Annotated in this window: 52 protein-coding genes (2 of these 52 cut by a window edge); 30 read left to right on the forward strand and 22 right to left on the reverse strand. The window is 62.1% G+C overall.

The window, feature by feature from the left end:
• Together KI235_RS20150 and KI235_RS20155 are read right to left on the reverse strand one after the other, a co-directional pair.
• Positions 1–199, reverse strand: the 5' portion of a protein-coding gene (locus tag KI235_RS20150) for an autotransporter assembly complex family protein (protein WP_003203680.1). 1529 nt of this gene lie to the left of the window's left edge; only the first 199 of its 1728 coding nucleotides appear in the window; the start codon lies at positions 197–199; its stop codon lies beyond the left edge, outside the window.
• Between the two features lie 65 nt (positions 200–264).
• Positions 265–915: a GNAT family N-acetyltransferase gene (locus KI235_RS20155; protein ID WP_003203682.1), complete on the reverse strand. Its 651-nt coding sequence runs from the start codon at positions 913–915 to the stop codon at positions 265–267.
• 177 nt (positions 916–1092) lie between these two features.
• Here KI235_RS20155 and xthA point away from each other — a divergent pair, with 177 nt between their 5' ends.
• Positions 1093–1905 carry an exodeoxyribonuclease III gene (xthA, locus tag KI235_RS20160; RefSeq protein WP_003203684.1) on the forward strand — a complete coding sequence of 271 codons (813 nt, stop codon included), beginning with the start codon at positions 1093–1095 and terminating at the stop codon, positions 1903–1905.
• Between the two features lie 35 nt (positions 1906–1940).
• Here xthA and KI235_RS20165 read toward each other — a convergent pair whose 3' ends face one another.
• Together KI235_RS20165 and KI235_RS20170 are read right to left on the reverse strand one after the other, a co-directional pair.
• The gene (locus tag KI235_RS20165; protein WP_013693791.1) at positions 1941–2492 is read right to left on the reverse strand and encodes an ester cyclase; all 552 of its coding nucleotides are present in this window, start codon (positions 2490–2492) and stop codon (positions 1941–1943) included.
• 53 nt (positions 2493–2545) lie between these two features.
• A complete protein-coding gene (locus tag KI235_RS20170) occupies positions 2546–3559 on the reverse strand; it encodes a polysaccharide deacetylase family protein (protein WP_039012630.1) in 1014 nt (337 codons plus the stop codon).
• Between the two features lie 115 nt (positions 3560–3674).
• Here KI235_RS20170 and KI235_RS20175 point away from each other — a divergent pair, with 115 nt between their 5' ends.
• Both KI235_RS20175 and KI235_RS20180 read left to right on the forward strand, forming a co-directional pair.
• Positions 3675–4574, forward strand: a complete 900-nt coding sequence (locus KI235_RS20175; protein ID WP_013693793.1) for a LysR family transcriptional regulator — start codon at positions 3675–3677, stop codon at positions 4572–4574.
• Positions 4575–4678: 104 nt separating this feature from the next.
• Complete coding sequence (locus KI235_RS20180) at positions 4679–6004, forward strand: phosphate ABC transporter substrate-binding/OmpA family protein (RefSeq protein WP_085983275.1); 1326 nt, start codon at positions 4679–4681, stop codon at positions 6002–6004.
• A gap of 601 nt (positions 6005–6605) precedes the next feature.
• Here KI235_RS20180 and KI235_RS20185 read toward each other — a convergent pair.
• Positions 6606–7844 (reverse strand): M20/M25/M40 family metallo-hydrolase, encoded by a 1239-nt coding sequence (locus KI235_RS20185; protein ID WP_069971516.1) that lies wholly within the window; start codon positions 7842–7844, stop codon positions 6606–6608.
• Positions 7845–7929: 85 nt separating this feature from the next.
• Positions 7930–9015: a diguanylate cyclase gene (locus KI235_RS20190; RefSeq protein WP_003203697.1), complete on the reverse strand. Its 1086-nt coding sequence runs from the start codon at positions 9013–9015 to the stop codon at positions 7930–7932.
• Between the two features lie 296 nt (positions 9016–9311).
• Between KI235_RS20190 and KI235_RS20195 the strand changes: the two genes are divergently transcribed.
• The 6 genes from KI235_RS20195 (at position 9312) to KI235_RS20220 (ending at position 16553) form a co-directional block, all read left to right on the forward strand.
• A complete protein-coding gene (locus KI235_RS20195; protein WP_003203699.1) occupies positions 9312–10241 on the forward strand; it encodes an alpha/beta fold hydrolase in 930 nt (309 codons plus the stop codon).
• 90 nt (positions 10242–10331) lie between these two features.
• Positions 10332–11831, forward strand: coding sequence for a glycolate oxidase subunit GlcD (glcD, locus tag KI235_RS20200; RefSeq protein WP_003203701.1), 1500 nt, complete (start codon positions 10332–10334; stop codon positions 11829–11831).
• On the forward strand, positions 11831–12889 hold the full coding sequence (glcE, locus tag KI235_RS20205) for a glycolate oxidase subunit GlcE (protein WP_114731404.1): 1059 nt from the start codon (positions 11831–11833) through the stop codon (positions 12887–12889). Before glcD ends, glcE begins: the two co-directional genes overlap by 1 nt.
• A gap of 161 nt (positions 12890–13050) precedes the next feature.
• Positions 13051–14271: a glycolate oxidase subunit GlcF gene (glcF, locus tag KI235_RS20210; RefSeq protein WP_212795267.1), complete on the forward strand. Its 1221-nt coding sequence runs from the start codon at positions 13051–13053 to the stop codon at positions 14269–14271.
• Between the two features lie 88 nt (positions 14272–14359).
• Positions 14360–15736 (forward strand): VOC family protein, encoded by a 1377-nt coding sequence (locus KI235_RS20215; protein ID WP_003203706.1) that lies wholly within the window; start codon positions 14360–14362, stop codon positions 15734–15736.
• A gap of 298 nt (positions 15737–16034) precedes the next feature.
• On the forward strand, positions 16035–16553 hold the full coding sequence (locus tag KI235_RS20220; protein WP_003203708.1) for an Hcp family type VI secretion system effector: 519 nt from the start codon (positions 16035–16037) through the stop codon (positions 16551–16553).
• A 535-nt stretch (positions 16554–17088) separates the two neighbouring features.
• Here the strand turns inward: KI235_RS20220 and KI235_RS20225 are convergent.
• From KI235_RS20225 to KI235_RS20250, 6 genes are all read right to left on the reverse strand, one after another.
• Complete coding sequence (locus KI235_RS20225) at positions 17089–17262, reverse strand: hypothetical protein (protein WP_212795268.1); 174 nt, start codon at positions 17260–17262, stop codon at positions 17089–17091.
• A gap of 31 nt (positions 17263–17293) precedes the next feature.
• On the reverse strand, positions 17294–17536 hold the full coding sequence (locus tag KI235_RS20230) for a hypothetical protein (protein WP_003203712.1): 243 nt from the start codon (positions 17534–17536) through the stop codon (positions 17294–17296).
• A 65-nt stretch (positions 17537–17601) separates the two neighbouring features.
• Positions 17602–18675 carry a lipocalin-like domain-containing protein gene (locus KI235_RS20235; protein WP_212795269.1) on the reverse strand — a complete coding sequence of 358 codons (1074 nt, stop codon included), beginning with the start codon at positions 18673–18675 and terminating at the stop codon, positions 17602–17604.
• Positions 18665–21133: an FtsX-like permease family protein gene (locus KI235_RS20240; RefSeq protein WP_212795879.1), complete on the reverse strand. Its 2469-nt coding sequence runs from the start codon at positions 21131–21133 to the stop codon at positions 18665–18667. Before KI235_RS20240 ends, KI235_RS20235 begins: the two co-directional genes overlap by 11 nt.
• The gene (locus KI235_RS20245) at positions 21133–21801 is read right to left on the reverse strand and encodes an ABC transporter ATP-binding protein (RefSeq protein ID WP_003203718.1); all 669 of its coding nucleotides are present in this window, start codon (positions 21799–21801) and stop codon (positions 21133–21135) included. Before KI235_RS20245 ends, KI235_RS20240 begins: the two co-directional genes overlap by 1 nt.
• Positions 21802–22828: 1027 nt before the next feature.
• A complete protein-coding gene (locus KI235_RS20250) occupies positions 22829–24526 on the reverse strand; it encodes a sulfatase-like hydrolase/transferase (protein WP_043042794.1) in 1698 nt (565 codons plus the stop codon).
• A 375-nt stretch (positions 24527–24901) separates the two neighbouring features.
• On the opposite strand from KI235_RS20250, the gene KI235_RS20255 reads away from it, so the two are divergent.
• The 17 genes from KI235_RS20255 (at position 24902) to KI235_RS20335 (ending at position 44005) form a co-directional block, all read left to right on the forward strand.
• Positions 24902–26266, forward strand: coding sequence for a UDP-glucose/GDP-mannose dehydrogenase family protein (locus KI235_RS20255; RefSeq protein WP_003203722.1), 1365 nt, complete (start codon positions 24902–24904; stop codon positions 26264–26266).
• Positions 26263–27342, forward strand: a complete 1080-nt coding sequence (locus tag KI235_RS20260; RefSeq protein WP_003203724.1) for an NAD-dependent epimerase — start codon at positions 26263–26265, stop codon at positions 27340–27342. Before KI235_RS20255 ends, KI235_RS20260 begins: the two co-directional genes overlap by 4 nt.
• The gene (locus KI235_RS20265) at positions 27329–28075 is read left to right on the forward strand and encodes a sugar transferase (RefSeq protein WP_003203726.1); all 747 of its coding nucleotides are present in this window, start codon (positions 27329–27331) and stop codon (positions 28073–28075) included. Before KI235_RS20260 ends, KI235_RS20265 begins: the two co-directional genes overlap by 14 nt.
• Entirely contained in the window at positions 28076–28720 is a 645-nt protein-coding gene (locus KI235_RS20270) for a CpsD/CapB family tyrosine-protein kinase (RefSeq protein WP_003203727.1), read from the forward strand.
• Positions 28721–28740: 20 nt separating this feature from the next.
• Positions 28741–29766 carry a polysaccharide biosynthesis/export family protein gene (locus KI235_RS20275; RefSeq protein ID WP_003203731.1) on the forward strand — a complete coding sequence of 342 codons (1026 nt, stop codon included), beginning with the start codon at positions 28741–28743 and terminating at the stop codon, positions 29764–29766.
• A gap of 16 nt (positions 29767–29782) precedes the next feature.
• Positions 29783–31375 (forward strand): Wzz/FepE/Etk N-terminal domain-containing protein, encoded by a 1593-nt coding sequence (locus tag KI235_RS20280; RefSeq protein ID WP_003203733.1) that lies wholly within the window; start codon positions 29783–29785, stop codon positions 31373–31375.
• Positions 31372–32475: a glycosyltransferase family 4 protein gene (locus KI235_RS20285; RefSeq protein WP_028236724.1), complete on the forward strand. Its 1104-nt coding sequence runs from the start codon at positions 31372–31374 to the stop codon at positions 32473–32475. Before KI235_RS20280 ends, KI235_RS20285 begins: the two co-directional genes overlap by 4 nt.
• On the forward strand, positions 32472–33842 hold the full coding sequence (locus tag KI235_RS20290; RefSeq protein ID WP_003203736.1) for an O-antigen ligase family protein: 1371 nt from the start codon (positions 32472–32474) through the stop codon (positions 33840–33842). Before KI235_RS20285 ends, KI235_RS20290 begins: the two co-directional genes overlap by 4 nt.
• Positions 33839–34798 carry a glycosyltransferase gene (locus KI235_RS20295; protein ID WP_003203738.1) on the forward strand — a complete coding sequence of 320 codons (960 nt, stop codon included), beginning with the start codon at positions 33839–33841 and terminating at the stop codon, positions 34796–34798. The genes KI235_RS20290 and KI235_RS20295 overlap by 4 nt, the downstream gene beginning before the upstream one ends.
• Entirely contained in the window at positions 34791–35927 is a 1137-nt protein-coding gene (locus tag KI235_RS20300; protein ID WP_003203741.1) for a glycosyltransferase family 2 protein, read from the forward strand. The genes KI235_RS20295 and KI235_RS20300 overlap by 8 nt, the downstream gene beginning before the upstream one ends.
• Before the next feature lie 12 nt (positions 35928–35939).
• Positions 35940–36944, forward strand: coding sequence for a polysaccharide deacetylase family protein (locus tag KI235_RS20305; RefSeq protein ID WP_212795270.1), 1005 nt, complete (start codon positions 35940–35942; stop codon positions 36942–36944).
• Entirely contained in the window at positions 36941–38245 is a 1305-nt protein-coding gene (locus KI235_RS20310; RefSeq protein ID WP_003203744.1) for an oligosaccharide flippase family protein, read from the forward strand. The genes KI235_RS20305 and KI235_RS20310 overlap by 4 nt, the downstream gene beginning before the upstream one ends.
• Positions 38246–38358: 113 nt before the next feature.
• Positions 38359–40308, forward strand: coding sequence for a hypothetical protein (locus tag KI235_RS20315; RefSeq protein WP_043042791.1), 1950 nt, complete (start codon positions 38359–38361; stop codon positions 40306–40308).
• The gene (locus KI235_RS20320; protein ID WP_003203748.1) at positions 40305–40994 is read left to right on the forward strand and encodes a hypothetical protein; all 690 of its coding nucleotides are present in this window, start codon (positions 40305–40307) and stop codon (positions 40992–40994) included. The genes KI235_RS20315 and KI235_RS20320 overlap by 4 nt, the downstream gene beginning before the upstream one ends.
• A gap of 5 nt (positions 40995–40999) precedes the next feature.
• Positions 41000–42175, forward strand: a complete 1176-nt coding sequence (locus tag KI235_RS20325; RefSeq protein ID WP_003203750.1) for a GNAT family N-acetyltransferase — start codon at positions 41000–41002, stop codon at positions 42173–42175.
• Positions 42147–42941, forward strand: a complete 795-nt coding sequence (locus tag KI235_RS20330; protein WP_003203752.1) for a ChbG/HpnK family deacetylase — start codon at positions 42147–42149, stop codon at positions 42939–42941. The genes KI235_RS20325 and KI235_RS20330 overlap by 29 nt, the downstream gene beginning before the upstream one ends.
• A 125-nt stretch (positions 42942–43066) precedes the next feature.
• On the forward strand, positions 43067–44005 hold the full coding sequence (locus KI235_RS20335) for an alpha/beta hydrolase (RefSeq protein WP_003203753.1): 939 nt from the start codon (positions 43067–43069) through the stop codon (positions 44003–44005).
• Between the two features lie 320 nt (positions 44006–44325).
• On the opposite strand, the gene KI235_RS20340 is transcribed toward KI235_RS20335, so the two are convergent.
• From KI235_RS20340 to KI235_RS20365, 6 genes are read right to left on the reverse strand one after another with little or no spacing between them, the layout of a single operon-like run.
• Positions 44326–46068 carry an ABC transporter substrate-binding protein gene (locus KI235_RS20340; protein WP_003203755.1) on the reverse strand — a complete coding sequence of 581 codons (1743 nt, stop codon included), beginning with the start codon at positions 46066–46068 and terminating at the stop codon, positions 44326–44328.
• 48 nt (positions 46069–46116) lie between these two features.
• Complete coding sequence (locus tag KI235_RS20345) at positions 46117–46389, reverse strand: DUF2160 domain-containing protein (RefSeq protein ID WP_003203757.1); 273 nt, start codon at positions 46387–46389, stop codon at positions 46117–46119.
• Between the two features lie 10 nt (positions 46390–46399).
• Positions 46400–47200 carry an ABC transporter permease subunit gene (locus tag KI235_RS20350; RefSeq protein WP_003203759.1) on the reverse strand — a complete coding sequence of 267 codons (801 nt, stop codon included), beginning with the start codon at positions 47198–47200 and terminating at the stop codon, positions 46400–46402.
• A gap of 10 nt (positions 47201–47210) precedes the next feature.
• On the reverse strand, positions 47211–48077 hold the full coding sequence (locus KI235_RS20355; protein ID WP_003179834.1) for a sugar ABC transporter permease: 867 nt from the start codon (positions 48075–48077) through the stop codon (positions 47211–47213).
• The gene (locus tag KI235_RS20360; RefSeq protein WP_003203761.1) at positions 48074–49183 is read right to left on the reverse strand and encodes an ABC transporter ATP-binding protein; all 1110 of its coding nucleotides are present in this window, start codon (positions 49181–49183) and stop codon (positions 48074–48076) included. Before KI235_RS20360 ends, KI235_RS20355 begins: the two co-directional genes overlap by 4 nt.
• A complete protein-coding gene (locus KI235_RS20365; protein WP_003203764.1) occupies positions 49183–50277 on the reverse strand; it encodes an ABC transporter ATP-binding protein in 1095 nt (364 codons plus the stop codon). Before KI235_RS20365 ends, KI235_RS20360 begins: the two co-directional genes overlap by 1 nt.
• Positions 50278–50584: 307 nt before the next feature.
• Between KI235_RS20365 and KI235_RS20370 the strand changes: the two genes are divergently transcribed.
• Positions 50585–52435 carry a sigma-54-dependent Fis family transcriptional regulator gene (locus KI235_RS20370; RefSeq protein WP_003203766.1) on the forward strand — a complete coding sequence of 617 codons (1851 nt, stop codon included), beginning with the start codon at positions 50585–50587 and terminating at the stop codon, positions 52433–52435.
• Between the two features lie 464 nt (positions 52436–52899).
• Here the strand turns inward: KI235_RS20370 and KI235_RS20375 are convergent, their stop codons facing one another.
• Positions 52900–53412, reverse strand: a complete 513-nt coding sequence (locus KI235_RS20375) for an anti-virulence regulator CigR family protein (RefSeq protein ID WP_003203767.1) — start codon at positions 53410–53412, stop codon at positions 52900–52902.
• Positions 53413–53541: 129 nt separating this feature from the next.
• Here KI235_RS20375 and KI235_RS20380 point away from each other — a divergent pair, with 129 nt between their 5' ends.
• Together KI235_RS20380 and KI235_RS20385 are read left to right on the forward strand one after the other, a co-directional pair.
• Entirely contained in the window at positions 53542–54753 is a 1212-nt protein-coding gene (locus KI235_RS20380) for an MFS transporter (RefSeq protein ID WP_212795271.1), read from the forward strand.
• A 233-nt stretch (positions 54754–54986) separates the two neighbouring features.
• Positions 54987–55193, forward strand: a complete 207-nt coding sequence (locus tag KI235_RS20385; RefSeq protein ID WP_027912993.1) for a hypothetical protein — start codon at positions 54987–54989, stop codon at positions 55191–55193.
• 53 nt (positions 55194–55246) lie between these two features.
• Here the strand turns inward: KI235_RS20385 and KI235_RS20390 are convergent, their stop codons facing one another.
• The 3 genes from KI235_RS20390 to KI235_RS20400 all read right to left on the reverse strand — a co-directional run bounded on the left by KI235_RS20390 (position 55247) and on the right by KI235_RS20400 (position 57120).
• The gene (locus KI235_RS20390; protein ID WP_003203770.1) at positions 55247–55555 is read right to left on the reverse strand and encodes an AzlD domain-containing protein; all 309 of its coding nucleotides are present in this window, start codon (positions 55553–55555) and stop codon (positions 55247–55249) included.
• On the reverse strand, positions 55552–56262 hold the full coding sequence (locus KI235_RS20395; RefSeq protein ID WP_003203772.1) for an AzlC family ABC transporter permease: 711 nt from the start codon (positions 56260–56262) through the stop codon (positions 55552–55554). The genes KI235_RS20390 and KI235_RS20395 overlap by 4 nt, the downstream gene beginning before the upstream one ends.
• A 93-nt stretch (positions 56263–56355) precedes the next feature.
• On the reverse strand, positions 56356–57120 hold the full coding sequence (locus tag KI235_RS20400) for a TSUP family transporter (RefSeq protein ID WP_028236718.1): 765 nt from the start codon (positions 57118–57120) through the stop codon (positions 56356–56358).
• Positions 57121–57353: 233 nt separating this feature from the next.
• Here KI235_RS20400 and KI235_RS20405 point away from each other — a divergent pair, with 233 nt between their 5' ends.
• On the forward strand, positions 57354–57671 hold the beginning of the coding sequence (locus KI235_RS20405) for a LysR family transcriptional regulator (protein ID WP_003203776.1). Its footprint extends 597 nt past the window's final position; 318 of the gene's 915 nt are visible here — the first part of the coding sequence; its start codon is at positions 57354–57356; the stop codon falls past the right edge of the window.

Here is a 57671-nt window from a genome sequence, read left to right on the forward strand (position 1 = left end):
CCTGCTCCTCGGCACCACGGCTGAAGCGCAGCAAGGCCTCCTCGTCACGATCACCCACGCCGCCGATGTAACCTTCTACGTTGGCCTTGAGTTCATCGTTGGACGGCTTGACCCGTACTTCCAATTCGCTGTTTGCCAGCGCTGCGCAACTGAGAGACAGCAGGAGCGCGCCACTGGTCATTCTTCCTGGGAGGTTCATGGCGCGGATGCTATCACGAGCGTAGGTGCTTGATAGAGCCGGACATTTCGCAAAAGTTCGCCAGACTATGCCGTTGCGCTTTGCAGGACCTGCGGGTTGGCGTGGAAGAACACATGCTCGCGGATCGGTCCTACCGCCACTTCACCGATTTCCTCGTAACCCTGGCGTTTATAAAACTCAAGGTAACGTGGGTTGCCGGTGTCCAGCACCACGCCCTGGGAATGCTCGTCCACCGCACACCAGTTATGAACCGCTTCGAGCAACTGTTCGCCGAAATGCTTGCCCTGGAACTGTGGATGCACCCCCAGCAGCGGCAATACATGGACCGCATCCGACGGCAGGCAGGCCAGCACCGCCGCGTGGTATTCCAGGTAGCGCCGGGTGCAACGAAAACCAGTGCTCAAGACCATCCGCAGGCGCCAGGCCCAGCTTTCGGTGATGCCCAGGCGCCGCTGCGGCGGGGCGATCAGGGCGATGCCAATCAGGCGGTCGTTGACCAGCAAGCCGATGGCCGGCAGGTCCTGGAGAAAATGCTGCTTGACCAGCTCACGCACCGTGGCCCGTACCCGCTGTTCATAACCGGGACGCTCGGATTCGAACAGGTAGCTGAAAGTCGGCTCGTGGCGATAGGCCTGGTACAGCAACGAACGGGCTTCACGGGAATAACCACTGTCGAGCATATGGATGTCGGCGATGGCGGTGGCGGTTTCAGGCATGACGGTAGTTCTCCTGGGGCGAGGCTCGATGAGGCCCTGCTCTTATTGAGTACGAACCCGATTGGGTTGCGATCGTTCCTACACCCACAGGACATTAGCAGCGCATTTGTCCTACTGCCACGCTGGCCGTGTTCCGACATGTCAGCTAGCATCGCAGTTTTGCCAGGACAGCCGACCATGAAGATCGTCTCCTTCAACATCAACGGGCTGCGCGCCCGCCCCCATCAGTTGGCGGCGCTGATCGAGAAGCACCAGCCGGACGTGATCGGGCTGCAGGAAACCAAGGTCCACGACGAACAATTCCCCCTGGCCGAGGTGCAGGCCCTGGGCTACCACGTGCATTACCACGGGCAAAAGGGCCATTACGGCGTCGCCCTGCTCTCCCGCCAGGCGCCACTGAGCCTGTACAAGGGCTTCGAGGGCGACGACGAGGATGCCCAGCGGCGCTTCATCTGGGGCACCTTCGCCGATGCCAACGGCGTGCCGGTGACCATCATGAACGGTTATTTCCCACAAGGTGAAAGCCGCGACCACCCGACCAAATTCCCGGCCAAGGAACGTTTCTACAGCGATTTGCAGCAACTGCTGGAAAGCCGCTTCAGCAACGACCAGCCGGTGGTGGTGATGGGCGACGTGAACATTTCCCCGGAAGACTGCGACATCGGCATCGGCCCGGACAACATGAAACGCTGGCTGAAAACCGGCAAATGCAGCTTCCTGCCGGAAGAACGCGAATGGATGGCCCGCCTGAAGAACTGGGGCCTGGTGGACAGCTTCCGCCACCTGAACCCGGACGTCACCGACCGCTTCAGCTGGTTCGACTACCGCAGCCGCGGTTTCGAGGACGAGCCCAAGCGCGGCCTGCGCATCGACCTGATCCTCACCTCCCACGGCCTGCTGCCACGGGTCAAGGACGCCGGCGTGGACTACGAACTGCGAGGCATGGAAAAACCGTCGGACCATGCGCCGATCTGGTTGCAGTTGAGCTGATCAGCAAAACGGCTCGCCAAAGGCGAGCCTGTCTGTCAGAGAGCACCCAGCTGTTTGAACAGGCTCAAGTTGTCCTCGATGTGCCAGTTGGCGACGATTTTTCCTTGGTCGACCTGATAGATATCCGTCGCGATGAACTCCACGGGTTGGCCCTGGCCCCGGAGCTGGTCAAAGGTGCCGGTGAAATGGCCGCGAAAGCGCAGGTGCACCACGACCCGATCCCCCACCACCAACATCTGTTCCACGACACAACTGAGATCCGGCACTGCCCCACGGAAGGCTCGAGACGCCAGTAACGGTCCTTCCGGGCCTTGCTTGCGCCCGGCAGGTGGCGTCTTGTCGATGAAGCCAGGCGCCAGGGCTTCGCGGGCCAGCGCTTCGTCTCCGGTGTGCCAGAACGTGTCATAACGCCGGGCCGCGAGGATCATGGCGGACGCCTGCCGCGCCGACAGGCTCTGGTCGACAATCAGACTCTGGGGCGCCACGAGCGCATCGGTGGCGGCCGAGGCCCCCAGCGACAGGCCCAGGGCCAGGGAAAAACCGGCCAGGCGCAAGCCGCCAGGCAGGGCAAGGAATGAGAACGGCATGGTAGGTTCCTTCGGGTCGATCAAGGGCCGGGGCCCGGTTTTGTAAAAAGGCTTCAGAGCGTTTCGGCTTCACGCACCGACAGCGCACTGGCGAGGGTGTAGCGGGCAATATCGTCCTTGCGCATGAACGTCACGCCCGGGTGGCTTTTGGCGTAACGCAGGAACTCATCCCAGACCCGCACCATTTGCGGCGTGCCGCTGATACGGTCATGGGCGCTGATCGACATCATTCGCCGCCGTGTGCCGGCTTCTTCGTAGAGTTGGTCGAAATCGAGCTTTACCTGCTCCAGGAAGGCCTGGGGCGAATAATGCCGGCCTTCGATCAGCACGATGTCGTTATTGCGCAATGTGTAGGGGACCACTGCGAAGTCCTTGCCATTGACCGATTCGATGAAGGGCTCGTCGCGACTGACGTCATCGATGTGGTAGAGGTAGCCCAGCTCCTGCAGCAACGCCAGGGTATTGGGCCCCCGGCGCAACCAGTTGCAGTTGTAACCGGTGACCGGCTGCCCGGTGACCTCCTGCACCATCTGGGCGGCCTGGCGCAGGAACGTCCGTTCCTCCTCGCGACTCATCGCAAACTGCGAACTCCAACGCGGGCCATGGCCGGCCGCTTCGTGACCGCGCGCAACAATCTCCCGTGCCAGGGACGGCTGGCGCCGCGCCGCTTCGCCGATCATATGGGACGTGACCTTGACGTCATGGCGGTCCCACAAATCCAGCATGCGTGGGATACCTTCCCGATAGCCGTAGGCAAACCAGGTATTGGTCGCCGGATCGGAGGGGACACCGTCAGGGAAATCCACTGGGGGAAACGGGCTGTCGGTCCCCTTGGGCGGTTGCCCTCCGGCTTCGAATTGCATGGAAATCGAAATCACCAAGCGGGTGTCGCCCGGCCAGAAGCCACTCCTGGAAACGCCGACGGCTTTTGTCGAGATACCGGCCTGCGCCGAGCCCGTCGTCAAAAGGTCCCCCGCCGCCAGCAACGCAGCACCAGCGCTCGCCTGGGCCAGGAAGGTCCTGCGTTCGGGGTTGTGAGTAGCATCGGGTACCTCGGAAATGGCCATGGCGGACTCCTGGAAAAAACACTGAAGTGCAATCGTCTGAGGCACTAAGGTATGCCTTGCGTGTTTTCCTGATAATTGATCCACTGGCGAAAATACATTTCGGAATTACCGAATAATGTTCCTGAAGAACCTCGAGCTTTTTCTACTCATCGTTGAGAAAGGTGGACTCTCTGCTGCCGGCCGGGAGGTGGGGCTGTCCCCCGCTTCGGTCTCGGAACGGCTCGCCACCCTGGAAACCTACTACGGCGCCACCCTGCTCAATCGCACCACGCGTGCGATCAGCCTGACCGACGAAGGCAAGTTGCTGGTCGAAGGGGCCCGCCGGTTACTGGCCGAAGCCGGCGAGTTGCACAGCAGCATTCGCGCCGGCACCCAAACCCTCAGCGGGCCGATTCGCATGAGTGCCCCGCAAGATTTGGGACGCCAATACATCGACCCCATCCTGTCGCGATTTCTCGATGAGCATCCAGATGTCAGCCTGGATTTGGACCTGGGCGACGGCTACGTGGACCTGGTCAGCCAGGGGCTCGATTTTGCCATTCGCTATGGCGCCTTGGCCGACAGCTCACTGCGCGCCAGGCCCTTGGGGGAAAACCGTCGCGTGGTCTGTGCCGCGCCCACTTATCTGGCGCGTCATGGCACGCCAACGCACCCCACCGAACTGACCCGACACGAATGCCTGGTGATGCGCCTGGGCATCAATACGGCGCGGGAATGGACCTTCAGCCGACGCGGCGAGGTGCATCGCGTGTTGGTCCAGGGTCGGCGAATCGCCAATGACGGCGGCCTCGTACGCCAGTGGTGCCTGGAGGGACACGGCATCAGTCTCAAGTCGATCTGGGATGTGCGCGACGATCTCAAGAGCGGGCGGTTGGTGGAGTTACTCCCGGAGTTCACGGCCGGCAGCACGCTACTGCAGATCGTCTACCCGACTGCCCGCGTCCAACCCAAGCGCGTGAGGGCGTTGATCGAACATCTGGTGACCGAGCTGGCAGCAATGGAGTCCGGCGCTTAAGAACGCAATCGCCCTGTCATCGTTTAGTCATCTGCCTGACTTATTCTCCCGGCACTTCCCTGGGTTCTGAAGGTGTCGGCATGCGTCTGTGCGTGGTCTGGATAATGGCGTTGTGGCTGCCGTTGGCGATCTGCGCTGAACGCGAGCCTGTTCCCGGCTTGCCTCTTCCAGAATCCGGCCCGGCCCTGCGCCTTCAAGGCTCCAATACCATAGGGGCAACGCTCGGCCCGGCGCTGGTCAAAGGGCTGATGGAAAGCCAGGGGCTGCTCAAAGTGAGCGCCGAAATCACCGGCACAGACAATGAGCAGCGGATCGTCGGCCAGACCACTGACGGTCGGCGAGTGGAAATCGACATTGCCGCCCACGGCTCCAGCACCGGTTTCGCCGCCCTCAAGCAGGGCAACGCCGACCTGGCCGCCTCTTCACGACCGATCAAGGACAGTGAACTGAAGGAACTGTCGTCCCTGGGCGACCTGAAAAGTCCCACCGCCGAGCAAGTCATCGCCATTGATGGCCTGGCGATTATTCTTCATCCGCAGAACCCATTGCGTCAGCTCGATACCGTGCAACTGGCGCGGATATTCAGTGGCGAGGCGAAAACCTGGGAAGCCGTGGGCGGTGCTGGCGGGCCGATTCATCTTTATGCCCGGGATGAACAGTCCGGCACCTACGACACCTTCAAGGAACTGGTCCTCAGCCGACAGGGAAAACGGCTGGATCCTACAGCACGGCGCTTCGAATCCAGCGAACAGTTGTCCGACGCTGTCAGCCAGGACCCGCAAGGCATCGGCTTCATCGGTTTGCCCTATGTGCGCCAGGCCAAGGCACTGGCGATTGTCGACGGTGATTCCCAACCCATGTTGCCGTTGAACAACCTGATCGCCACCGAGGACTACCCCTTGTCCCGGCGCCTGTTCTTTTATTTGCCACCCCAGGCGACCAACCCGTGGGCCGAGGCGCTGGTGGCGTTCACCCAAAGCGAGCAGGGCCAGACCATCGTCGCGGCCAATGGATTCATCGCCCAAACCGTCCAGGCCATGGCCGTCACGCCGAATGCATTGATGCCCGAGGGTTACCAGGCCCTGAGCCGCCACGCCCAACGCTTGACCGTGAACTTCCGCTTCGAAGAAGGTAGCGCCAGCCTGGACAACAAGGCCCACCAGGACCTGGGCCGCGTGCTCGACTATATAAAGCAGCATGGCAAAACCGACCGGCGTGTGACCCTGGTGGGGTTTGGCGACGCCAAGGACGACCCGGCGCGGGCCGACCTTCTGTCCAAACTGCGGGCCATGGCGGTGCGGCGCGAACTGGTCAAATACGGCGTGGCGCTGCGAGAGGTACGGGGGTTCGGCGCATTGATGCCGGTGGCGGCCAACAGCGAGGATGCAGGACGGGTCAGGAATCGACGGGTTGAGGTTTGGGTCTACTGAACCAGGTCAAACGGCGCAACACAAATCCCTGTGGGAGCAAAGCTTGCTCGCGATGCAGACACCTCGGTTCGCCAGGAGACCGCGTCATCTTCATCGCGGGCAAGCCTTGCTCCCACAGCGGGACGCTGCGACATTTCGCTAAATTCCCTCACTACAAAAGCCTGGATGTTTATCACATTAGCCTCGGGGTAGGACCGAGCCACATCGTCTTGCGCCGTTACCTACAACTACGCCAGAATCCGCCGGCTTGCGCGCCTTGAGGCCAGGGCTTTATCGTTTCCGGGTCGCTGACGAATCAGCAATCGGGTTTGGTAGCCCGGGTAAAACTAAGGCGCACGGCTCCGGCATATTTATTATGGCGGCTGTGCGCGGGGCGCCCTTGTGGCGCGCTGGGTTTGCCTTGGTACCCGGTCTACCAACCTGCGTATAGCCGCCACCGAACGATCGAAGCGGCGCAACACAAATCCCAGTGGGAGCAAAGCTTGCTCGCGATGCAGGCACCTCGGTTCCCCAGGAGACCGCGTCATCTTCATCGCGGGTAAGCCTTGCTTCCACAGCGGGACGGTGCGATGTTTCGATCCTTTAAAAAATGGGCAGCGCTTTACCGCCCCGCCAACTCCATGATCATCCGCGACAACAGATAAATCCTTGGCACCACACTCTCGACTTCGGCGTATTCCTCCGGCGTATGGATGTTGCCGCCAACAATGCCAAAGCCATCCAGCGTCGGCGTACCAACCCCGGCCGACAGGCTGGCATCCGCCGCCCCACCGCTACCTTCTTCAGTGAGTTTGCGCCCCAGTTCGCCATAGATGCCTTGGGCCATGGCCATCAACCGGTCCGACTCCGCCGTCTGCGGCATCGGTGGCAAGCCACGCTTGAGGCTGGTGGTGACTTCGGTGTCGGCGATCAACTTGTCCTGCGACACCCGGGCCAGGTCTTTTTCGATGCGGTCGAACTCTTCCGGCACCGCTGCCCGCACATCCGCCTTGGCGCTCGCCTGGTCGGGAATCACGTTGGTCCGGTCGCCGGCCTTGATCACCGTGAAGTTGATGGTGGTTTTCTTTTCCGCGTCGCCGAGCTTGCCCAGTTGCAAGATCTGATGCGCGGCTTCCATCGCCGCATTGCGCCCCAACTCCGGCGCGACACCGGCGTGAGACGCCTTGCCCTTGACCTCCACCAGCGCCGTGGCACTGCCCTTGCGCCACACCACCAGACCATCGGCCGGGCGCCCCGGCTCGAGGTTGAGCGTCACGTCATGGGCCTTGGCGGTTTTCTTGATCAGGTCGGTGGCGGCGTCCGAACCGGTTTCTTCGCTGGCGTCGAGCAGGAAAGTAATCTGCGCGTAGTTCTTGAAGTCCAGGTTCTTGAGCACCTTCAAGGCGTAGATCCCGGCGACGATGCCGCCCTTGTCATCCATCACCCCCGGCCCGTAGGCCCGGCCATCCTTGATGTGGAAGGGACGCTCGGCGGCCGAACCTTCCTTGAACACCGTGTCCATGTGCGCCATCAGCAGGATTTTTGCCTTGCCGGTGCCCTTGAGGGTCGCCAGGATGTGCTGGGTGCCGTCCGAGTTAGGCACCTTTTCGATGGTGGCGCCCAACTTCTGCAATTCATCGATGGCAATGTCACCGACCTGGGTCAGCCCCGGCACATAGCCTGAGCCGGAGTCGATGTTCACCAAGCGTTCGAGCAGTTTCAGGGCCTCGCCCTTGTTCTGTTCGGCGTCGCTCAGGACTTGTTGATGGGGCTGCGCGAAAGCAACGGGAGCAAAGGCGCCGAGGGCCAGGCTCAGGCCAAGACTGACGGCCAGACGGGAGCGAAGAGCGGTCATCATCATGATTTCATCCTTGTTCCGTATCGAAAGAGTGCCAGAGGCACCCTACCCGACAATGGGTCAAGGCTCTAGACCGCAGGTGGCCACCTCAGGGAGAAATGGCCGATACCTCCAACACCTGCCGATGCCGGTAACACGTGACCCGGTTGCGCCCGCCGGTCTTGGCCTCGTAAAGCGCCTGGTCGGCATCATTGAGCCAATGGGTCGCATCGCCATAAGCCGGGTTGAAGGCCGCCAGGCCAATACTCAGGCTCACCTTCAGCGCCGGGTTCTGTTCATAGCTGAGCGTCGCAAAGCGCTCGCGCAAGCCGTCCATGGCCTGCACGGCGTTGTGAAGCGTCAGGTCCGGCAGAATCACACAGAACTCGTCCCCGCCATAACGCCCGACCACATCGGCGGCGCGCAGGTTTTGCTTGAGCATCTTGCCAAGCTGGCGCAGCACAATGTCGCCGGCGACATGGCCATAGGTGTCATTGATGGCTTTGAAATGATCGATGTCGATCAGCGCAATCGCGCCGCGCCCTGCCCCGTCATTCGGGTGACGCTGGCAGCGCTGGAACTCCTCGTTGAGGCGATCTTTCCAGGCACCATGGTTAAGCAAACCAGTCAGGCTGTCGGTGCGACTCAGGGCCAGCAACTCGCGTTTCTGCCGGCCCAGAATGTAGGCCTGGCGATAGCAGAACCAACCCAGCGCCATCGGATACAGGCACAGCAACGGCAAACAAGCATAGATCTGCGCCGGGCTGGTCATGGGCACGCTGGTCAGCGGGAAGATCAGCACGCCCACGACAATGCCGGCCACTTGGGCCAAGGCCCCAATGAGCAGGAAACGCAGGCCACCAATGGCGACATTGTTCATCGCCATCATCGCCAGCGTGACGGCTGCGGGCAGCGGGTTGAACTGCATTGCCGCGACCCAGAAGCCGCCAAGCGCCGCATCGATCAATAAGTTGATGTGTTCGGCTTGGTACGGCACCGAGCAACGCCGGGCCCACCCGTAGGACAAGTGTGGCCAGAGCAGGCCGTTGAACAGCATGAAACCCCAGACCCACGGCGCCGGCTCGAGGGGAAAGACGGCAGCACTCACCAACAGCAACCCCAGCGTCAGGCCCAGAATGCGCGATATATAAAGCCTCCTGGCCAGCGTCCGTCCCTTTTTTCCCGTTTTTTGCATAGGAACCTCTGCACCGCGGGCTTCCCAAGTCGTTGGGACGGGGGGTAGCTTGGAGTCTATCAGGGCGGCATCAAATAGCCACCACTGAATGAGGGGGTATTTATTCTCCTTCAAATGTCGGGCCCTGCCGCGGATCTTGGCTATACATGAGTCATCCGGCGGCTGTCATAGCAAGTAGCAAAGCAAATGCGCCATGTCATCGCGATGTGCTCGGGTTTCAGCTTCACTTAAGAATATCTGGCCCGTCGGCTCAGACTGGCCGATCACATTCTGTCCTGACCCATGGGGGGCAAAACATGCTGGTGTTGTGGGTAGTCCTTGCCGTGTTTATCGCCTGGAGCTGGTTGACATATCCAGGCATCGGCCATGTGCTGTACGACATGGGCATGGCGCTGGAGGCACGTCTCTACCGGTTGCACAAGATCACCGTCCCCATCAGCGAGATGACCGTATCGACCTGGCAAGGCGGGCCCTATGAAGCGTCCGGCAGCATCCTGATGCTGCATGGCTACAGCGCCGACAAGAATCTCTGGCTGCGCTTCGCCCGACATTTTGTCGGCGACTACCGGGTGGTGGTGCCCGACCTGGCCGGCCATGGCGAAACCGGCTTCAAGGCCGGCGGCGGCTATGACATCCCGACCCAGGCCCGGCGGGTCATCGAGTTGCTCGACGCCTGTGGCCTGGACAAGGTCCATGTGATTGGCAATTCCATGGGCGGTTACCTCGCCGCATGGCTGGCGGCCACCTCGCCCGAGCGCGTGCTGACCCTGGCGCTGATCGATCCGGCCGGCGTCACCGCGCCCCAGGCCAGCGACATGGAACGCCACCTGGCCGCCGGGCATAACCCGTTCCTCGTCGACTCGCGGGACGATTTCGCGCCGTTCTACGCAATGACCATGGCCTCCCCGCCCTGGGTGCCCAGCGTGGTGCTGGCGGCAATGGCCGAACGTTACGAACAGCGCCGCGAGGAACTGGCGGAGATCTTCGTCGATTTTCGCGCCAGCCCGCCGATGGAACCGCGCCTGGCCGACATCCGCGCCCCGTCGCTGCTACTCTGGGGGCGCAAGGACAGGTTGATCGACGTCAGCAGCGTGCCGGTGTGGAGCAAGGGCATCGCCGATTTGCGGGTGGAAATCTGGGACGGTATTGGCCACATGCCCATGGTCGAACGACCGGGAAAAACCGCGGCGCTGTACCGGGAATTTCTCAAGGGGCTGGGGCAGTGACGGCGATGCGAAAATAACAAAATGAATCCCTGTGGGAGCGAGCTTGCTCGCTCCCACAGGGATTCGAGCCGACTCAGAGGTATCGACTTCATGAACATCCTCTACGACGAACACCTCGACGGCCCCTTGCCCAAGGTGGACAAACAGGCGCTGCTTCAAGCCTTGCAGGCACAGGTTCCAGACCTGGACATCCTGCATCAGGAGGAAGATCTCAAGCCCTACGAATGCGATGGCCTGTCGGCCTACCGCACCACGCCCCTGCTGGTGGTACTGCCCAAGCGAGTCGAGCAGGTGCAAGCGCTGCTCAAGCTCTGCCATGGGCTGAATGTGCCGGTGGTCGCCAGGGGTGCCGGGACCGGCCTGTCCGGCGGCGCCCTGCCCCTGGCAAGCGGCGTGTTGCTGGTGATGGCGCGGTTCAACCAGATCCTGCACATCGACCCCGACGCCCGCACCGCACGTCTTCAGCCCGGTGTGCGCAACCTGGCGATCTCCCAGGCGGCGGCGCCGTTCGGGCTGTATTACGCGCCGGATCCCTCGTCGCAGATCGCCTGTTCCATCGGCGGCAACGTCGCGGAAAATGCCGGCGGCGTGCACTGCCTCAAGTACGGCCTGACGGTGCACAACCTGTTGAAGCTGGAAATCCTCACCATCGAAGGCGAGCGCCTGACCCTCGGCAGCGAAGCCCTGGACTCGCCGGGCCTGGACCTGCTGGCGCTGTTCACCGGTTCCGAAGGTTTGCTGGGGGTGATCACCGAAGTGACGGTCAAACTGTTGCCCCGGCCCCAGGTCGCCAAGGTGCTGCTGGCCAGTTTCGATTCGGTGGACAAGGCCGGGCGAGCGGTAGCCGACATCATCGCCGCCGGGATCATCCCCGGCGGCCTGGAAATGATGGACAACCTGGCGATCCGCGCCGCCGAGGACTTCATCCACGCTGGTTATCCGGTGGAGGCCGAAGCGATCCTGCTGTGCGAACTGGACGGGGTAGAGGCCGATGTCCATGACGATTGCGAACAGGTCCGCCAGGTGTTGGAGCAGGCCGGGGCCACCGAGGTGCGCCAGGCGCGGGACGAGGCCGAGCGGCTGCGCTTCTGGGCCGGGCGCAAGAACGCCTTCCCGGCGGTGGGTCGCCTGGCGCCGGATTATTACTGCATGGACGGCACCATCCCGCGACGTGCCCTGCCCGAGGTACTGCAGCGCATCGCCAGCCTCGGTGCCGAGCATGGCCTGCGCGTCGCCAACGTTTTTCACGCCGGTGACGGCAACATGCACCCGCTGATCCTGTTCGATGCCAACCAGCCCGGCGAACTGGAGCGCGCCGAAACCCTGGGCGGGAAAATCCTCGAACTGTGTGTCCAGGTAGGTGGCAGCATCACTGGCGAACACGGTGTCGGCCGGGAAAAAATCAATCAGATGTGCACGCAATTCAACAGCGACGAACTGAACCTGTTCCACGCGGTGAAAGCAGCATTCGATCCCCAAGGCCTGCTCAACCCCGGCAAGAACATCCCCACCCTGCACCGCTGCGCCGAATTCGGTGCCATGCACATCCATGGCGGACAACTGCCGTTTCCTGAACTGGAGCGTTTCTGATGAGCCGCGAAGCCGACCAGGACGCCAGCCACCTGCTGCTCGAACAGGTCAATCGCGCCCGGGCCGACGCCACGCCGCTGCGCATCCAGGGGTCCAACAGCAAGGCTTTCCTGGGGCGCGAAGTGGCCGGCGAAGTGCTGGACACCCGCGTGCATCGTGGCATCGTCCACTACGACCCCACCGAACTGGTGATCACGGCCCGGGCCGGCACCCCGCTGCGGGAACTGCTTGCCGCCCTCGACGCCGCCGGGCAGCGGCTGCCCTGCGAACCGCCAGCATTTGGCGATGACGCCACGGTCGGCGGCATGGTCGCCGCCGGGCTGTCGGGGCCGCGTCGACCGTGGGCCGGTTCGGTGCGCGACTTCGTCCTGGGCACGCGGCTGATCAGTGGCCACGGCACGTTGCTGCGTTTCGGCGGCGAGGTGATGAAAAACGTCGCCGGCTACGACCTGTCGCGCCTGTTGGCCGGCAGTTTCGGTTGCCTGGGGGTGATCACCGAAGTTTCCTTGAAGGTCCTGCCCAAGCCCCGTCACAGCCTGAGTATCCGCCTGGAACTGGACAGCACCGAGGCCCTGGAAAAACTCGCCGAATGGGGCCGTCAGCCCCTGCCCATCAGCGCCGCCAGCCATGACGGCGACTGCCTGCACCTGCGCCTGGAGGGTGGCGAAGGCTCGGTCAGCGCCGCTCATCAGCGTTTCGGTGGCGAGGTGATCGACGATCAATACTGGACGGCACTCAATGAACATCAGTTGGCCTTCTTCGATGAAGGCTTGCCGCTGTGGCGCCTGTCGCTGCCCAACCATACCGGGCCGCTCACCCTGCCCGGCGCGCAGTTGATCGACTGGGCCGGCGCCCAACGCTGGTTGAAAACCGAGGCCGACACGGTGCAAACCCTGGCCCATGAAGTCGGTGGCCATGCCACCTGCTATCGTCAGGGTGCCAGCGACACACCGTTCCAGCCACTGGCCCCGGCGCTGCTGCGCTATCACCGGCAGCTCAAGGCCCAGCTCGATCCCCTGGGGCTTTTCAACCCTGGTCGGATGTATCTGGAGTTCTAGTGTCCTGTGTCGCAAATGCGTTCCTTTTTGACGAGTGGCTGTTGTCGTCAGGCAAGGCGCCGCGACGAGTCATAGCCCGCTATGGCGAGGAGCGGCAACGCAGCATGACGACAACAGACGCCGTCAAAAAGAAACAGCATTTGTGATACAGGACACTACCTATGCAGACTCGGTTCAGTGAGGAAAGCAAAAATCTACCCCGCGCCGAAGAAGCCGAACGGATCCTGCGCAGCTGCGTGCATTGCGGCTTCTGCAATGCCACCTGCCCCACTTACCAATTGCTCGGCGATGAACTGGACGGTCCGCGCGGACGCATCTACCTGATCAAGCAAGTGCTCGAAGGCCAGCCGGCGACGGCCAGCACCCAACTGCACCTGGATCGCTGCCTGTCCTGTCGCAACTGCGAGACCACCTGCCCGTCCGGCGTGGATTACCACAACCTGCTGGACATCGGCCGGGCGGTGGTCGACCAAGCCGTGCCGCGTCCCGCCGGCCAACGCGCGCTGCGCCTGGGGCTGCGAAGCCTGGCCGCCAGCCCCGATCGGTTCAAGGCCCTGCTGCGTCTTGGAGCGATCTTCCGTCCGTTGCTGCCAGCGAACCTGAGCGCCAAGTTGCCCCGCCCTTCCCCTCCTCACGGCGAGCGCCCGCCTCTGCGGCATCGACGTACGGTGTTGATGCTCGAAGGTTGCGTGCAACCGGGCCTGTCGCCCAACACCAATACCTCGGCAGCACGAGTGCTGGATCGACTCGGCATCAGCGTGATCACCTGTGCGCAGGCCGGCTGCTGCGGCGCCCTGGATTATCACCTCGACGCCCAGGCCACTGGGCTGGATCGCGCCCGGCAGAACATCGACGCCTGGTGGCCACACCTGGAAAACGGCGCTGAAGCCATCGTCCAGACGGCCAGCGGCTGTGGCGCATTCATCAAGGACTACGGGCACCTGCTGGAGCATGACCCGGCCTACGCCGCCAAGGCCAGGCAGGTGAGTGAGCGGGCGCTGGACCTGGTGCAAGTGCTCGGCAAGGAACCGCTGGAACAGATCTGCGCGGCCAGGAACCAGCGCATTGCCGTGCATTGCCCCTGCACCTTGCAGCACGCGCAGAAACTCGCCGGCAGCATCGAGGCGCTGCTGACGCGGCTGGGTTTCAACCTCACCGAGGTGCCCGACGGCCATTTGTGTTGCGGCTCGGCCGGCACCTATTCGCTGACCCAGCCGGCCCTGGCGCGGCAACTGCGGGATAACCGCCTCAATGCGCTGGAAAGTGGCCAGCCGGAGTTGATCGTCACTGCCAACGTCGGCTGCCAGAACCACCTCGACGGCGCCGGTCGCACGCCCGTGCGGCACTGGATCGAGCTGGTGGATCAGTCCCTGGCAGAATGAAGTCCTGAAGATTCTTCGTTTGCCGGGGCCGGCGAAGGCTGCGATCTTTCGTCCATCTTTCCCACAGCCCTCGCCAGGAATTCTTACGATGAGCTTCGTCAGCCCCGACCTGATCCGCCAACGCTTCTCCAGGGCGATGTCCGACATGTACCGCGACGAGGTGCCGCTGTATGGCGCCCTGATGAAGCTGGTGGAGCACACCAACGCCCAGGTGCTGGCCGAAGATCCGGTCCTGGCCGCACACCTGCGCAGCACCGGCGAACTCGAGCGCCTGGACCTGGAACGCCACGGCGCGATCCGCGTCGGCACCGCCGCCGAGCTGGCGACCCTGGGGCGTCTGTTCGCGGTCATGGGCATGCAGCCGGTGGGCTACTACGACCTCACGCCTGCCGGGGTGCCGGTGCATTCCACCGCCTTTCGCGCCGTGCACGAAAGCGCGTTGCAGATCAGCCCGTTTCGGGTGTTCACCTCGCTGCTGCGCCTGGAACTGATCGAGAACGCCGAGCTTCGGGCCTTTGCCGAGTCGGTGTTGGACAAACGACAGATCTTCACCCCCAGGGCCCTTGAGCTCATTGACCTGGCCGAACGCCAAGGTGGCCTGACGGAAGCCCAGGCTGAGGACTTCGTCCTACAGGCCCTGGAAACCTTTCGCTGGCACCACAGCGCCACCGTTACCGCCGAACAGTACCGACAATTGAGCGCCCAGCATCGCCTGATCGCCGACGTGGTGGCGTTCAAGGGCCCGCACATCAATCATCTGACGCCGCGCACCCTGGACATCGACATCGTCCAGGCCCGGATGCCCGTGCACGGCATTACCCCCAAGGCCGTGATCGAAGGCCCACCCCGCCGCCAATGCCCGATCCTGCTGCGCCAGACCAGTTTCAAGGCACTCGACGAACCCGTCGCCTTCACCGACCAGCCACAGTCCCAAGGCAGCCACAGCGCCCGCTTCGGCGAAATCGAACAACGCGGTGCCGCCCTCACGCCCAAGGGCCGCGCGCTCTACGATCAATTGCTGAACGCCGCGCGCGACGCGCTGGGAGAGTTTCCCAACGAAGCCAACGCCGAACGCTACAACCGGCTGATGGCCGAACACTTTGTCGAATTCCCTGACAACCACGACGAACTGCGCCGACAGGCATTGGCGTACTTCCGCTATTTCGTCACCCCCAAGGGCCTTGCCGCCAAGGGCACACTTGAGCAAGCCGTCTCCCTGGAGCACTTGCTCGAGCAGCAATACCTGCGCGCCGAACCCTTGGTGTACGAGGACTTCCTGCCCGTCAGCGCCGCCGGCATTTTCCAGTCGAACCTCGGCGATGCCGCCCAGAGTCATTATGCCGGCCAGTCCAATCGCCAGGCCTTCGAAGAGGCGCTGGGACGAGCGACCATCGATGAGCTGAGGCTGTACGCCCAGACGCAACAGCGCTCCATCGATGAGTGCCGGTCTGCATTGCGCGTGTAGGAATAAGCTGAAGGGCAAAACGGCAAAAAACTGCCTGAGAGGCGTGCGCGCAGCGCGCCTTTCTCAGCCACCCGGCCCGGGTATCGCGGTGTCTGATCGGGCCGCGAGGAACTGCAATGGGCCGAGCAAACCTCTGAGCGATTTCTCGCTTGCCTGCAGGGAGGCGCTTCCCGATAGAAGATCAACCTATTGATATATATAGATTTTTAAAAAATGGCATAGCTCTTGATATCCGTGAGGCCACCTCGGGGCGACTCCCGTCCCAGGCCCTATCGTTATCCAGGAAGGAGAGCATCCATTGGCTACCCCCGCGTACATGTCCGTTAAAGGCACTAAACAAGGCCTGATCACTGCCGGTGCGTTTACCGCCGATTCAGTGGGCAACACCTATCAAGAGGGTCATGAAGATCAGGTCATGGTGCAGGCTTTCGAGCACCAAGTGACCATCCCTCGCGACCCTCAATCCGGTCAGCCAACCGGTCAGCGCATACACAAACCCCTGACCATCACCAAGGTATTCGACAAAGCCTCGCCACTGCTTCAGGTCGCCCTGACGAGCGGCGAACGCCTGGAGGAAGTCAAGATCCAGTGGTACCGCACTTCGGCCGCAGGCACCCAGGAGCACTACTACACCACCACATTGGAGGACGCGATCATCGTCGATATCAAGGACTACATGCTCAACTGCCAGAACCCGGAAAACTCACACTTCACCCATCTGGAGGACGTGCACTTCACGTATCGCAAAATCACCTGGACCCACGAAGTCAGCGGTACCTCGGGCTCCGATGACTGGCGCTCGCCGGCCGCTGGTTGAATCGGAGGCAGCCACTCACGCATCGGCCAATTCTGCAGGTCGATGTGCAGTTGAAAATAATCGATAGTTGTTGATTCAGGGTGGTGTTCGCCCAGTGCGATGGCCTCGGCAATCCATGCACTGGTAAAGAGCCTGACACTGGGCGAACGCGAATAATAATAATGGAACTTTCCGAATATGTCCGCGCGCCCGTTTAAATAATTATTCATTGTTACAACTATCTCCGCGATCTCTGCAGAAGCTGGCGAAGCCTGCGATCTTTTGATCTTTCGCTTGAGATTCAAGTGTTTGGGGAAAGATCGCAGCCTCGTTGCACTCGACAGCTCCTACGCCGCTCCTCCGCGGCTCCTACACAGCAAAGCGTGAGCCAGCTCCCTCGCCATGATTTTGTGTTTGGACGGCACCGCTACATAGCGCTGTACAGCAGCTATACAAAAACAAGAATAAGTACAAAAGTTATCTGCCGCGAACACATCCAAACAAAGTTAAACAGTCATTAAAAAACTTTTTTTAATGCCGGTCGACGTGACAAACCTCAGCCACGCCGACCGGTTTTCTGCGCATCGGTATCCCCTGCCTCAGGGTCACCGTGCTGTTGTTTACGCTTGGCCGGGTCATTGGGCCGCAAGGCATCGTTATCGCGTTCCACTTCACCGGGCAATGCCGGGGCGTCGGGGTTTTGCCGGGTTTGATCGGGGTGGTGCTGCATGGCGAACTCCTTGAATCTTTCAGGCCTGGGATCAGGCGTCGGGGTCGGCGACTTCTTCAGCGACGTTGGCATCCGGAGAGCGCTGGTGCAGTTGTTCGGCCTTGGTCTTCAAGATCTGCCACTGCGCCAGGTCGATGGCGCCCTGACCGAACAGGTCATTGGCCACCCGCATCAGTTCGGTGAAGTGAGCATCGGGGGACTGCTGCCAGTAGGCCTTGTCGTCGAACAATCGCTGCCAATCGGCCAGCGACGGAAGTTTGAGGTCATCGCTCATGACGGGCTCCTGCGAGACATTCATAAACTATGAGGGTCGGCGTTCGCGGGGAGTTCCGGCGATTCTCAGTAGCCGGTCATTTCCAGGTAACCGGTGCCGCCCTGGCTGCCACGCAGTCGCACCGGTCCTTCCCAATAGGGAATGCGCAGGTTCATCCAGGCATTGGGATTGAGCGCGTGGAGGGTGATGTCGAGTTGCTTGCTGGGGATCTTGATCGCCCAGCCGACCGGCATAGAGCGTCCGGCGACCTTGGCGGTTTCCTGAGGCACGAGGCTGATTTCCCCGGCGTGCAGGGTTTGCGCTTGGCCCTGGGCGTCGATCCAGGTGCCCGTGAGATACGGCGCGCCGTCCTTGTGGCGCATGCGGTAGAGCATCAGGTGCTCGCCGTTGTCCAGGTGCAGGGAAAACCAGTCCCAGCCGGTCTGGTTTGCGGTCAGGGGCTGGCTGCTCCATTCGCGGTCGAGCCAGGCCGGGCCGCTGACCGCGTAACGCTGGCCATCGATTTCCAATTCACCGCTGGCCTGGAAGAACGGCTGGCTGTAGTAGTACGACGCCTGCCCCTGTTCGGATTTCTGGCTGAAACCTTGATCGCCCTGCAACACCAGCGGCCGGCTCGACGTCAGCCGCAATGCATAGCTGAAGCGTGGGTCGCGCGCCTTCAATTGCATGTCCGCCAACGGCTCGTCCCCTGAAGCCTGGGTACCGAACTGCCAGTCGTCGATCCAGGCATTGAAGGGCACCGCCTGCACCCCGGCCTGCCCCACCCCGCCTCGTGCATAACGCTCGGCGGCATGGTGCACGGTGGCGGATGTGACCGCCGCGTGGCCGAGCCAGATCGTCTGGTTGCGCCAGCCGCCGGCCTGGGGTGCGGCACTCAAGGCACTGCGAAACAGCGTCCATTGCACGCCGAACTCATGCCCCTGGGCATCCTTGAGATTGGCGGTGACGTACCACCACTCGATGCGAAAACCTTCATGAAGGCCATGGTCGGCGGGGAAACTGAACACCCGCCCAGGCACAACCGGCGTGAACGCGACAGCCTGGTCGCCGAGGCCGGCAAAGCCCTTTTGCGCTGGCGCGGAGTCATCACAACCGCTGAGCAACGCCAGCAGCAGCAACACGCCGACTCTAATCTTCATGGGCAAAAGTCCTCAGCAAATCCGCCGGCTGCGTGCGGTACAGCGCATACAGCGGCCAGGCCGATGCCAGTAGCGTGGCGAGCATCGCCAGGGCCAGCAACTGCATCAATTGCAACGGGAACACCCGCAACGGCAGGCGCCAACCGAAGGCCTGCACGTTGATCACCGTGTCCAGGCACCAGGCCAGGGCGATGCCCAGCGGCAACGCCAGGACCAAGGTCAGCAGCGCCAGCAGCCAGGTCTGGCCGAGGTTGAGCAGCATCAACTGCCGACGCGTCACCCCCAGCGCCCACAGCGGCGCCAACTGGCCGAGACGACTCTGGCTCTGAGTCAGCAAGCTGATGAACAACGCCACCCCGGCCACCGCCAGGGTCAGGCTGTTGAGGGCGGCGGTAGCGGCGAAGGTGCGTTCGAACACCTGGGTCGACCAGCCCTTGAGCCGGGCCTGGTCGACGATGCGGCTGTCATCCAGGCTGAACCGGCCTTGCAACGCTGTCAGTAGCGCCGGGATCGCGGACGGTTCGATGCGCAGGTTGAAACGGTTCGGCGTCAGGTTCGGCCAGTGCGCCAGCAAGTGGTCGGCGTTGACCAGCACATGGCCCTTGGGATTGCCGTAGTCGGCGTAAATGCCGACGATTCGCAGTGCCCATGGCCCCTGCGGCGTCGGCAGGGTCAACTGATCGCCGATACTCACCTTGAGGCGCCGGGCCAGTTGTTCGCTGAGCATGAGGGTGTCGGCGGCAGCCAGTTGCTCCCACGGCTTGTCGCCGGCCGATTCCAGCAGCGGCCAATGCTGTCGATAGTGGGGATGATCGATGATGCCGTGGATATCCGTCGGCCAGCCCTGCAACGGGACCGAGACTTGCCAGAGGGGAACGACGGCAGTGATCGCCGGTTGCTGCTTGAGCCAGGCGTGCAGTTCCTCCGCCTGGGCCGGGGTCTGCGGGTTGATGTACAGCTCGGCAGTCAACCGTTGTTCGAGCCAGTTGCTGAAAGTCTGGCGGAAACCGGCGGTCATGCTGCCAGCGCCGATGTTCGCCGCCAGCGCCAGCAACAAGGCCATCAACGCCAGGCTCAGCGTCGGCAATTGCTGGCGGCAATCGGCAAGAAACCACTGCCCGAGCACCGAGCGGCTGCGGCGCAACAGCCGCTTCAGCGCACTGTTGAGCAACACCGGCAAGGCCAGCGCCGCCCCCAGCAACAAGGCGGTCATCAGGACAAAACCGCTGGCCAGGCTATCGCCCCAGATCAACGCCGATGCGGCAATCAACGCCGCCACCGTAGCCACCCACCCCTGGCGTCGCAGCCATCGCGCATGGGCCTGGTGCCAGGCTTGGGGGTTGGCCAGCGCCAGCAAGGGCAGGCGCGCCGCCCGCAAAAGACTGTCAGCGCCGGCCAGCAACGCACCGAGCAGACTCAGGCCGACACCGCTGAACCACCACCATGGGCTGAGGTTCAAGTGTCCGGCCACTTCGGCGCCGTACAACCCCCGCAGGCTCGCCGCGACATCGGGCAACAACAGGCTCGCCAGCCAATAGCCGCTGAGCACCCCGGCGATCCCGCCCAGCAAGGCCAACGCGCCCAATTCGATGGTCAGGCTGGTGACCAGTACCCGCGCACTGACGCCACAGGCGCGCAGGGTTCGCAACAGGCTGCGGCGTTGCTCCAGGGCCAGGCCGATGGCCGCGTGAACGATGAACAGCCCCACCACGAAGGATAAAAAACCCAAGGCGTCGAGGTTCAGGTGAAAACTTTCGGTCAGGCGCGACAGGTTGTTTTCTTCATCGGCGTGCTTGAATTGCAGGCGACCGTTGAACGCTCCCGGTAACGCGGCGCTGAACGTGGCAGGCAACAGCAGCCGTGACAGTTGCTCCGGCAATCCGAGTACCTGTTGGGCAAAACCGATGTCCATCAACAGCACGCCCGGCGCCATGTCCTCCTGGGCATGCAGCGGTGGCAGGGATTGCCCATCGACGCTCCGGGGGCGGTCCCCCTCGGTCAGCCCCAGGGCTTGCAAGGTTTGCGGGGCGATCCAGGTGCGGCCGGGGTCGGTAAAGAACGCCACCACCTCGCTCATCTCTCGTGCCTGCCCCGCCAGCGCGGCACCGGGCGGCAGCGACACCGGGTCGATGCCCATCAGTTGCAGACGCTGATCCTCTTGGTCCTTGAGCAGCACCCGAGCCTGCAACACTGGCGACACCGGCCAGCCCTGGCGCCGCAACTCGACAAACCATTGCTGGGGGAAGGTGCCGCCACCGGGTGCACTGAGGCTGGCCTGGGGTTCGCCGCCGATCAGTTGGCTGGCCCGGGCGTAGCTGTCCCGGGCCTGACTGTTCAGCGCCTGCACGCCAGTGAGCAGGCTGGTGGCCAGCCACAGGCCAGTCAGCACGCTGAAGAATTGCACCGGGTGTTGGCGCCAATGGCTGAGCAGGGCCTTGAGGGTCTGGCGAAAAATCATCACCCCTGGGCCACCTGCGCCAACTGCCCGCCGTGCAACACCACGCGCTGGGCCAGGCGAGCCGCCACCCGTGGACTGTGGGTCACCATCAGCAGGCTTGTGGGGCTCCCCTCCAGCAGCTCAAGCAGCAGTTGCAGCACTTCGTCGCTGGTGGCTTCGTCGAGGCTGCCGGTGGGTTCATCGGCCAGCAACAAGGGCGGTCGCGAGGCCAACGCCCGCCCCAGCGCCACCCGCTGTTGCTGACCGCCGGACAGTTGCTCGGGATAACGCCGCAACAGCGCCGAAAGCCCGAGCCGCTGCACCAGATGGGCTTGCCAAGCTGCGTCATAACGACCACACAGACGCGCCTGGAACGCCAGGTTGTCCTCCACCGACAAGCTGCTGATGAGGTTGAACTGCTGGAACACCAGGCCGATTTCCGTGCGTCGCCAATTCGCCAACTGGCTTTCACTCATGCCATCTAGCCGATACTCGCCACTGCGAATGCTGCCGCGATCGACCTTGTCCAGCCCAGCGACCAGGTGCAGCAAGGTGCTCTTGCCACTGCCCGACTCCCCCATCAGCGCCAGACTGCTGCCGGGCATCAGGGTCAGGTTGATACCTTGCAGCACCGGCAATGGGCCTTGGGGCGTGGGGTAGCTTTTGAAGACATCGCGGACTTCAAGCATGAAAAGGCTCGATGAATGAACGTGGGGGTCAGGATAGCGGAGTTGAGTGATGGGCCCCACCCGGGATGAACCTGCCTGATACTCAGCAACCAGAACAGCTACGACGAGGTAGATGCCACAGAGGCTGGGTATTTGCTCGTCGGGTTGGGGTGTATATCCGTTGCTGCGGTAACGGCGACTTAGGGTTCCGCCCTGACGGCGGCTCACTTTTGAGAAGCCCGGAAGCCGGCCCAGTCAAAAGTAAGCAAAACGCTTTTGCCCCACCACTTGGTGCCTCGCTTAGGCTCGGCATGCCCTCACTCCGGCATTGCTCCGTGGGCCCGCCGCGAGGCGGCCTAACAGCCGACCTGGTTCTTGGTGGGACCGCGTTTCCCCTGTGGGAGCGAGCTTGCTCGCGAAGGCGGTGTCACAGTCGATGAAGATGTTGGATGTGCCGGCCTCTTCGCGGGCAAGCCCGCTCCCACAAGGGGGCTGCGGTGTACATAAAGTTTGTGGCTTCTGAAGACCCAATGTGGGAGCGAGCCTGCTCGCGAAGGCGGTGTCACAGTCGATGAGGATGTTGGATATGCCGGCCTCATCGCGAGCAAGCTCGCTCCCACAGGGGGGGCTAGGTGCACATGGAGTTTGTGTCTGCTGAAGATCCAATGTGGGAGCGAGCTTGCTCGCGATAGCGGTGGTTCAGCCACATAGATGCTGGACATGCTCCCGTTTTTGCTTTGCTTTGGCTTTTGATCTTGGGCGCCCCGTTAAACCACGCTGGCCGAACGCAGGCATTGCGCAGTGGGCAACCCGGCATGGATGCCGGGTTAGCCGCGCTGGGCCATGGATGGCCCTTCGCGGCGGCCCACGGAGCAATGCCGGAGTGAGGGCACACCGAGCCTAAGCGAGGTGCCGAGTGGTGGGGCAAGCCTTTTTTGCTTACTTTTTTTGGCGTCTGAAAAAAAGTGAGTCGCCGTAAGGGCGAAACCCTAAGTGGCCGTTACCGCGGCAATGGATATGTACTCAATCAACAAGAGCTCAGCGCCAGTCAATGCCCCACCGCCATCTCAACCTGGCCGGACTGCGGTGTCACGATGTCGCCCAAGTCGATGTGTTTCCAAGCCGGTTTCGCCCCCAACCGCGCATTGAAGCGATAGTTGAAAGTGAAATCATCATCGGTCGGTTGGCTCAGGGATTTCCCGTAGGCCGATTCAACCCCGGCCGGGTCGTACCCCATCAACTGCAACAGCGTCGGGAAGATGTTGTAGTGGCTGGAGCGGTCTTTGTTCTGTGCCCAGGCTCGGCGCCAATCCAGGGCATGCAACTGTGAGCCCTGGATCACCACCAACGGCACTAACCCCTCCTCCGCCACCGGGTCACCGCCGCAATGGGTGTTGAGCCCGGGGTTGCCGCGCTCGTGCAGGTCCTGGCCGTGGTCGGAGGTGTAGATCAACACGGCATGGCTCAAATCGCCCTGCTGGAAGATTCGCTTGAAGAACTCGCCGACGTTCCACAGCAGGGTGTTCTGGTAAGCGTTGCGGTACAGCAACCAGTCATCTTTCTGGCCGTTGAAGCCATCGCGGCTGCCCGTGTCCGCCACTTCCTGGAACTGCCCTCGCGGCAAGGCCGGACGGTAGGTCATGAAGTCGTCGGGGTATTTGTCGTGTACCGGGAAATGCGCCCCCACCTTGTTGATCACCACCAGTTCAGCCTGGTCGTCGCCCAGCAGTTCGATCAACTTCGCCGCAGCCGCCATGTCGCGGTCGCGCACGCTGGTATGGTCGAATTGGACGAATTCGTCGATGTCCTGTTTTTCCAGCTCGGTCATCAGGTTCTGCAGGTAGCCGCCAGTGCGCTGGGCGTCGATGTAGACGGTACGCAAACCAGCCTTTTTGGCATATTGCCAGATCGACGGCCGGGTGCTGTTGATGCGTATGTAGTCGGCGCGCGTACCGCCATAGCGCAGGGTGACATTGGTGTCGACGCTGCAATTGGCGATAGAGGCCGCATAGCCGAAATTGAAGATATCCACGCCCTCGGGCGGCGTCTTCAGGCCGGTGTGCACGCCGAATGGCGCGTTGATATCCAGGTAATTGCCGCCAACGCTTTCATCGATGATCAGCACGATATCCTGCTCGATCGAAGACGACCGTCGCACCAGGGTGACCGGCTCCCGAGGGCCAATGGTGTTGTGCAAGGACTCGTAGGCAAACAGATTCAAATAGGCCAACGGCGTGTACATCACCGGCAGGCCGCGCGCACCCTCGCCCGCCCGCAGGAACAACACGCCACTGAGCAACAACACGCCCAGCACCGGCGCCGCTATCGGCAGATAACCGGGCAATCGCACCGACCGCCGAGGCTTGAGCGCGATACCGAACAACAGCAGCAAGCCGCTGATCACCGCGCTGACAATCACCTCGCGGTACTGATAAGCCGCCTCCTGGATAAATCCCCCCGAGTACACCAGCGAAACGAACTGGCTATAGGTCAGGTAACTGTCCGTGACCCGGGTGTACACCTCGAAAAACACTGCTGAAACAAACATCGCCAAGGCAAACACATGCCTCACCAGGGTCTGGCGTATGTAGGCAGTCATCCACAGCGCCAGCACCAGTACCGCGAACATGGCGCCGAACAGCAACGTTGCGAACCCCAGGCCCAACGCGTTGAGACGGTCGAGGTAATAGTCGTATCCCTTGAGCAGGTACAGAACCAGCAGCAATTCCTTGAGGTAGCGGACCATGTTTTCCTCGACCAGATCACCGTGTCAAAAGCACTTCGTTCCTGCACGTTAGCAGCCGTTTTTCAAAGCGCAAGAAATGCTTCACCGCACCACGCGTCAAAAAAAAGTTACCCCAAAAATGACACGAAAACCCGTCACAAAATGTAAAAAACTATGGATTACTACCGTTTATCGCTTTGTCAAATTCCCGTTAAGCCCAATAAAACAGCCACTTTACTAAGACAGTCAAGGACTTGATATCAAAAGGCCCGATTTCACTTGAATTGCCAACACTGACAACTGTCATTTTGCTGACACGCTTTTCTGAAGCTGCGCTATACCCCTCTAAACAGTTTCATCCGAGTTACATCAACCGGTTTACGAGGCGCGCCAAAAATGGACGTGAGCGTATTTGGTACGGGGTATGTAGGGTTGATCCAGGCGGCCGCAATGGCCGACGTCGGACACCGCGTTCTGTGCATCGACATCGACCCGAAAAAAATCCAGCAACTGCAACAAGCCGTACCCACCATCAGCGAGCCGGGGTTGTCCAGCTTGCTCGAAGACAACATCAAGTCCGGACGCTTGTCGTTCAGTTCCCAGGCCAGCGACGCGGTCAACCATGGCGAACTGATTTTCATCGCCGTCGGCACCCCCGCCGATGAAGACGGCTCGGCAGACCTGAGCCATGTGCTGGCCGTCACCCAGCAAATCGCCGATTTCATGGACAGCGACCGCACCCTGGTCATCAAGTCCACAGTGCCGGTGGGCACGGCCGACAAGGTGGCCGAATGCGCCCGCCAGGCGTTGGCGCGGCGGGGCCTGAAGCAGTTGAACGTGCGGGTGGTGTCCAACCCCGAGTTTCTCAAGGAAGGCAGTGCGCTTGCCGATTGCATGCGCCCCGACCGGATCATCGTCGGCACCGCCGACCCGCTGGCCCGCGACCAGATGACGGAGCTCTACGCGCCCTTTTGCCGCAACCACGAAAAACTGATGTTCATGGACAACCGCAGCGCCGAACTGACCAAGTACGCCGCCAATGCCATGCTCGCCACCCGCATCAGCTTCATGAACGAACTGGCCAACCTCACCGAACGGCTGGGCGCCGACATCGAAGCAGTGCGCAAAGGCATCGGTTCGGACCCACGCATCGGTTACCACTTCATCTACCCCGGCTGCGGTTTTGGCGGCTCGTGCTTTCCCAAGGACCTGCGGGCCTTGCTCCACACCGCCGAACAAAGCGGCATGCCACTGCGTTTGTTGCGCAGCGTCACCGATGTCAACGACAGCCAGCGGCACATCCTCTTTGAGAAACTGGCGACGCAATTCCAGGATGGCCTGGCCGGCAAATCGATTGCCATCTGGGGCCTGGCATTCAAGCCCAACACCGATGACATGCGCGAAGCCCCCAGCCGCTACCTGATGGAAGCACTGTGGCGCGAAGGCGCCCGGGTCCACGCCTATGACCCGGAAGCCATGTCCGAATGCCGGCGCCTCTACGGCTATCGCAAGGACCTGAACCTGTGCGCCACCCGCGACGACACCCTGGAAGACGCCGACGCCCTGGTGATCTGCACCGAGTGGAAAAATTTTCGCGTGGTGGACTTCGACCTGCTGGCCAGCAAGCTGCGCGCCCGGGTGATCATCGATGGCCGCAACCTGTACAACCCCGAACACCTGGCCGCCGCCGGGCTGCTGTATCGCGGTATCGGGCTGCGGCACACCGTGCCGGGCACCCCGCTGCCCGGGTCACAAGCATGAACATCCTGGTCACCGGCGCGGCCGGTTTCATCGGCGCCCACGTCGTGCTGCGACTGCTGCGCGACGGCCATCGGGTGTGCGGGCTGGACAATTTCAACGACTACTACGACCCGCAGCTCAAGCACGACCGTGTGACCTGGGTAAACGACCAGGCTGGCGAGTTCCCCCTGGCGCGGATCGACCTGGTCGACGCGCCGGCCATCGATGAACTGTTCCAGACCCGGCGGCCGGACGTAGTGATTCACCTCGCCGCCCAGGCCGGCGTGCGCTACTCCCTGGAAAACCCGCAGGCCTATGTAGACAGCAACATCACCGGGTTCCTGAACATCCTGGAGAACTGCCGTCGCTATCCGGTCAAGCACCTGATCTACGCCTCCTCAAGCTCGGTATACGGCGCCAACCCGCGCACGCCTTATTCGGTGCAGGACAACGTCGACCATCCGCTGTCGCTGTACGCAGCCAGCAAAAAAGCCAACGAACTGATGGCCCACAGCTACAGCCACCTGTTCGGCATTCCCTGCACCGGCCTGCGGTTTTTCACGGTGTACGGCCCTTGGGGCCGCCCGGACATGTCGCCGATCCAGTTTGCCCGCGCCATCGTCGAAGACCGTGTGCTGCAGCTGTTCAATCATGGCGAGCACCAACGCGATTTCACCTACATCGACGACATCGTCGAAAGCATCGCCCGCCTGATCGACCGTGCGCCCCAGGTCACCCCCCTGTTGGATCACGAACAACCGGACCCGGCCACCAGCCGTGCGCCCTGGCGGATCTACAACATCGGCGGGCAGCACCCGGTGGCGCTGCGCAGCTATGTCGCACTGCTGGAAAAGCACCTGGGACAAACCGCCCGCATCGAACTGCTGCCCCTGCAAGCGGGGGATGTGCTCAACACCTGCGCCGATGCCAGCGACCTGGCACGGGCCACCGGTTTCAAGCCGCGTATCGAACTGGACGAAGGCCTGGGCCGCTTCATCCAGTGGTTCCTCGATTACTACGCACGGCCTGCCCACGCACCGCTCGCGACTGAACGCTTGCGGCCCAACCTCAGCGGAGGAATCCATGACCCGACATGAGCAAGTCATCGAGATCAACGCCCCCGGACGCGACAAGCGTGTCGATCCCGACCACCGCAGGCGCCTGGACGCGGCCATCCACCGTCAGGGCCGAGGTTGGTTGACCGGTCGCGACGGTGGTCGGCCCTGGACCGTCTCGCGCACCAACCGCGTAGTGGCCTGCCTCGGCGCCCTGGCGATCCTGCTGATGCTCTGCCCACTGCTGCTGGGCCTGGCGCTGCTGATCAAGTTTTCCAGCCCCGGTCCCGTGCTGTTCGTGCAGAAGCGCACCGGTTATCGCGGCCGAGTCTTCGGCATGTACAAGTTCCGCACCATGGTTGCCGACGCCGAGGCTCTCAAGGAGTCGCTGCGCCACCTCAACAAACACGGCGCCGATGCCATCGACTTCAAGATCGACAACGATCCGCGCATCACGCCCATCGGCCGGTTCCTGCGACGCAGCAGCCTCGACGAACTGCCGAACCTGATCAATGTAGTGACCGGCGACATGCGCCTGGTGGGCCCGCGGCCGACCTCGTTCAACGCCTATCGCTACAAGGACAACCATCTTGTGCGCCTGAGCATCTATCCCGGCATGACCGGCCTTTGGCAGATCTCCGGGCGCAGCAATATCGACTTCGACCAGCGTGTGGAATTGGACCTCAGCTATATCGCTGAACAAAGCCTGTGGCTGGATTTGAAGATCCTGATGATTACCCCCTTCAAAGTTTTCAGCGGCCACGGAGCGAGTTAAATGGACGGTTCAACCAATATCCTGACCATAGCAAGCCCGAGCGAGACCAACCTGACCTCGACCGTGCTCGACCCTTCCCTGCGGATCCTGCTTTTGACGGCCGCCAACACCGGCACCGGAACCAGCACCAGCGCGATGGCGCTGGCTGCTCAACTGGCGCAGATGAGCAACGGTCGCGTACTGCTGGTGGATGCCAGCCAGTCACCGCGCAACCTCAGCCAGCAACTGTCGTTGCACAAGGAGCGCGGTTTTACCGACCTGCTGTTCAACAGTCTCGCCCCGCCCCTGTTGCAGGACTGCGTGGTGCAGGCGTCCAGCCTGCCCTTCGACGTGTTGCCCCATGGGCGCCTGGGTCGCAATGCCGAACGCTTGAGCCCCGAGCGACTGCGCCCACTGTTCAGGCAACTGGCGGCGCAATACCGCTTTGTGGTGATCGACGCCGACGCAGTGTATTCGGCCAGCGACACGCTGGTGCTCAGCACCCAGGTCGACGGCGTGGTGCTGGTGGTGCGCGGTGAAGACACTCGCTGGGAAGTGGCCCAGGCCGCCCGCCAGCGCCTGTCCCAGGCCGGCGCGAAAGTGGTAGGCAGCGTGTTCAATCGCCGCAAGTACTACATGCCCAAGTGGCTCTACAACAACCTGTAAGCCTGCAAAAGGATGACGAGATGAACGCCAGAATGCTTGTCCTGCTGTTGCTGCCGCTTGCCGGTTGCTCCAGCAATACCGATACCCGCTCGATGCCGGTGCAGATCCTCACGGCCCCGCCGGCCAACGCCCAGGCCACCGACATGCCCAAGGTCGAACAGACCCTGCGGCCCCAGGACGTGCTGGATGTGATTTTCCACATCAGCACCACCGGCTCCCAAGCCTATCGCGTGCAGGCCGGTGACCAGGTTGCCCTGAACTTCACGGCCGCCAGCCAGCTCAACGGTACGCAACAGGTGATGCCCGACGGCACTATCGAACTGCCTGGGGCCAACACCTCGGTGAAAGTCGCCGGCCTGACCACCGACGAAGCCCGCCTGGCGGTGCAGCGTGCCTATGACCAGAAAATGCTGTTCCAGCCCAATCGCAACCAATTGACGGTGCTGGTGACCAGTCCGCTGTCCGGCGAGACCAACTTGCGCAACACCTTGACCCACCCGGGCACCGGCATGAGCCGGGAAATCACCGTGGGCAGGGATGGTTACGCCAGCTTCCCGGAAATCGGTTCCGTGCCGCTGCAAGGCATGACGGTCAACCAGTTGGAGACCTTCCTCAACGAGCGCTACGCCCAGTTGCCAGGCCACATGACCGTCGATGTGCTGCTCAAGTCCACCGCCGGCAACGAGATCTACGTCCTCGGGGAAGTGGCCCAGCCCGGTTCCTATCCGATCCGCCGGCCGATCTCGGTGCTCGAAGCCCTGACGCTGGCCCGCGGCACGAACGTCAAGGCCCGGCTCGACTCGGTGGTGATCATGCGACGCAACGGCAACCTGGTCGAAGCCCGCCACTATGACGTGGAAAAAGCCCTGAGCGGTGACGCCTCGCAGATCGCCTACCTGCAACCGGAAGACATGCTTTTCGTGCCAAAGACCAAGCTAGCCAGCGCCGGCGAACTGGCCAGACAACTGGCCGACGTAGTGCTGTTCCAGGGCGTGGGGTTCAGCTTCGGCTACCGCGTCGACAACAAAGGCAGCAACAGCAACTGACCCCAGGTGACCTGACATGAACCCCAAGGAAAACTATCTGCATGAGTTCTTCAGGATCTTCTTCGCCAACAAGCAGTGGGTGAAGCGTATCTTCCTGATTTTCGCCGTGATCGCCCTGGTGCTGCCGTTGATGCTCAAGCAGAGCTTCGATATCACCGCCCAGGTGATCGTCCAGTCGAAAAAACTCTCCCAGGGCGACGCCACCACGTCGCTGAACCAGGAAAACGCCACCTTCATCCCGCCGTCCCTGGCGGACATGGAAACCGAGAGCAATATCCTGCGCTCGCCGGCGTTGATCCGGCAGACCATCAGCACCCTGCGCGACCAGGGCGAATACACGCCCAGCCCGGGCATCTTCAACAAGTGGGTGAGCGATCCCTTCAAGCGTTACATCACCCAGCCCCTGCGCGAGTACGTCATCAACCCGTTGCGCGATGGCCTGGGGCTGGAGGTCGATCCGGTGCGCGACACCGTGCTCGATACGCTGACCGACGAGGCCATCGAAAACCTGAAGATCGAGACCCTGCCCGGCTCCAACGTCATCTCCATCGTCTACAGTTTCGGCGACCCGGCCCAGGGCACCCGATTCGTGGCGCAACTGCTGCAGAACTACCTCAGCAGCCGCCAGGACCTGCAATCGATCGAACTGCCACAGACGTTCTATGAGCAGAAGAAAGCCCAATACCAGACCCGTCTCGACGGCCTGGAAGGCAACCGGCTGGGGCTGCTTGAAAACATCGGCTCGTCCGATCCCAAGGAAGAAGTCACCTTCCGCCTGAACGCCATCAATACCGAAGAGCAGGCCCTGAACCTGTACCAGGATCGCCTGCTGCAAAGCCAACGCTGGCTCGATTACCTCAAGACCAGTCTCGCGGCGGCGAACAGCTCGCGGTTCAACGACTACACCTTCCCGTTCACCTTCACCACCACCGTGGACAACATTGCCTTCGAAGACCGGGAAATCAGGCAGCTGGGCGAGCAACTGACCAGCCAGGTCAGCCGCTACATGAATGACCTGGCGATCTTCCAGCCCGGCAGCGAACCGATGCTGCTGGCCCGGGAACAGATCGTCCGCACGCGCCAGCAGTTCCTGAAGGTGGTGAACAACCGGATCCAGGAACGCACCACCGACCTCGCCGTCGTCAGCTCGGTGATCAACCAGAAGATCGAACGCATCGCCGCCTTCAAGCAGCGTATCCATCAATTGCAGGAAACCCAGAGCAAGCTGCGGCAGATGGACACCGAGATCAACGCCCTGCATGCGGCGTTCTCCACCTATGCCCAGCGGTTCGCCGAAGCCAGCACCGCGCGTTCGCTGGACAACGACCTGTCCAACGCCCGGGTCCTGAGCCCGCCGTTCGAACCAACCGCCCCGGCCTTTCCCAAGCCGATGCTGATCATTGCCTTCGGCATGTTCAGCGGCCTGCTGCTGGCGATTGCCCTGGTCTATGTGCGTGAGTTCTTCGACCATCGCTTCAAGCATCCAGCGCAAATCACCCAGCAACTGGATGTGCCGGTGCTGTTGGTGATCAACGAGCAGTCCCCCGACAAGGTCAACCCGCACCGCAACTGGAGCCTGCCCAGCCTTGTCCATTGGGTGCGAAATTGAACGCGCCGTTCGGCCCGCCCCGCCACAGCAGCCCCCTGTCGATCATTCATCTGCTCGACAGCGGCGGCTTCTATGGGGCCGAGCGGATGCTGCTCGATCATTGCCTGGCGACACCCGGGCAGCACCAGGTGCTGTTCCTGGCGGCGCCACCGACCTTGATCACGCGTTTTCGCCAGGCCGGGGTCGATTGCCGTCATTGCGCCAGTTGGGCCGAGTTGTTGCAGCACCTGCGCCAGCGCCGGGACGACCGGCCGCTGATCAACACCCACAACTTCAAGGGGCTGTTGTTCGGCTGGTCCGCCGCCACGTTGCTGGGCCTGCCGCTGGTGATTACCCAGCATGGCTTCACCCCAAGGAGCCCCAAGCAGCGTTTCTATACCTGGCTGAGCCTGCAACTGTGCCGCACCGCCTCGGTCAAGCGGGTCGTCTGCGTGGCCGAGAGCATTGCCACGCTGCATCGCCGGGCCAGCGTGCGGGCGGAAAAACTCGACGTCATCCCCAATGGCCTGCCAGCGGCCAGCACGCCACTGGCCCACCGCTCTGACAAGCAACGCTGGCGGGTCGGCTACGTCGGCCGCTTGAGCAGCGAGAAAGGTCCTGACCTGTTCCTCGACGCCATGATCCCGCTGTGCCAGAAGCATGCATCGCTGCACGCGGTGATGCTCGGCGACGGCCCGGAACGCCAGGCACTGCTCAAGCGCATCACCGACGCCGGACTGCCCACGCGCATCGAATTGCCGGGCTACCAGACCGACATGAACGCCTGGTGGAGTCGCCTCGACGCCTTGGTGATCAGCTCGCGCACCGAAGGCACTCCGATGATTCTGCTCGAAGCCATGCAAGCTGGCGTGCCGGTGGTGGCGTTCGGCGTCGGCGGCATTCCCGACGTGTTGCAGGACCGTCATAACGGCCTGCTCGCGGCACCGGCCAACAGCGCGGAACTGGCGGCGCAGATCGAAACGCTGTTCAGCGAACCGCCCCTGGCGCGGATCCTGGCCGATAACGCACGCCGCACCCAACGGGACCGCTACGACCTGCGCACGCTGGCCGAACGCTGGTCGCAGCTTTACATCCGCACGGCACGGGAGGCTCGCTCATGATTGTCCCGCTCTCGATCGTCAGCCTGCTGGGCCTCGTATGCCTGGCGCTGCTGGCCAGCCCTTATCCGTTCCTGGCACCGGGCGCTGTACTCGGCCTGGTCGGCGTCGCCGTGCTGTACCGCAAGCCCGGTTGGGGTTTGCTGGGCATTGCCGCACTGGTGCCGTTCGAAGGCCTGTTCAAGGACAACGCCTTTTCCGGCAGCAAATTCCTTGGCCTGGCGTTGATCATGATCCTGATGTTGCAACTGGCGGTGCACCAGATTCCCGGGACACGCCTGCGCAGCAATATCTGGCGGCCGCTGATCGGTTTCATGGTGCTCTATGGCCTGAGCCTGATGTTGTCGGAAAACATGGGCCTGTCCATGACCCATTTTCGCGAACTGGGGGTGGGGTTGATTCTGTTTGTAATCACCCTGCTGATCGGTCGTGAATTGAACCTGGACCTGTTCTGCCGCCTGGTGACCTTGAGCGTCACCACCACCTGCGTATTGGCGATGTTCTCGGCCAAGTACCAGGACCAGGGCCGCGCGTCCGGCCTGCTGGAAGACCCGAACACTTTCGCCCTGCTGATTGCCTTTACCGTGCCGCTGGCGTTGCTGCTGGTGGTGCGCGGCCCGAGCTTGCTGCACCGGTTGTTCTGGGGCGGCTGTTTCATCCTGCTGCTGGGCGGCATGACCAAGACCGAATCGCGCTCGGGGCTGGTGGTGTTGATGCTCAGCCTGATGATCGGGCTGTATCACTACCGCGCGCAGCTGCCGCGCATCCGCCCACGGCACCTGGGCTTCGCCATGCTCGGGCTGGCGCTCATCATCCCCCTGGCGATCGCCGTGATGCCGGCCGGCTATGTCGCGCGCATCCAGTCGTTGAGCATCCTCAGCGCCGGCGCCAGCGCCCACCAGGATGAATCCCTCGGCCGCCGCGCCTCGTACATCGTCGTCGGCAGCCAGATGATCCGCGAAAACCCGATACTCGGCTCAGGCCCCGGGACCTTTCCGCTGCACTACGCACCCACCGGCTATGCCAAGGCGTTCTCGGCCAACCGCAAGCTGGGGGACCTGTATCGCCGGGCCCATAACACCTACCTGGAAATCTTCAGCGAAATCGGCGTCCCGGGCGGGCTGATGTTCGTCGGCATGATCGGCCTTGGCCTGTATAACCTGCTGCACGCCCGTCGGCTCTGGCTGCAACGCCGGGACTGGGCGCAAGCGGACCTGCTGACGCACCTGGGCATGAGTTTCCTCTCGCTGGCGTTGTTCCTGATGTTCCTCAGTGCGCCGAACCACAAGTTGCTGTGGATCATGCTCGCCCTCACCAGTGTGTTGCGCTACGACGCCGAGCAGGCCGCGCCGCAGGAGGCTCGTCCATGAGCTGCGTCAGTATTGTGATCCCGATGTACAACGAGGCCCGACACATCGGCCGTACGCTGCACGCAGCGCAGGAAGCCGCCCGCCAGGCAGGCCTGGCATGTGAGTTGATCGTGGTGGACAACGGCTCCGACGACCATGGCCCGCGCATTGCCAACGAGTTGGGGGCACGGGTGTTGATCGTGCCAGGCGTGCACATCGGCGCCCTGCGCAACCGCGGTGCTGCCGTCGCCCAGGGTGACTGGCTGGCGTTCATCGATGCCGACATCGAGATGCCGGCCGACTGGCTCAAGCTGTTGCTGGAACTCGAAGGCCACCAGGGCGACGTACTCGGCCTGGACCTCGACACGCCCCGGCAGGCGCCGTGGTTCGCCGAAGCCTGGCAGCGCCGCAGCCAACGTCCGGGGTCACGCCTCCTGCATCGGGTGCAGTGGCTGCCCAGTGCCAACCTGTTGATGCGTCGCAGCTGGTTCGAACGGGTCGCAGGCTTCGACGAAACCCTGCGCACCGGCGAAGACAAGGACTTCTCCTTGCGCCTGCGCCAGGCCGACGCGCAATTGCTGCTGGTCAACGAAAGCGTCGCCCTGCACTGGGGCTACGAAGGCAGTTGGCGCGAGTGGATGAGCAAGGAACTGTGGCGCCAGGGCAGCCATCTGCAATTGCTCCGCAGCCATGGCCCGAGCCTGCGCCTGCTGCGCTTCCCGGCGCTGTCCATTGGCGCCTGGGGCTTGGACCTGCTGGCGGTGCTCGCGTTGCTCCAGGGGCAATTGCACCTGGCGCTGACGTTGTTGCTGGTCACCACCCTGCCACCCTTGTTCCTGAGCCTGCGCCAGAGCCGGCGTGATCCGCGCCTGACCTTGCAATTGTGGGCCTTGCACGGGGTGCGCCTGCACCTGACCGGCGCCGCACTGCTGCTCAATCTGTGTCATTGGAATGCCAGGAGACCTGCCCGTGGCTGAATTCATTTACTGGTCGTGCCTGTTGCTGCCGGTGTACGCCTACCTCGGTTATCCCTTGATGTTGAGCCTGCTGGCGCCGCTGTTTCCGATGCGGCGCTACGGCAAGGCGTTTCCGATGGACGTGAGCATCGTCATTGCCGCCCACAACGAGGCGCGGCACATCGAGGAAAAATTGCGCACCTTGCTGGCCCAGGATTATCGGGCCCATTCATTGCGAATCATCCTCGCCAGCGACGGCTCCACCGACGACACGGTGGCCTGCGCACGCAAGGTGATCGACCCGCGCATCACCGTGCTCGACCTGCCGCGCCAGGGCAAGGCCGCCGCCCTCAATACCGGTGTCGCCCACAGCAGCGGCGAAATCCTGGTGTTCACCGACGCCGATAACCAATGGGCCAGCGACACCCTCAGCCATCTGTTGGCACCCTTGGGCGATCCGGAAGTCGGTGCCTGTGCCGGGCACATGGAAATCCCGGTGCCGGGCAAGGGCCTGAGCCTGGGCGACAGCCTGTATCGCCATTACGAAGGCTGGTTGCGTCGGGTGGAGAGTCGCACCGGTTGCATGGTCTCGGCCGACGGCGCGCTGTTGGCCCTGCGCCGGGTGCTGTTCCAACCGATACCGGCCCAGGTCAACGATGACTTTTTCCTCAGCACCTGCGCGCCAGCCGCCGGCAAGTCCATCGTCTATGCCCCCATGGCCCGGGTGACCGACCAGGGTGTGGACGAAGCCGACAAGCAGTTTCGCCGTCGCCAGCGGGTCACCGTCGGCGGGTTGCAGAGCCTGGCTCAGCGCCGGGAACTGCTCAACCCGCTGCGCCATGGGCTCTACGCCATTGGGTTGATCAGCCACAAGTTGATCCGCCGCCTGGCGCCGGTGTTGCTGCTGCCGCTCTTGCTGAGCAATGCCTGGCTGTGGAACGACCATCCGTTCTATCGCCTGAGCCTGGTGGCGCAATTGCTCGGTTACGCCATGGCGCTGATCGGTTTGATGGACGCGCGCCACCGCCTGCCCCGGCCCTTTCGCCTGGCCGCATTCGTGCTGGTGACGCTGGCGGGCATGAGCATCGGGCTCTGGCAGTTCCTGCGGGGCCAGCGCTATAGCCAGTGGAACCCAGAGCAGAATCGCTAAGGAGTACGGCCGATGTCGATCAAACAAGTCTTCAAGTGCACCGGCGGCTGGCTGTACCTGAACACGTCCCTGGGTCGCCATCCATTGCGTGGCGCCGGCGTCATACTGATGCTCCATCGTGTACTGAACAACGACCGCGCCGCCGAACTGCCCCACCGTAACGAACTGTGCGTGGGGCCCGAAGCGTTTGAACATCTGCTGATCTGGCTGCTACGGCATTTCGAGTGCGTGCCGCTGATGAGCTTGTTGCTGGCCGACCCTGAGAGCGTTCCGAACCGCCCGCGGGTCGCCCTGACTTTCGACGACGGTTGGCGCGACAACGCCATGAATGCCTTTCCGTTGCTGCGCCAATACCAGGTGCCAGCGAGTATTTTCCTCTCCACCGATTTCATCGGCAGTCGCCAGCACTTCTGGTGGGAAAGCATCGGTGAAACCCTCTGGGGCAGCCATGGCCAGGTGGCACGGCGCTCATTGATCGAGCACTTGCAGCACGTCGGTCGACCGTTGCCGGTGCTGCTCGATGACATCGACGACGAGCGCCGCAGCCTGGCGCTGCTGCATTACCTGCAGAGTCTCAAGAGTCTCGATGCACACACGTTGAGCGACCTCACCGACGCCTGCCCGCAGGGTTCCCAGCCCCAGGCCCTGGACTGGCCCCAGGTACGCATGCTCGAAGATTCCGGGCTGGTCCGCTTCGGCCCCCATGGCGCCAGCCACGCGATCCTGACCGGGCTGGATGACCAGCGCCTGCACGAAGAACTGACGCGCAGCTGGATCGCCCTGGAAAACGGCTGCGCCCATCCTTTGCCGGTGTATTGCTACCCCAACGGCGATCACGATGCCCGGGTACGCCAACAGGTGGCGGCCCACGGTTTTGCCTTCGCCCTCGGCACCGAGGCGGGGCTGTATCGCAACGACGGTGACCCGCTGAACCTGCCGCGTTTCGGCGTCAGCCAGAGCAACGCCCACCACCCTGAATTACTGGCCTGGCGCATTCGCCGAGGAACACGCCCATGAGCCGCGCTCATTACCTCAAGCACCTGGCACTGAGCATGGGCACGCGCCTGGCGATGATCGGCCTGCGCCTGCTGCGCAATGTGCTGCTGGCGCGGATTCTCGGACCCAGTGAACGCGGGCTGTTCGCCTTGCTCAGCACCCTGCCGGACCTGATCAGCGCCGCCACCAGCGGTGGCCTGAATTCCGCCGTGGGTTATCAGGCGGCGCAGCAGCGCTCGATGGGTCTGCTGCTCAGCCAGGTGCTGGTCTTCGGCTGCCTGTTGGCTGGCTTGTTAACCTTGCTGGTGGTGGCGCTGGTGCGCGAGTTCGGCGGCGAACTGGACATCGCCACGCAATTGGGATTGCTCGCCTGGTTGCTGTTGCTGGCCGTGCCGTTGACCGTGCTCAAGAGCGGTCTGCTGACGATGCACAATGCTTGCGGCGGAGTGGGCGCCTTCAATGCCTTGCGCCTGATGGAATCCCTGGCGCCCCTGCTGCTGTTCGTTGCACTGTTCTGGATGTGGAAAGACGCCGCCCTGGAAGCGGCGCTGATCAGTTGGCTGGCCGGCTTGAGCCTGGTGGTGCTGGCCGGTTGGGTGTGGTTGCGCCGCGATCATGTGGTCACCCTGCGCTGGGATCGCACCGGTCAGAACGAATTGTTGCGCTACGGTGCCCGCAGCCACCCGGACCTGCTGTTCCAGCAAGTGCTGCTGCGCTCGGACTTCCTGTTCATCGGTGCCCTGCTGGGCAGCACGGCCCTGGGTCACTACGCCATGGCCAGCGCCGCCGCCGAACTGCTGCTGATCGTGCCCGAAGCTGTCACCACGCCGCTGATGAAACGCCTGTTGCAACAGGACAGCGACATGCAGCGCCTGACGCCCCTGGCCCTGCGCCTGACCGCCACGGTGATGCTCGGCGCCTGCCTGAGTATGGCGCTGATCGGTCAATGGTTGATCGTTACCTTGTTTGGCGCCGCCTACCAGCCGGCTTATCCCGCCTTGCTGGCGCTACTGCCGGGGCTGTTCGGGCTGTGCTACGCGAGCATCCTGCGCCTGGATCTGCTGGGCAAGAACCGCCCCGGCACGGTTTCGCTGTTGATGGGCGTGGGCGCAGTGCTGAACCTGGCGCTGAACCTGATCCTGATTCCCCGCTACGGCATCGTCGGGGCCGCCGCCGCGTCTTCAATCGCCTACCTGGGCGTGACCGTGGCGCTACTGGCCATGTACTGCCGCCTCAGCGGCGTGGCGCTGTGGCAGACACTGATCATCCTGCCCAGCGACTTGCTGCCGATGCGCCAGATGCTGTTGGGGAAATCGGCATGAGTGTGGTTGCCTGCCAAACCGCCATCGCGAGCAAGCTCGCTCCCACAGGGGTTGCTGATTGCCCTGTGGGAGCGGGCTTGCTCGCGATGGGGCCGATGCAGCGTTGGTGGAAAATGGCTGCTGGCCTGTGCCTCTGGAGCCTGGCCTTCTTGGCCCAGGGCGCGGCGATGCAATGGACCGGCATCCGCGACGGCAGCCTGTACCTGCAGACCGACCGCCCGGATTACGTGACCGTGCGCTGGGTCCCGGCCTGGCAGGCCAACGCCAATTCAGAACACCTGTACCTGCTCAACGGCCAGGGGCGCCTGGTGGGTGAGCGCTTGATCAAGGCGACCCAGGAACGTGGCGAGCAGCAGTGGCCCTTGCTGCCGGGAGCCGCCAGTTATCGACTGGAAATTCCCGGCTACAGTTTCCGCCGCTACACCGTCGAGCACGACGCCCGTACCCAAGCGATGTTCGCCCCGGCCAAGGTGCATTTCAGCGCTGAAACCCATGACGGCGATGAGTTGTACTTCAAGGTCGCCCCCGGTGAACAAGCCGTGCTGGCAGGCAAGTTCCACGGCGGTGTGCGCAGCCTGCAAGCCCGGCGCGTCGCCGATGGCAAACAGGTGCAGCTGAACCTCAAGCCATACCCGGCCTATTGGCAGTTCGATCAGGTCGCCCTGCCCGTTGCCAACGTCGAGCAAACCTGGCGTTTGCAGTTGCAGGGCAACGGCAAGGCAGCGTTCTGGCTGGACGGCACGGCGAACCTGTTCGCCCAGACCGCTGAGCACCTGCAGCCGCTGCGCCAGGACCCGGGGCAGGCTCACCTGAAACTCTATGGCGACGTCCTGGGAACAACCCCGAAACTGGGCATTTCCCTGCCCTACGCCATGCCCCCGCCCTCTGCCTACCCGGTAATCGATACCCTCAAGCCCCAGGCCGCCACTTATTACAGTTTTGTCGACGTCACCGCTGCCAAGCCGGACCACGAAGATAGGTTCCGGCGCCTGTACCAGGACCGCTTCGGCATTACCCGGGACATCACCCTGCTGGCCGGTAGCGCACGCAAGGCCGACCTGCAGGCCGATCGCGTCAGCACCAGCGGCTTGCAGGCCTGGCTCAAGTCGACTCGCGCCATGGACGGCAAAGGCCTCCACTACCTCAGTTTCGCCGATGAGCCGAACCTCAACTACCCGGACTTCGCCAGCTTCCAGCAGGTGTTCAAGAGCATGGCCAGCCAGGTTCGCGCCGACCCCGCCAACACCCGCGCCGGGGTGCGCATTGCCATACCGGCCAGCTCCCGGTTCACCAATGGTCCCCTGGCGGAAAACGCCGCTGATCGACGCGGGATCGACTGGGCGCGACGCTTGCTGGCCGAGTCCAGTGACCAGATCGACGCCCTGGCCTGGCACGAATGGATGATCCGCGACCTGCTGGCGACCCGGGTCTATCGCAACAGCGTGCGCCGCGCCGCCGACCTGGTGGGCCTGGACAGTAACGGCCGGCCGCGCAAGGCCTTGTTGCTGGATCAGACCAACATGTCCAGCGGCTCGAGCCTGAGCCCCTACGACCAGGAAACCCATTACGCCGCCCTGTGGTGGACGTCCGTGGTGATCAATGCCTCGGCGGACGGTTGGCTGGACATGCTCAACTGGTTCCAGTCCGCCGACGAACCGGAGTACCCAAAAGGCATGGTGCGAGTGCTGGACAACCAGCGCTTGGAACTCAAGCCGGTGGGGCTGGCCCAGCAATTCATCCAACAGCATTGGCTCGAACAGGTGTTGCGCCTGGACAACGACGCCTTTGAAGTCGACGTGCTGGCCATGGCCACCGACGCAAGACGCGGCCTGCTGGGCGTGAACAAAAGCACCCGCCCGCAACAGGTCAGCCTGGACGGCGTGCCCTGCCCCCAGGCGAAAGCCGAGCTGGTGTATTTCGGCCCCGACAACCATAGCCTCAGCGCCCCGTTCAACTGCGAGGCCGGGCAGATCCGCTTTCTCCTGCCAGGAGAAACCCTGTTTGCCCTGAGCTGGACCGCTCCCGTTTCCCCCCAACCCGCCACCCGTCAGGAGGCACCATGAACGTTCTGCAGAAATTGCGTGACCGCATTCAGAAAAAAGGCCTGCGCGCCGTCTTCAAACAGCTGCTCAGACGCTACGTGTTTCTCCACTCGAAACTGGTGTGGCTGGAACACGATGTGCGCACTCCACTGCCCCCGCATAACCTCAAGGCCTACCCGCCGATGCGCCTGGAGTTCATCACGGTCAGCAATGCCGACGCTTTTGCCCGGTATTTCGGCGACCGCGTCAAAACCATGCGCGAACTGGCCGCCGAAGGCTACACAGGCTTGATGTACCTGGATGATCAAGGCGACACCGTGGGGTTTGCCTGGGGCAGTACGCGAGACTATTTCGACCGCCATTTCTACCAATGCAACTTCCCGATCAAGCCTGGCGAGTACTTTCAGTTCGGTGGCGAGGCGATTCGTAAATACTGGGGCTCCAGTATATCGGCGGACATGCAGCTGGAGATGTGGAAAGTCATGGCGGACAAAGGTTGCAGCACGATGGTCGATGTCTGCGACTTGCAAAACATCCCGGCGATCAAGATGCACCTGCGCATGGGCTTCCAGGAGCGCGGCAAGATCACCCACATGTATCGACTGTTCGGTCGCTGGCGTTTTTTCCACGACACGCTTTACAACGGCTCGGCATTGGACGCCTTTCGTAAACCGGCCCAGCCGGTTGCTTCGACTGCGGCGGCCTGACCCCCATGGCGATCCGGTTCCAATGGTGTCGCTCCCTGGGCGCCGAGGACTTTCCCATGACAGCTTATGAACAGCTGCGAACCCAGGTGCCCGACGCTACGCCCTTCAACACCCTGGCTTGGCTGCAAGCGGCGGAATTCGCCCTGCTGCCGGACCAGCAGCTGCACGTGTTGCTGGGCTGGCAAGACCAGACACTGTGCCTGTGCCTGCCCTTGGTATCGGGGCGTGAGCGTATCGGCGGGCTGCGGTTCCGGGTGTTGCGTCACTTGGGTTATCCATTGGCCGACCGCATCGCCTTGATGGTGCGCCTGGACGCCGAAGGCATGGGGCAGGCGCTGACGCAGATCCGTCAGCACTTGCCCCACGCACTGCTGCAATTGAATGAAGTGATCGAGCCGGTCGGTGAGCAAAGCGTCCTCAGCGCCTGGATGGCGCTGAGTTCCACCGGAGAGCGCCGCCTGAGTTGCCGGGTGCCAGTGCATTTGATCAGCGACAATGACCATCAGGAAATCTCTGGCGACCCACGCTACAAGTTGCGCCGGGCCCGCAAGCGGATCGCTGCCTGCGGTGCCGAGATCCTCCGGGTGAAACCGGACGCCATCAGCATGGGCCAGCTGTTGCGGACCCTCGCCGATGTCGAGGCGGCCAGTTGGAAAGGCGAGGAAGGCGTCGGCATCTTCGCCGACCCCGGGCGCCGGCAATGGATGAACCTCGCCTTCACCGCCCTCGCCGCCCAAGGCCTGGTGCGGGTGGTGATGCTGGAGCTGAACGGCGAATGCATCAGCTATCGCCTCGGCCTGCTGGACCAGGGGCGGCTGTACGACTACAACCTGGCGTTCCTGCCGCAGCATGCCGACCTGGGCAGCGGCCGGGTGTTGCTCGAGGAGTGGATTCGCTGGGGGCTGGACGAAAACTGGCGCTGGATCGACGCATCACGGGTCAGCCTGGAGAACTCCAGCCATCAGTTACACGAACGCATGACCGGCCAACTGGAACACTGGCGCTGGAGTTTCTATTCATGGCAGCCCGGTGGTTTGCTTCTGGGATTTGCCTTGCGACTCTGGAAAAGCTTGAAGCCATGGTTTGGCAAACGCCGAAGCAAACCGACCGCGACGACGGCATCGTCCCCCCCTAAAAACCAGGAGAAGACAGATGCCGCGTCAAGTGATCGTCAACGCTGACGACTTCGGGCTCAGCCTCAGTGAGAACGCGCTGATCCTGCGGGCCTTCGAGACCGGCGTGATCAGTTCGGCCACGGCCATGGCCAACATGCCGGGTTTCGAGCAGGCGTGTGAAATGGCCCGGCAACCGCTGCTCAACGGCCACGTTGGCCTGCATTTCAACCTCAGCTACGGCCCGCCGTTGGGCCAGGCGATCACCTCGCGCCCGGTTTTTTGCGACGCCAATGGCCAGTTCGACCTGAACCTGTCGCGTTATTGCCTGCGCCTGGGTTCAAAGGATCTGGCGGCAGTGGAAGATGAACTGCAGGCGCAATGGCAACACTGCCTGGACCGCGGCCTGCGTCCCAGCCATCTCGACTCCCATCAACATGTGCACAACATCTGGCCCATCGGCGAACTGGTGGCCCGCTTCGCCGCCAGGCAAGGCGTGCCCATGCGCCTGGCGCGCAACCTGGGGGCGAACTTGACCCCGCCCAAGCGTATCTTCAAAACCCTGTTCAACCGGCGCATTCGCAGCCTGTGCGGTGCGACAGCGGACTACGTTTGCACCCCGGCCGACCTGGACTACGCCGCGCCACCGGCATATGGCTCGCTTGAGGTCATCGTGCATCCGATGCAACTGGACGAGGATTTTGGCGATGCCAGCCTGAGGCCAGGCGAGTCGTTGACCCAAGTACTGAACAAGCGCCTGGCGGGCGTGCCCAAGGTCGCGTACGGCCGGACCGCGCAGGTATTGACGCTGGTTGAGTATGGGGATGTGCACTGACAGGGACGCGGTGTATACCTGTGGCGAGGGCGTTTGCTACCTCGCCACGACCGTCCGAAATCCCTGCGCCGCTTTCGGAGAATCTGCTACAAGGCATCTTCAGTTTCGAGTAGCGAATTGCGTCGATGCCTTTACCTTTATTCTCTCGCCTTCGGCGGCGCTGGCTGGCCTTCCTTGTCATGAGCGCAATGGTGGTCGGGCTGCCGGTGGGCTGTGCAGTGCTGCAGCATAAGGAACGCGAGCTGGTCTTTCGCATCGAGCCGGGGACCGCGAGCTGGTTCAGTGGGCTTCCCAGCGGCGTGCAGGAATTCGATCTCAAGCCCAAGAGCTTCAAGGCCGGGGAAAATATCCACGGTTGGTGGTGGCCGGCCGAACGCAAGAATGCGCCGGCCATCCTGTACTTGCACGGTGTGCGTTGGAATTTGACCGGCCAGTTGTTTCGTATCCAGCAACTGAGGGCGCTGGGCTATTCGGTGCTGGCTATCGATTACCGTGGCTTTGGCAAAAGCCATGGGGATCTGCCGTCGGAAGCCAGCGTCTATGAAGATGCGCGCATCGCCTGGGAACGTCTCAAGGTACTGCAACCGGACCCGGCCCTGCGGCTGATCTACGGTCATTCTCTGGGCGGTGCCGTCGCGGTGGATCTCGCTGCGCAGTTGGGCCAGGAGGCCGCGAAGAATGGTGCTGCCCAGGTCCGAGGCCTGGTCATCGAATCCACGTTCACCTCCCTGGGCGATGTCGCCACCGCGATGGCGAATACGTCCCTGCCGGTGCGCTGGTTGTTGTCGCAGAAATTCGACTCCATCGACAAAATCGGCGAGATCAACATGCCGCTGCTGGTGGTGCATGGCTCTGCCGATCGCTACGTACCGCCGCGCTTCAGCGAGCAACTGTTCAACGCCGCCCGGGAGCCCAAGCGCCTGCTGCTGGTGCCGGGGGCCACGCATAACAACAGCATGAGCCTGGCGGGCAAAAACTACCGGCAAGCGCTGGACACGTTGATGAAAAACAAGCCATCGCCCATGGCCGAACGCCCCCAGGTAAGCTCGGCCAAGGCCGGCTAACGCACAGGTCCCCGGCTGACACCCAATACCTTCATTGACTGTCACACCGCTATCGCGAGCAAGCTTTGCTCCCACAGATCGCCCTCCACACAGTTCTTTGGTTGTTTACAGGATCAGTGCTCACTGCCGATCCCTGTGGGAGCCGAGCTTGCTCGCGATAGCGGTGGGTCTGCTTGCATCAATGCTGAATGTGCCACCGCCTTCGCGAGCAAGGGATTTGTGGTGTACGCGAGGTCTGTGAGCGACGCGGAAAAACTGTGCAAGCGCACGCAAAAAAAAAACGGCACCTTTCGGTGCCGTTCGTTTTCACGCTTGGGGCTTTACTTGCGTGCTGCCTCCCACGATTTCAACAGCTCGGTGTAGCTCACGGTTTCACCTTTAGGCTTCTCGTTCGCCAGTTTCGGCTTCGGTGCACCCGGTTGGTCGAACCAGTATTGCGCGTCGCGCTCGGGGTTCATTTTCGGGGCGCAGGTGGCTTGGGCCTTGGAGCGTTCCAGGCGCGTCATGATCGCATCCTGGTCCTTGGCCAAGCCATCGAGGGCCTGCTGCGGGGTCTTCTCGCCGCTGGCGGCTTCGGCGATGTGGCTCCACCACAGCTGCGCCAGGCGCGGATAGTCCGGCACGTTGGTCCCGGTCGGGGTCCATTGCACGCGGGCCGGGCTGCGGTAGAACTCCACCAGGCCACCGAGTTTCGGCGCCAGGTCGGTCATCGCCTGGGAGTTGATGTCCGACTCACGAATCGGCGTCAGGCCAACGATGGTCTTCTTCAGCGACACGGTCTTGGACGTCACGAACTGCGCATAGAGCCAGGCCGCGAGTTTCTGTTTCTCAGGCGTGGACTTCATGAATGTCCAGGAACCCACGTCCTGATACCCCAGCTTCATGCCCTGCTCCCAATACGGACCACGTGGCGAAGGTGCCATGCGCCATTTCGGCGTGCCATCGGCGTTCACCACCGGCAGGCCCGGCTTGGTCATGTCGGCGGTAAACGCGGTGTACCAGAAAATCTGCTGGGCGATGTTGCCTTGGGACGGTACCGGGCCGGATTCGGAGAAGGTCATGCCCGCCGCTTCCGGCGGCGCGTACTTCTTCAACCAGTCCACGTACTTGGTGGTGGCGAACACCGCTGCAGGGCCGTTGGTATCGCCGCCACGGGTGACGCTGGAGCCGACCGGATGGCAGTCTTCGACGCGAATACCCCACTCGTCCACCGGCAGACCGTTGGGCAGGCCCTTGTCGCCGCCGCCAGCCATGGAGAACCAGGCATCGGTGAAGCGCCAGCCCAGGGAGGGGTCTTTCTTGCCGTAGTCCATGTGACCGTAGATACGCTTGCCGTCGATTTCCTTGACGTCTTCGGAGAAGAACTTGGCGATGTCTTCATAGGCCGACCAGTTCACTGGTACGCCCAGCTCGTAGCCGTATTTCTCCTTGAACTTGGCCTTCAGCTCCGGACGCTCGAACCAGTCGGCACGGAACCAGTACAAGTTGGCGAATTGCTGGTCGGGCAACTGATAGATCTTGCCGTCCGGCGCAGTGGTGAAGGAAATACCGATGAAGTCCTTGATGTCCAGGGTTGGCGAAGTGTAGGCCTTGCCTTCGTTGGCCATCAGGTCGGTGATCGATTCGGTCTTGCCGTAGCGAAAGTGCGTACCAATCAGGTCCGAATCGTTGACCCAGCCGTCATAGATGTTCTTGTCCGACTGCATCACCGTCTGCATCTTCTCCACCACGTCGCCTTCTTGCAGCAGGTCGTGGGTCAACTGGATCCCGGTGATTTCGGTAAAGGCCTTGGCCAGTACCTTGGACTCGTATTCGTGAGTGGTGAGGGTTTCCGACACCACGTTGATCTTCATGCCGCGAAACGGCTCGGATGCCTTGATGAACCATTTGAGTTCTTCAAGCTGCTGGTCTTGCGTCAAGGTCGACGGTTTGAATTCACTGCCGATCCATTTTTTTGCGGCGTCTTCATAGGCGTCGGCCCAGGCCGCAGCACTCAGCCCGCTGAGTGCCAGCATGGCTGCCAATGAAACGCTATGTCGCAGCTTATTGTTTTTATTGAACATAGAGACCTCCTGTTTGGGTTTAAGAGCCTGATCGGCGAACCTTCGCGACTAGCCCCACCGCATCACTGCCAACAGCCACACCCAAGACAACGCGAACGCTATCCAGATGCTCCAGTCGGTGGCGCCGATTACCAGCAGGTGCAGGTAGGCGCTACCGAGAAGACCGATAAACAACCGATCGCCACGGGTCGTGGTAATCGGCAGGAAACCACGCCGAGGGATGCTCGGCGAACGCAACTCCCAGGTGGTCATGCCTGCCAGAAACAAGGCGATAACCCCGAAAAATACCGCCGTGGGGACGGTCCAATTCATCCATTCCATCATCGACTCCTCAGACTCGGCCCAGGGCGAAGCCCTTGGCCACGTGGTTGCGAACGAACCAGATCACCAGCATGCCCGGCAGGATGGTCAACACCCCCGCCGCCGCCAGCACGCCCCAGTCGATACCGGACGCCGACACCGTACGGGTCATGACCGCCGCGATCGGCTTGGCATTCACCGAGGTCAACGTCCGGGCCAGCAACAGCTCGACCCAGGAAAACATGAAGCAGAAGAATGCCGTGACACCGATGCCGGAGCCGATCAACGGAATGAAGATCTTGGTGAAGAACTTGGGGAAACTGTAGCCGTCAATGTAGGCGGTCTCGTCAATTTCTTTCGGCACCCCGGACATGAACCCTTCGAGGATCCACACCGCCAGCGGCACGTTGAACAGGCAGTGGGCCAGGGCCACGGCGATATGGGTGTCGAACAACCCGATGGACGAATACAGCTGGAAGAACGGCAGCAGGAACACCGCCGGTGGGGCCATGCGGTTGGTCAGCAGCCAGAAGAACAGGTGCTTGTCCCCCAGGAACCGGTAACGGGAAAACGCATAGGCCGCCGGCAACGCGACGCACAGGGAAATCACCGTGTTCAGGCTCACGTAGTACAGCGAGTTGAGGTAACCGGTGTACCAGCTCGGGTCGGTGAAGATCACCTTGTAGTTGTGGAACGTGAAATCCTGCGGCCACAAAGTCAGGCTGCCAAGGATCTCGGTGTTGCTCTTGAACGACATGTTCAGCAGCCAGTAGATGGGCACCAGCAGGAACAGGATGTAGATCAGCAGGGGTATCAGCTTTCTCTTGCTCATCGTGCGGGCCTCAACGGTTGGCGTCGGAGTGCGTCATGGCGGTGTAGAACAGCCAGGACACCAACAGAATGATCAGGAAGTACACCAGGGAAAACGCCGCCGCCGGGCCCAGGTCGAATTGGCCGATAGCCATCTGCGTCAGGGTCTGGCTGAGGAACGTGGTGGCGTTGCCCGGCCCGCCGCCAGTGAGTACGAACGGCTCGGTGTAGATCATGAAACTGTCCATGAAGCGCAGCATCACGGCGATCAGCAGCACGCTCTTCATCTTCGGCAACTGGATGTGCCGGAACACCGCCCAGCTGGAAGCCCGGTCGATCCGCGCGGCCTGGTAGTACACGTCCGGAATCGCCCGCAGCCCCGAGTAGCACAACAGCGCTACCAACGAAGTCCAGTGCCAGACGTCCATCACCAACACGGTGACCCAGGCGTCCATGGTGTTGGCCGCATAGTTGTAGTTGATGCCCAGGCCATTGAGGGTGGAGCCCAGCAAGCCGATGTCGGCGCGGCCGAAAATCTGCCAGATGGTGCCGACCACGTTCCAGGGAATCAGCAGCGGGATCGCCAGGATGATCAACACCAGGGACGACCATTTGCCCTTGGTCGGCATGGTCAGGGCGATGGCGATGCCCAGGGGGATTTCGATCAGCAGCACGCACGCCGAGTAGATGAACTGGCGCAGCAGCGAGTCGTGCAGCCGTGGATCGAGCAGCACCTGCTTGTACCAGTCGGCGCCGACGAAGTAGCGGCTGGACTGGTCGAAGATGTCCTGCACCGAATAGTTGACCACGGTCATCATCGGGATCACGGCACTGAAGGCCACCAGCAGGAACACCGGCAATACCAGCCACCAGGCCTTGTTGTTCTGCACCTTGTTCATGGCTGCACCTCACTCAACGGTTCCAGCAGGTATTCATCGGCATAGACCATCAGCCATTGGCCCGGAAAACTGATGTACGCGGTGCCTTCGGGCACTGGCTTGTCTTCGGCCAGGCGCACTTTCAGCGGTACGCCATCGAGGTTGAGGGTCAGGATCTTGTAGGTGCCCAGGTCTTCGACGTGGACCACGTCAGCGCGCATCGCATCGTCGTAAGGGCCGTCCCAGACATGCACGAACTCGGGACGGATACCGACCTTCAGGCTTTTGCCCTGGGCTTCGGCGACCCGACGTTGCAAGGTTTCGGACAGAGGCAAGTGAGTCGAGCCGAAGCCGACGCCACCGGGCTGCGCCGTGACCTCGATCAGGTTCATCCCCGGGCTGCCAATGAAGTAGCCGACAAAGGTGTGGCTGGGGCGCTCGAACAAATCCCGAGGCGTGCCGAATTGCACGATCTGGCCGCCGTACATCACGGCGATCTTGTCGGCGAACGTCGAGGCTTCCAACTGGTCGTGGGTGACGTAGACCATGGTGATGTTGAACTGCTCGTGGATCTGCTTGAGCTTGCGCCGCAGTTTCCATTTCAGGTGCGGGTCGATCACCGTCAGCGGCTCGTCGAACAGGATCGCCGACACATCGTCGCGCACCAGCCCGCGGCCCATGGAGACTTTCTGTTTTTCGTCGGCGGTGAGGTTGCGGGCCTTTTTGTCCAACAGGTTCTGCAGGTCCAGGACCTCGGCGATTTCCTGCACCTTGGTGTGGATCCTCGCCTCGGCCATGCCCTGGTTGCGCAGCGGGAATGCCAGGTTGTCGAACACGGTCATGGTGTCGTACACCACCGGGAACTGGAACACCTGGGCAATGTTGCGGCGCTCCGGGGTCAGCTCGTTGACGACCTTGCTGTCGAACATCACCTGCCCTTCGGAAGGGCTCAGCAGTCCGGAAATGATGTTGAGCAACGTGGACTTGCCGCAGCCCGAAGGCCCGAGCAGTGCATAGGCGCCGCCCTGCTCCCAGATGTGGTTCATCTCGCGGATCGCATAATCCTCGGGGCCCGCCGGCGTGCTGGTGTAGCTGTGGGCGAGGTTCTGCAAACGAATTTCGGCCATCAGGCAACCCTCGCGATACGCTGCCCTGGGGCTTGGACCAGCTTGCCCTGGGCGTCGAAGACAAACAGTTTATGGGTCGGAATGTAGATGCGAATCGGCGCATCCACGTCGTACTCATGCACCCCTGGCAAGTGCAACACCAGCAGGAAATGCTCGTTGCGCACGTGCAGGAAGGTCTCCGAGCCACTGATCTCGGCCACCTCGACGGTCACGGCCAGTTCGAGGTCGTCGTCGTTGCTCGGCACCAGGGAAATGTGGCTGGGGCGCACGCCAAAACGGAACTCACCCTCGCCCACCGGGCGCAGGTCGACGTTCAGCGGGAAGTGCACGAAATTGGCGAAGCTCACCTCGTTGCCGGCGATGCGTCCCGGCATGAGATTGATCGGTGGTTCGGAGAACAATTCGGCGGCCAGCACGGTTTGCGGCTGGTGATACACAGAGGACGATTTGCCGCTCTGGATCACCCGGCCCTCATGCAGGATCGTGGTGGTGCCACCCAGGGCCAACGCCTCGTTGGGCTCGGTGGTGGCGTAAACGGCAATGGTGTGGCGGGCCTGGAACAATTCGCGCATTTCCTGGCGAAGCTCTTCACGCAGCTTGTAGTCCAGGTTCACCAGCGGCTCGTCGAACAGGATCAGTTCGGCGTCCTTGACCAAGGCCCGGGCCATGGCCGTGCGCTGCTGCTGGCCGCCGGACAATTCCAGCGGGTGACGCTGCAGGAATTTCTCGATGCGCAGCATCCTGGCGGTTTCCAGCACCTTGCTCTGGATCACCTCGTTGGACACACCGGCCTGGCGCAGCGGCGAGGCGATGTTTTCGAAAACGGTCATGGTCGGGTAGTTGATGAACTGCTGATAGACCATCGACACGTTGCGCAGCCGCACCGGGCGCTTGGTGACGTCGACGCCGTTCATCAGGATGCGGCCGCTGTCGGGCTTGTCCAGCCCGGCCATCAGGCGCATGAGGCTGGTCTTGCCGGACAATGTACGGCCCAGCAAAACGTTGAAGGATCCGGGTTCGAAACTCAGATTGGCATCGTCGATCCAGGTCTGGCCTTCGACGGTGCGACAGATGTGCTCAAGCTTTAATGACATGGCTCGGCCTTTTTATTATTGGAGTCAAGCGACCCGAGTTAGAAAGCGAAAGCCGTGCCAGAAACCACAACCTATTGATCTGTTTAAAATTTCTATTTATCCGTAGGAAAAAGACGTTCGTTGATGAACACAAGTGAACAATCAGGAATGAACAACTGAACAACGAGCGGGTTGACAATGAACAATTTTGAACAACACTGAACCAGTGGGAGCGAGCCAATTTAAGTAGTGTTTGGATCTGCCCCAGCACAAGGAGTCTGTGCGAGACTTGCCACAACAATAAAAACAGCTCCTGCGAGAGTGCCCCATGGCCGCACCTGCTCCAGCCTTGTCTCACGAGGCAATCATCCAGGCCTCCTGGTCCCGTTGCCGTGCCTTCGGCCTGAACCATCAAAGCGTGCCGGCCTTCGACCAGTTGCCCGCCCAAGGCATCGCCCAGTTGCTGGAGAGCCAGCATTCACTGGTGCAGACCACCCACCAGGAAGTCCTGCCGTACTACGAAAACATCCTGAGCAACTCCAACTGCCTGATCATGCTGGCCGACAACCAGGGCCAAGTGCTGACCTCCTGGGGCACCCAGCGCTTCATCGAACCGAAACTGGCCCATGGCTTCAGCGCCGGGGCGAGCTGGATGGAGCGCTGCACCGGCACCAACGCCATCGGCACCGCGCTGGCCTGCGAACAGGCGGTGCACATCGAGCACGATGAACACTTCCTCAAGGCCAATCGCTTCATGACCGGCTCCGCCGCGCCGATCTTCGATGCCGAGCGCAAGGTCATCGCCGTGCTGGACGTCTCCAGTGACAGCTACCTGCCGCCCTCCCATACCCTGGGCATGGTCAAGATGATGAGCCAGACCGTGGAGAACCGGCTGATCCTCAACCTGTTTCGCGGTGAACACTTTCAACTGACCTTCAACACCGGCCTGAACAACCTCGACAGCCAATGGGCCGGGCTGCTGATCTTCGATGAGAGCGGCCAGGTCCTGTCCGCCAACCGTCGGGCCGACAACCTGCTGGGCCTGAGCCTGTCGCGGGTCAGCATCGAAAGCCTGTTCAAGGTCTCGCTGCTGGAACTGCTGAACCAGCCCGACGGCCTGCCGTTCGCCCTGCAAGCGTCCGGCAGCAATCGTTTCCAGTGCTTGCTCAGGCGCCCGAGCCAGGTGTCTATCAAGGCGCGGGTCTTTACCGAGCCCGCGCCCATGCCGACCTCGGCTCCTGCCTCCCATGTCATCAGCCTCAACACCCTGCACTTCGGTGACAGCCGCGTGGAGAAAGCCGTGCGCCAGGCCGAGCGCTTGCTGGAGAAGGACATTCCGCTGCTGATCCACGGCGAGACCGGCGTTGGCAAGGAGGTCTTCGTCAAAGCCCTGCACCAGGCCAGTTCGCGCTGCAAGCAGCCGTTCATTGCCGTCAACTGCGCAGCGATCCCCGCCGAGTTGGTGGAGTCGGAATTGTTCGGTTATGAAAAAGGCGCCTTCACCGGCGCCAATCAGAAAGGCAGCATCGGCCTGATCCGCAAGGCCGACCGGGGCACGCTGTTCCTCGACGAGATCGGCGACATGCCCCTGCCGACCCAGGCCCGGCTGCTGCGAGTCTTGCAGGAACGTTGCGTACAGCCGGTGGGCAGCGCGGAGCTGTTCCCGGTGGACATCCGCATCATCTCCGCCACCAACCGCTCGCTGCGTGAACAGGTGCAGTTGGGGCGGTTTCGCGAAGACTTGTACTACCGCATCGGCGGCCTGACCCTGGAACTGCCACCGCTGCGCGAACGCAGCGATAAACAGGCCCTGTTCAAACGCCTGTGGGAACACCACCGCGAACCGACCCAATGGGCCGGCCTGAGCCGCGAGGTACTGGACCTGTTCGAGCGCCATCCATGGCCGGGCAACCTGCGACAGGTCAGCAGCGTGCTGCAAGTGGCCCTGGCAATGGCCGAGGAGCAGCCGATCCGCCCGGAACACCTGCCCGACGACTTCTTTGTCGACCTTGAAATGGAACCGGTGGAAACGCCTGAGCCGCTGACGGTGGACCTGAACGATGCCGAGGACCTGAACCGTCAGTTGCAGGCAGTGGGCGGGAATATTTCACACCTGGCGCGACGGCTGGGGGTCAGCCGCAATACCTTGTACAAACGCTTGCGGCAACTGGAAAGCTGATACGAAACCTGTGGGAGTGGGCTGGCTCTTGTTGATTGAGTACATATCCGTTTTCGCGGTAACGGCCACTTAGGGTTTCGCCCTGACGGCGAGTCACTTTCGAAAAGCCCGGAAGCCGGCCCAGTCGAAAGTAACCAAAGCGCTACATGCCCCACCACTCGGTGCCTCGCTTAGGCTCGGCATGCCTGAACGAAGGCATTGCTCCGTGGGCCCGCCGCGATCAACGTCCGACGCGAGGCGGCCTTAGAGCCGGCCTGACTCTTCCGGTCGTACACCCATCAGACCTGTGGGAGCAAAGCTTGCTCGCGAGGCGGCCTGACAGCCGACCTGGCTCTCCCGGTCATACACCCGTCAGATCTGTGGGAGCAAAGCTTGCTCGCGAGGCGGCCTTGCGGCCGGCCTGGCTCTCCCGGTCATACTCGCTCCCACAGGCATTTTGCTTAACTGATTGGCATTACTCCGACTTAGTCGAACGCACCATTGAGCACTTCATAGATGATGCCAGTGGCGATCGCCACCAGGATCAGGTCCGTGCCGACCTGTTGCCACTCATAGCCGTCATAGTGCGGCAACCGCCCCAGCAGTCGCCCATCGAGCTTTTTGGCGATACCGGGTGGCAACGGCTTGCCTCGTGCAAGATTTTTCTGGATGCCTGGCGGCAACGCCGGGCCGGGGCTCCAGTAATCGCGATAACCGCCAATCACACCGAGGATGCCGCTGCGGTCGAGGCTCGGGCCGTTATGCCAATCGCCGCCGCCACCACCTTGGTTGCCTTTGCCGCCCTGGTTACCCTTGTTACCGGGATTTCCTTGGCCGCCCTTGTTGCCCTGCCCGCCTTTGCCTCCCTGTCCGTGGCCAGGACCTTGATCGAATTGAGCGTTTCCCTTGCCGTTGCCCGGGTCCGCGACAACAATGCCAGGGCCAGCCGCCAGGGCGAAACAGGTCACTGCAGCAACCAACGAGCGCGATTTGAACATGGCAGTTCTCTCAAAAAAGGGATGACCCCTGTAAAGATATAGAGACTAACGGTGATATTAGTTCCATATCACGCTGAGCGCCGTTTGCCTGGACCGGATAACACCTGAACACAGCAATCAAGGAGTTTCATGCGCAAGGATTACCTGGCTTTTTTCGTCTCGATGTTCCTCTCCCGGTTGGCCGACCAGATTTTGCTGTTCATCGTCCCGCTGATTGTTTTCCAGACCACCAACAGCGTCGCCTGGGCAGGCCTGGCGTTCTTCGTCGAGTCCTTGCCACGCTACCTGGCGTTCCCGATCTGCGGCGCGCTGTGCGACAAGTTTTCGCCGATTCGCATCCTGCACATCAGCCAGGTCTATCGCGCCGTCGCCTGCGGGGTGACGGTCGTGCTCTATGGTGTCTTCGGCGGTATCTATTGGATCGTCGCGCTCTCGGCCCTGTGCGGCGTGCTGACCACGCAGGGCATCATGGCCCGCGAAGTGGTGATGCCGTACATCTTCAAGCACTACACCTACACCAAGACCCTGTCCTACTCGCAAATCGCCGACCAGACCGGCTTGGTACTGGGCCCGCTGATCGCTGCGCTGCTGCTTGAGGTGTGGGCGTGGCACTGGGTGGTGCTGGCGATTGCCGGGCTGTTCCTGCTGGCGGACCTGGCGATGCTGTACTGGCAGCGCATCAGTTCGGTCACCGTGGAAACCTTCGAGCAACATCACGATCTCTGGCTGAACCCACTGCGCATTGCCTTAGGCCACATTCGCAACCTGGCGGAACTGAAAAAGATCATCAGCCTGGCAGTGGGCGTCAACCTGATCATCGGCGTCACCCTCGCCACCTCGGCGGCCATGGTCATCGGCCATTACGGCGCCGGCAAGGATGACTACGCAGGTTTACAGGCAGCCGGTGCCGTCACCACCATCCTCATCCTGTTTCTCCTGGCTCGGGTCACCTTGCCCTTGAAACTACTGGGTGCCCTCTCCTACACGCTGATTGCCGTCGGCGCCTTCATCACCGCCCTCAGTCCGAACACAGGGGGCTACGTCGTCGGTTTCTTGCTGATTGTCGGTTTCGACAAAATGTTCAACGTCTACTTCCGCACCCTCCGCCAGCAAGTCATTCCGCCCCAGGACTTCGGCAAGACCGTCGGCGTCATCACACTGCTCAACAACCTGTCGCAACCGCTCGCGGGCCTGCTGGTCGCGGTGCTGGCCGCGCCGGTTGGAACGCAGCAGGTGATTCTGCTGTTGGCGGTTGCCACCAGTCTGATCGGAGCCGCAGTGGTTGTGCTGCACAGGCATTCGACATACCGATCAAGCGTCTACAACGCCGAGACCGACTGACCCTATCGGGGGGGCCGGATTGTATTATCAGTGACTTATTGTTGAGGCATGGTTGCAACGTTGCCGACGTCAATGCACGTCTGTCCGCCATTCGTCACCTGTCGAGTATCGGGGCCAACAGGCGGCCACGTCTGGCTCAGGGTTTGCACTGGCCTGTCTCAGCAGCCAAGAACGACGTAATTCTGACGCGGCGGCAAATTAATCAATGCTTGGTCAGCAAACGGAGATGTACCGTGTCAACTCTCAACGAAATCGCAGCGAATCACGCGAGAATGGCAAAGTTAAAGGAAGAAGAGTCGATGCGGCTGAGTGCGCTTCAGGGTCAGGTGGTGGGGAGTTTTGAAATTCCACCCATCGAGGCGCCACAGGAGATGTCGCTGCACTTCATGACGGGTGTACAGGATCACTCGTTTGGGGAAGCGGCGGCGCTGAGTTTTTGACCTGGGTGTTGACGGGGTTTCGTCGCTCGCTTGTTCGCGGGCGACTCGACCTTTCAGAACTGCCTGGCTAAAGCAGCTGCAAGTATGCCGGCCGCAATTGCCGGTAGCGGTTTTTTCAGTGTCAGCATGACGATTGCCGTGGTCAGCAAAGCCAGGCGCGCGCCGTTGTCACCTTTAACCGCCAGCGGAGCCAACACCGCCACCAACACCGAACCGGACATGGCCGTGATGAACTGCTGCACCCGATAGTTGATCGGCACGAACGACATCACGAAAACACCGCCCCACCGAGTCGCCAATGTCACTGCGGCCATTATCAATATGACAACCAGGGTGCCGTAACCCGCCGTTTCAATGCTCATTGTTTTTTCTCCATCCACAGCGCGCCCAGAATGCCCCCCGCCAAAGCGCCGACCACGACATGACTGTTCGCCGGCAAGTACCAGTAAGCCAACAGCGATGAGCAGGCCGCCACGGTCCAGATGATGAACATGCGCAGGTTTTTCTTCCCGCCGACGACCATCGCCAACAAGAAACAGCCCATCACCATATCGAGCCCGAAACTGACCGGGTTCTCAATGGCGCTGCCAAAATGAAGCCCCAGCCAACTGCCCAGGATCCACGCGACCCAGAGTGCAATGCCGCCGCCGAATAAAAGCCCGAGCCCCGGCTTGCCACGACTGAACGCCTGCATCGCCATGGCCCAGTTGGCGTCCGAAACAACCAGCATGACACCGTAGCGCTTGGCAACGGGCAGCTCCCGCAGCCACGGGTAAAGCGTCGCGCCCATCAATAAGTGCCGGGCGTTGATGGCGAAGACGGTGATCATCAGCGGAACGACCGGCACTTGCTGGCCCCATAGGTCCAGCGCGGCAAATTGAGAAGCGCCGGCAAAAACCAGCGTGCTCATGAGCACCGCTGACGTATCACTCAAGCCCGTTTGCGCAGCCGCCAGGCCGAAAGCAACGCCGAACACGACGACGAAAAGAGAGATGGGGATCAGCTGTTTGAAACCGTCGTAGATGTGATTCAACGTCAGCGCGTGCAGGTGGGGTTCAACATTCGACAAAACAGGGCCTCTTCTGAATATCTGCAGGGCAAAAACCGAGAGTATGGGGCTGAATCTGCTTGCCGAACACTTTTTGGCGGGGCAATGGGCAACTCAACCCGCCGAGATCAGGTCATAGGACAGCTTGCTGATCAGGATCACCAGCAGCACCAGGAACAGCGCGCGGACAAAGGGCACTCCCTTGCGCACCGCCAGCCAGGTGCCGGTCAGCGCGCCAAAGATATTGAACAGCGCCATCGGCAGCGCTACCAAGTAGAGCACGTTGCCGCTCGGGATAAAGAACAGCAGCGCCGCGACATTGGTGGCGATATTCACCAGCTTGGCCGACGCCGAGGCGTGCAGGAAGTCGAAGGCGAAGCAGCGAATGAACAGGAAGATCAGGAAGCTGCCGGTGCCCGGTCCGAACAAACCGTCGTAGAAGCCGATGGCGCCACCGATCAGTACCGCCAGCAGCTTCTCCTTGGTGCCGATGCGCATGGGCTTGTGCAGGCTGCCGAAGTCCTTTTTCCAGAAGGTGTAGATCGCCATCAATATGATTAGCACCAACACCGCCGGGCGCATCAGTGCCTGCGGCACGATCGATACCGTCGCCGCGCCAGCGAAGGCCATGACAAAGGCCGCGCCAGCGGCAGGAACCACCAGGCTCCAGTCGATCACCACCTTGCGCACGAACGAGCGCGCAGCAAAGGCCGTGCCGCAGGCCGCCGCGACCTTGTTGGTGCCGAGCAGCGCTGCGGGCTGGGCGCTGGGCAGCACATTGAACAGTGCCGGGATCTGGATCAGGCCGCCGCCGCCGACGGCCGCATCGATCAGGCCGGCGGCGAAGGCGAAGACACATAGCAGGACGATATCGAACATTGAATCAGGCTCTGGCAATAAAGGGGTGGGTGGTCGAGAGGGGGGCTTTTGGCACCCGCCATTCGTGGGTCGCTTCACCCGCAAGAGCGGTTGCTTTTCTGAGTGTTTCATCCAGCGTCGACATATCCATCGCTCCTGTTTAGCTACGTCCTTGTGCTGAGAGCGGGAAGGCTAACGGAAAGGGCTTTTTTGTGTTGCAATGTCATATTGTGAAAAGTGCAATGAGGTAGCCGGTGGCGCTGGATATGTTGGCTGATCTTGAAGCCTTTGCGACGGTGGCCCGCAAGCGCAGCTTTGTCGTCGCAGCCCGCAGCCTGGGGCGCTCCCCCAGCTCGCTGACCCGCGCCATTCAAGGGCTGGAAGAACGCAGCGGGGTCAAGCTGTTCAATCGCTCGGCCAATGCCGTGACGCTGACCGAGGCCGGCGAGCGGCTACTGCCCCACGCCTACAGAATGCTCGATCTGCAACGTGAGGCGGACGAGGACCTGGCCGGGCTCAGCGGCCTGGCCACCGGCTGGATCCGCTTTTCCGCACCGCAATCCTTCGCCCAC

This window comes from Pseudomonas sp. St386 (assembly GCF_018325865.1).
In the GTDB taxonomy this organism is placed as follows: Bacteria; Pseudomonadota; Gammaproteobacteria; order Pseudomonadales; family Pseudomonadaceae; genus Aquipseudomonas; species Aquipseudomonas brassicacearum.

What these genes read in the sequence shown, in the direction of transcription:
- KI235_RS20225 (WP_212795268.1), bottom strand. Translation starts at nt 17,262, where the DNA reads ATGCAGCACCACCCCGATCAAACCCGGCAAAACCCCGACGCCCCGGCA.
- KI235_RS20195 (WP_003203699.1), top strand. Translation starts at nt 9,312, where the DNA reads ATGCTGGTGTTGTGGGTAGTCCTTGCCGTGTTTATCGCCTGGAGCTGG.
- KI235_RS20235 (WP_212795269.1), bottom strand. Translation starts at nt 18,675, where the DNA reads ATGAAGATTAGAGTCGGCGTGTTGCTGCTGCTGGCGTTGCTCAGCGGT.
- KI235_RS20155 (WP_003203682.1), bottom strand. Translation starts at nt 915, where the DNA reads ATGCCTGAAACCGCCACCGCCATCGCCGACATCCATATGCTCGACAGT.
- KI235_RS20280 (WP_003203733.1), top strand. Translation starts at nt 29,783, where the DNA reads ATGAACCCCAAGGAAAACTATCTGCATGAGTTCTTCAGGATCTTCTTC.
- KI235_RS20165 (WP_013693791.1), bottom strand. Translation starts at nt 2,492, where the DNA reads ATGCCGTTCTCATTCCTTGCCCTGCCTGGCGGCTTGCGCCTGGCCGGT.
- KI235_RS20245 (WP_003203718.1), bottom strand. Translation starts at nt 21,801, where the DNA reads ATGCTTGAAGTCCGCGATGTCTTCAAAAGCTACCCCACGCCCCAAGGC.
- KI235_RS20335 (WP_003203753.1), top strand. Translation starts at nt 43,067, where the DNA reads ATGCCTTTACCTTTATTCTCTCGCCTTCGGCGGCGCTGGCTGGCCTTC.
- KI235_RS20215 (WP_003203706.1), top strand. Translation starts at nt 14,360, where the DNA reads ATGAGCTTCGTCAGCCCCGACCTGATCCGCCAACGCTTCTCCAGGGCG.
- KI235_RS20175 (WP_013693793.1), top strand. Translation starts at nt 3,675, where the DNA reads ATGTTCCTGAAGAACCTCGAGCTTTTTCTACTCATCGTTGAGAAAGGT.
- KI235_RS20240 (WP_212795879.1), bottom strand. Translation starts at nt 21,133, where the DNA reads ATGATTTTTCGCCAGACCCTCAAGGCCCTGCTCAGCCATTGGCGCCAA.
- glcE (WP_114731404.1), top strand. Translation starts at nt 11,831, where the DNA reads ATGAGCCGCGAAGCCGACCAGGACGCCAGCCACCTGCTGCTCGAACAG.
- KI235_RS20260 (WP_003203724.1), top strand. Translation starts at nt 26,263, where the DNA reads ATGAACATCCTGGTCACCGGCGCGGCCGGTTTCATCGGCGCCCACGTC.
- KI235_RS20190 (WP_003203697.1), bottom strand. Translation starts at nt 9,015, where the DNA reads ATGCAAAAAACGGGAAAAAAGGGACGGACGCTGGCCAGGAGGCTTTAT.
- KI235_RS20350 (WP_003203759.1), bottom strand. Translation starts at nt 47,200, where the DNA reads ATGAGCAAGAGAAAGCTGATACCCCTGCTGATCTACATCCTGTTCCTG.
- KI235_RS20365 (WP_003203764.1), bottom strand. Translation starts at nt 50,277, where the DNA reads ATGTCATTAAAGCTTGAGCACATCTGTCGCACCGTCGAAGGCCAGACC.
- KI235_RS20295 (WP_003203738.1), top strand. Translation starts at nt 33,839, where the DNA reads ATGAGCTGCGTCAGTATTGTGATCCCGATGTACAACGAGGCCCGACAC.
- KI235_RS20325 (WP_003203750.1), top strand. Translation starts at nt 41,000, where the DNA reads ATGGCGATCCGGTTCCAATGGTGTCGCTCCCTGGGCGCCGAGGACTTT.
- KI235_RS20185 (WP_069971516.1), bottom strand. Translation starts at nt 7,844, where the DNA reads ATGATGATGACCGCTCTTCGCTCCCGTCTGGCCGTCAGTCTTGGCCTG.
- xthA (WP_003203684.1), top strand. Translation starts at nt 1,093, where the DNA reads ATGAAGATCGTCTCCTTCAACATCAACGGGCTGCGCGCCCGCCCCCAT.
- KI235_RS20390 (WP_003203770.1), bottom strand. Translation starts at nt 55,555, where the DNA reads ATGAGCATTGAAACGGCGGGTTACGGCACCCTGGTTGTCATATTGATA.
- KI235_RS20310 (WP_003203744.1), top strand. Translation starts at nt 36,941, where the DNA reads ATGAGCCGCGCTCATTACCTCAAGCACCTGGCACTGAGCATGGGCACG.
- KI235_RS20290 (WP_003203736.1), top strand. Translation starts at nt 32,472, where the DNA reads ATGATTGTCCCGCTCTCGATCGTCAGCCTGCTGGGCCTCGTATGCCTG.
- KI235_RS20305 (WP_212795270.1), top strand. Translation starts at nt 35,940, where the DNA reads ATGTCGATCAAACAAGTCTTCAAGTGCACCGGCGGCTGGCTGTACCTG.
- KI235_RS20360 (WP_003203761.1), bottom strand. Translation starts at nt 49,183, where the DNA reads ATGGCCGAAATTCGTTTGCAGAACCTCGCCCACAGCTACACCAGCACG.
- KI235_RS20270 (WP_003203727.1), top strand. Translation starts at nt 28,076, where the DNA reads ATGGACGGTTCAACCAATATCCTGACCATAGCAAGCCCGAGCGAGACC.
- KI235_RS20355 (WP_003179834.1), bottom strand. Translation starts at nt 48,077, where the DNA reads ATGAACAAGGTGCAGAACAACAAGGCCTGGTGGCTGGTATTGCCGGTG.
- KI235_RS20250 (WP_043042794.1), bottom strand. Translation starts at nt 24,526, where the DNA reads ATGGTCCGCTACCTCAAGGAATTGCTGCTGGTTCTGTACCTGCTCAAG.
- KI235_RS20375 (WP_003203767.1), bottom strand. Translation starts at nt 53,412, where the DNA reads ATGTTCAAATCGCGCTCGTTGGTTGCTGCAGTGACCTGTTTCGCCCTG.
- KI235_RS20265 (WP_003203726.1), top strand. Translation starts at nt 27,329, where the DNA reads ATGACCCGACATGAGCAAGTCATCGAGATCAACGCCCCCGGACGCGAC.
- KI235_RS20380 (WP_212795271.1), top strand. Translation starts at nt 53,542, where the DNA reads ATGCGCAAGGATTACCTGGCTTTTTTCGTCTCGATGTTCCTCTCCCGG.
- glcF (WP_212795267.1), top strand. Translation starts at nt 13,051, where the DNA reads ATGCAGACTCGGTTCAGTGAGGAAAGCAAAAATCTACCCCGCGCCGAA.
- KI235_RS20275 (WP_003203731.1), top strand. Translation starts at nt 28,741, where the DNA reads ATGAACGCCAGAATGCTTGTCCTGCTGTTGCTGCCGCTTGCCGGTTGC.
- KI235_RS20345 (WP_003203757.1), bottom strand. Translation starts at nt 46,389, where the DNA reads ATGGAATGGATGAATTGGACCGTCCCCACGGCGGTATTTTTCGGGGTT.
- KI235_RS20180 (WP_085983275.1), top strand. Translation starts at nt 4,679, where the DNA reads ATGGCGTTGTGGCTGCCGTTGGCGATCTGCGCTGAACGCGAGCCTGTT.
- KI235_RS20400 (WP_028236718.1), bottom strand. Translation starts at nt 57,120, where the DNA reads ATGTTCGATATCGTCCTGCTATGTGTCTTCGCCTTCGCCGCCGGCCTG.
- KI235_RS20170 (WP_039012630.1), bottom strand. Translation starts at nt 3,559, where the DNA reads ATGGCCATTTCCGAGGTACCCGATGCTACTCACAACCCCGAACGCAGG.
- KI235_RS20230 (WP_003203712.1), bottom strand. Translation starts at nt 17,536, where the DNA reads ATGAGCGATGACCTCAAACTTCCGTCGCTGGCCGATTGGCAGCGATTG.
- KI235_RS20330 (WP_003203752.1), top strand. Translation starts at nt 42,147, where the DNA reads ATGCCGCGTCAAGTGATCGTCAACGCTGACGACTTCGGGCTCAGCCTC.
- KI235_RS20370 (WP_003203766.1), top strand. Translation starts at nt 50,585, where the DNA reads ATGGCCGCACCTGCTCCAGCCTTGTCTCACGAGGCAATCATCCAGGCC.
- KI235_RS20340 (WP_003203755.1), bottom strand. Translation starts at nt 46,068, where the DNA reads ATGTTCAATAAAAACAATAAGCTGCGACATAGCGTTTCATTGGCAGCC.
- KI235_RS20320 (WP_003203748.1), top strand. Translation starts at nt 40,305, where the DNA reads ATGAACGTTCTGCAGAAATTGCGTGACCGCATTCAGAAAAAAGGCCTG.
- KI235_RS20315 (WP_043042791.1), top strand. Translation starts at nt 38,359, where the DNA reads ATGGCTGCTGGCCTGTGCCTCTGGAGCCTGGCCTTCTTGGCCCAGGGC.
- KI235_RS20255 (WP_003203722.1), top strand. Translation starts at nt 24,902, where the DNA reads ATGGACGTGAGCGTATTTGGTACGGGGTATGTAGGGTTGATCCAGGCG.
- glcD (WP_003203701.1), top strand. Translation starts at nt 10,332, where the DNA reads ATGAACATCCTCTACGACGAACACCTCGACGGCCCCTTGCCCAAGGTG.